The 55,718-nt window shown below is 63.1% G+C and carries 52 protein-coding genes, 1 pseudogene and 1 riboswitch (2 of these 54 running past the window's edge); of the genes and pseudogenes, 21 read left to right on the forward strand and 32 right to left on the reverse strand.

The features are described 5' to 3' along the window. From ACEWE8_RS01565 to ACEWE8_RS01585, 5 genes are all read left to right on the forward strand, one after another. Positions 1-271, forward strand: partial view of a heavy metal response regulator transcription factor gene (locus ACEWE8_RS01565; protein WP_012316198.1) — the 3' portion only. Its footprint begins 404 nt before the window's first position; only the last 271 of its 675 coding nucleotides appear in the window; its start codon lies beyond the left edge, outside the window; the stop codon is at positions 269-271. Next, positions 246-1,658 (forward strand): heavy metal sensor histidine kinase, encoded by a 1,413-nt coding sequence (locus ACEWE8_RS01570; protein WP_046784513.1) that lies wholly within the window; start codon positions 246-248, stop codon positions 1,656-1,658. The genes ACEWE8_RS01565 and ACEWE8_RS01570 overlap by 26 nt, the downstream gene beginning before the upstream one ends. A gap of 131 nt (positions 1,659-1,789) precedes the next feature. Further along, a complete protein-coding gene (locus tag ACEWE8_RS01575; protein ID WP_046784514.1) occupies positions 1,790-2,011 on the forward strand; it encodes a hypothetical protein in 222 nt (73 codons plus the stop codon). Between the two features lie 204 nt (positions 2,012-2,215). Beyond that, positions 2,216-3,550 carry an OprD family porin gene (locus ACEWE8_RS01580; RefSeq protein WP_046784515.1) on the forward strand — a complete coding sequence of 445 codons (1,335 nt, stop codon included), beginning with the start codon at positions 2,216-2,218 and terminating at the stop codon, positions 3,548-3,550. 175 nt (positions 3,551-3,725) lie between these two features. Next, the gene (locus ACEWE8_RS01585; RefSeq protein ID WP_046784516.1) at positions 3,726-5,222 is read left to right on the forward strand and encodes a sensor domain-containing diguanylate cyclase; all 1,497 of its coding nucleotides are present in this window, start codon (positions 3,726-3,728) and stop codon (positions 5,220-5,222) included. Here ACEWE8_RS01585 and ACEWE8_RS01590 read toward each other — a convergent pair. Then, positions 5,219-5,695: a PA2169 family four-helix-bundle protein gene (locus tag ACEWE8_RS01590; protein WP_046784517.1), complete on the reverse strand. Its 477-nt coding sequence runs from the start codon at positions 5,693-5,695 to the stop codon at positions 5,219-5,221. The two genes, ACEWE8_RS01585 and ACEWE8_RS01590, sit on opposite strands and share 4 nt — an antisense overlap. 200 nt (positions 5,696-5,895) lie before the next feature. Here ACEWE8_RS01590 and ACEWE8_RS01595 point away from each other — a divergent pair, with 200 nt between their 5' ends. Next, on the forward strand, positions 5,896-6,117 hold the full coding sequence (locus ACEWE8_RS01595) for a DUF3820 family protein (protein WP_012316204.1): 222 nt from the start codon (positions 5,896-5,898) through the stop codon (positions 6,115-6,117). 118 nt (positions 6,118-6,235) lie between these two features. Here ACEWE8_RS01595 and ACEWE8_RS01600 read toward each other — a convergent pair whose 3' ends face one another. From ACEWE8_RS01600 to ptsP, 3 genes are read right to left on the reverse strand one after another with little or no spacing between them, the layout of a single operon-like run. Next, entirely contained in the window at positions 6,236-7,975 is a 1,740-nt protein-coding gene (locus ACEWE8_RS01600) for a PTS fructose-like transporter subunit IIB (RefSeq protein ID WP_046784518.1), read from the reverse strand. Next, positions 7,972-8,919: a 1-phosphofructokinase gene (gene pfkB, locus ACEWE8_RS01605; RefSeq protein ID WP_046784519.1), complete on the reverse strand. Its 948-nt coding sequence runs from the start codon at positions 8,917-8,919 to the stop codon at positions 7,972-7,974. Before pfkB ends, ACEWE8_RS01600 begins: the two co-directional genes overlap by 4 nt. Next, complete coding sequence (ptsP, locus tag ACEWE8_RS01610; RefSeq protein WP_046784520.1) at positions 8,920-11,772, reverse strand: phosphoenolpyruvate--protein phosphotransferase; 2,853 nt, start codon at positions 11,770-11,772, stop codon at positions 8,920-8,922. It abuts the gene before it with no gap. Positions 11,773-12,068: 296 nt separating this feature from the next. Between ptsP and cra the strand changes: the two genes are divergently transcribed. Both cra and ACEWE8_RS01620 read left to right on the forward strand, forming a co-directional pair. Further along, positions 12,069-13,064, forward strand: coding sequence for a catabolite repressor/activator (gene cra, locus ACEWE8_RS01615; RefSeq protein WP_012316208.1), 996 nt, complete (start codon positions 12,069-12,071; stop codon positions 13,062-13,064). A gap of 2 nt (positions 13,065-13,066) precedes the next feature. Continuing rightward, positions 13,067-13,843 (forward strand): TatD family hydrolase, encoded by a 777-nt coding sequence (locus ACEWE8_RS01620; protein ID WP_046784521.1) that lies wholly within the window; start codon positions 13,067-13,069, stop codon positions 13,841-13,843. A gap of 6 nt (positions 13,844-13,849) precedes the next feature. Here the strand turns inward: ACEWE8_RS01620 and ACEWE8_RS01625 are convergent, their stop codons facing one another. From ACEWE8_RS01625 to ACEWE8_RS01640, 4 genes are all read right to left on the reverse strand, one after another. Further along, positions 13,850-15,862, reverse strand: coding sequence for a methyl-accepting chemotaxis protein (locus tag ACEWE8_RS01625; RefSeq protein ID WP_046784522.1), 2,013 nt, complete (start codon positions 15,860-15,862; stop codon positions 13,850-13,852). Between the two features lie 102 nt (positions 15,863-15,964). Then, positions 15,965-16,795, reverse strand: a complete 831-nt coding sequence (gene ampE, locus ACEWE8_RS01630) for a regulatory signaling modulator protein AmpE (protein WP_046784523.1) — start codon at positions 16,793-16,795, stop codon at positions 15,965-15,967. Beyond that, positions 16,792-17,364 carry a 1,6-anhydro-N-acetylmuramyl-L-alanine amidase AmpD gene (gene ampD, locus ACEWE8_RS01635; RefSeq protein WP_046784524.1) on the reverse strand — a complete coding sequence of 191 codons (573 nt, stop codon included), beginning with the start codon at positions 17,362-17,364 and terminating at the stop codon, positions 16,792-16,794. The genes ampE and ampD overlap by 4 nt, the downstream gene beginning before the upstream one ends. Positions 17,365-17,449: 85 nt before the next feature. Beyond that, positions 17,450-19,615 (reverse strand): DUF1631 domain-containing protein, encoded by a 2,166-nt coding sequence (locus ACEWE8_RS01640; RefSeq protein ID WP_046784525.1) that lies wholly within the window; start codon positions 19,613-19,615, stop codon positions 17,450-17,452. A 243-nt stretch (positions 19,616-19,858) separates the two neighbouring features. Between ACEWE8_RS01640 and nadC the strand changes: the two genes are divergently transcribed. Beyond that, positions 19,859-20,707, forward strand: coding sequence for a carboxylating nicotinate-nucleotide diphosphorylase (nadC, locus tag ACEWE8_RS01645; protein WP_046784526.1), 849 nt, complete (start codon positions 19,859-19,861; stop codon positions 20,705-20,707). Positions 20,708-20,781: 74 nt separating this feature from the next. Here the strand turns inward: nadC and trxB are convergent, their stop codons facing one another. Then, positions 20,782-21,744, reverse strand: coding sequence for a thioredoxin-disulfide reductase (trxB, locus tag ACEWE8_RS01650; RefSeq protein ID WP_003247318.1), 963 nt, complete (start codon positions 21,742-21,744; stop codon positions 20,782-20,784). Positions 21,745-22,073: 329 nt separating this feature from the next. On the opposite strand from trxB, the gene cysZ reads away from it, so the two are divergent. Further along, positions 22,074-22,802, forward strand: coding sequence for a sulfate transporter CysZ (gene cysZ / locus ACEWE8_RS01655; protein ID WP_046784527.1), 729 nt, complete (start codon positions 22,074-22,076; stop codon positions 22,800-22,802). 102 nt (positions 22,803-22,904) lie between these two features. Here cysZ and ACEWE8_RS01660 read toward each other — a convergent pair whose 3' ends face one another. Next, entirely contained in the window at positions 22,905-23,336 is a 432-nt protein-coding gene (locus tag ACEWE8_RS01660; RefSeq protein WP_395589214.1) for a methyl-accepting chemotaxis protein, read from the reverse strand. Positions 23,337-23,492: 156 nt separating this feature from the next. Beyond that, a pseudogene (locus ACEWE8_RS01665) lies at positions 23,493-24,221 on the reverse strand (PAS domain-containing protein); the annotation flags it as partial. Between the two features lie 174 nt (positions 24,222-24,395). On the opposite strand from ACEWE8_RS01665, the gene ACEWE8_RS01670 reads away from it, so the two are divergent. Further along, on the forward strand, positions 24,396-25,610 hold the full coding sequence (locus ACEWE8_RS01670; RefSeq protein WP_395589208.1) for a glycosyltransferase family 4 protein: 1,215 nt from the start codon (positions 24,396-24,398) through the stop codon (positions 25,608-25,610). On the opposite strand, the gene ACEWE8_RS01675 is transcribed toward ACEWE8_RS01670, so the two are convergent. The 3 genes from ACEWE8_RS01675 to ACEWE8_RS01685 form a co-directional block, all read right to left on the reverse strand. Then, complete coding sequence (locus ACEWE8_RS01675; protein WP_046784530.1) at positions 25,579-26,682, reverse strand: NADH:flavin oxidoreductase; 1,104 nt, start codon at positions 26,680-26,682, stop codon at positions 25,579-25,581. The two genes, ACEWE8_RS01670 and ACEWE8_RS01675, sit on opposite strands and share 32 nt — an antisense overlap. A 124-nt stretch (positions 26,683-26,806) precedes the next feature. Next, complete coding sequence (locus ACEWE8_RS01680) at positions 26,807-27,289, reverse strand: glutathione peroxidase (protein WP_046784531.1); 483 nt, start codon at positions 27,287-27,289, stop codon at positions 26,807-26,809. Between the two features lie 141 nt (positions 27,290-27,430). Continuing rightward, positions 27,431-27,916 (reverse strand): peptidylprolyl isomerase, encoded by a 486-nt coding sequence (locus ACEWE8_RS01685; RefSeq protein WP_012316220.1) that lies wholly within the window; start codon positions 27,914-27,916, stop codon positions 27,431-27,433. Here ACEWE8_RS01685 and ACEWE8_RS01690 point away from each other — a divergent pair. Both ACEWE8_RS01690 and pta read left to right on the forward strand, forming a co-directional pair. After that, entirely contained in the window at positions 27,915-28,217 is a 303-nt protein-coding gene (locus ACEWE8_RS01690) for a DUF3565 domain-containing protein (protein WP_080952066.1), read from the forward strand. The two genes, ACEWE8_RS01685 and ACEWE8_RS01690, sit on opposite strands and share 2 nt — an antisense overlap. Before the next feature lie 31 nt (positions 28,218-28,248). Further along, positions 28,249-30,336: a phosphate acetyltransferase gene (gene pta, locus ACEWE8_RS01695; protein ID WP_046784533.1), complete on the forward strand. Its 2,088-nt coding sequence runs from the start codon at positions 28,249-28,251 to the stop codon at positions 30,334-30,336. A 121-nt stretch (positions 30,337-30,457) separates the two neighbouring features. Here the strand turns inward: pta and ACEWE8_RS01700 are convergent, their stop codons facing one another. The 8 genes from ACEWE8_RS01700 to ACEWE8_RS01735 all read right to left on the reverse strand — a co-directional run bounded on the left by ACEWE8_RS01700 (position 30,458) and on the right by ACEWE8_RS01735 (position 42,821). Next, the gene (locus ACEWE8_RS01700; RefSeq protein WP_012316222.1) at positions 30,458-31,180 is read right to left on the reverse strand and encodes an OmpA family protein; all 723 of its coding nucleotides are present in this window, start codon (positions 31,178-31,180) and stop codon (positions 30,458-30,460) included. Positions 31,181-31,289: 109 nt separating this feature from the next. After that, the gene (locus ACEWE8_RS01705) at positions 31,290-31,934 is read right to left on the reverse strand and encodes an MBL fold metallo-hydrolase (protein ID WP_046784534.1); all 645 of its coding nucleotides are present in this window, start codon (positions 31,932-31,934) and stop codon (positions 31,290-31,292) included. A gap of 116 nt (positions 31,935-32,050) precedes the next feature. Next, positions 32,051-32,743: a sensor histidine kinase KdpD gene (locus ACEWE8_RS01710; protein ID WP_046784535.1), complete on the reverse strand. Its 693-nt coding sequence runs from the start codon at positions 32,741-32,743 to the stop codon at positions 32,051-32,053. Then, complete coding sequence (locus ACEWE8_RS01715) at positions 32,740-34,347, reverse strand: tetratricopeptide repeat-containing response regulator (protein ID WP_046784536.1); 1,608 nt, start codon at positions 34,345-34,347, stop codon at positions 32,740-32,742. Before ACEWE8_RS01715 ends, ACEWE8_RS01710 begins: the two co-directional genes overlap by 4 nt. A gap of 159 nt (positions 34,348-34,506) precedes the next feature. Further along, positions 34,507-37,224, reverse strand: coding sequence for a LuxR C-terminal-related transcriptional regulator (locus ACEWE8_RS01720; RefSeq protein ID WP_046784537.1), 2,718 nt, complete (start codon positions 37,222-37,224; stop codon positions 34,507-34,509). Between the two features lie 273 nt (positions 37,225-37,497). Then, a complete protein-coding gene (locus ACEWE8_RS01725; RefSeq protein WP_046784538.1) occupies positions 37,498-38,862 on the reverse strand; it encodes a DUF1329 domain-containing protein in 1,365 nt (454 codons plus the stop codon). 25 nt (positions 38,863-38,887) lie between these two features. After that, on the reverse strand, positions 38,888-40,807 hold the full coding sequence (locus ACEWE8_RS01730) for a DUF1302 domain-containing protein (protein ID WP_046784539.1): 1,920 nt from the start codon (positions 40,805-40,807) through the stop codon (positions 38,888-38,890). Positions 40,808-41,138: 331 nt separating this feature from the next. Further along, complete coding sequence (locus ACEWE8_RS01735) at positions 41,139-42,821, reverse strand: fatty acid--CoA ligase (RefSeq protein ID WP_046784540.1); 1,683 nt, start codon at positions 42,819-42,821, stop codon at positions 41,139-41,141. Positions 42,822-42,981: 160 nt separating this feature from the next. Between ACEWE8_RS01735 and ACEWE8_RS01740 the strand changes: the two genes are divergently transcribed. From ACEWE8_RS01740 to ACEWE8_RS01750, 3 genes are all read left to right on the forward strand, one after another. Further along, positions 42,982-43,947 carry a 2-hydroxyacid dehydrogenase gene (locus ACEWE8_RS01740; RefSeq protein ID WP_046784541.1) on the forward strand — a complete coding sequence of 322 codons (966 nt, stop codon included), beginning with the start codon at positions 42,982-42,984 and terminating at the stop codon, positions 43,945-43,947. 53 nt (positions 43,948-44,000) lie between these two features. Continuing rightward, the gene (locus ACEWE8_RS01745; protein ID WP_046784542.1) at positions 44,001-44,996 is read left to right on the forward strand and encodes a class I SAM-dependent methyltransferase; all 996 of its coding nucleotides are present in this window, start codon (positions 44,001-44,003) and stop codon (positions 44,994-44,996) included. 42 nt (positions 44,997-45,038) lie between these two features. Continuing rightward, positions 45,039-45,158: riboswitch (yybP-ykoY riboswitch) on the forward strand. Between the two features lie 91 nt (positions 45,159-45,249). Continuing rightward, positions 45,250-45,831, forward strand: coding sequence for a TMEM165/GDT1 family protein (locus ACEWE8_RS01750; protein ID WP_174141606.1), 582 nt, complete (start codon positions 45,250-45,252; stop codon positions 45,829-45,831). 65 nt (positions 45,832-45,896) lie between these two features. Here ACEWE8_RS01750 and ACEWE8_RS01755 read toward each other — a convergent pair whose 3' ends face one another. From ACEWE8_RS01755 to ACEWE8_RS01770, 4 genes are all read right to left on the reverse strand, one after another. After that, positions 45,897-46,712, reverse strand: coding sequence for a M48 family metallopeptidase (locus ACEWE8_RS01755; protein WP_012316235.1), 816 nt, complete (start codon positions 46,710-46,712; stop codon positions 45,897-45,899). A gap of 97 nt (positions 46,713-46,809) precedes the next feature. Next, positions 46,810-47,430: an SOS response-associated peptidase gene (locus tag ACEWE8_RS01760; protein WP_046784543.1), complete on the reverse strand. Its 621-nt coding sequence runs from the start codon at positions 47,428-47,430 to the stop codon at positions 46,810-46,812. Between the two features lie 15 nt (positions 47,431-47,445). Further along, positions 47,446-47,706 carry a putative signal transducing protein gene (locus tag ACEWE8_RS01765; protein ID WP_046784544.1) on the reverse strand — a complete coding sequence of 87 codons (261 nt, stop codon included), beginning with the start codon at positions 47,704-47,706 and terminating at the stop codon, positions 47,446-47,448. After that, positions 47,706-47,891, reverse strand: coding sequence for a CPXCG motif-containing cysteine-rich protein (locus tag ACEWE8_RS01770; protein WP_012316238.1), 186 nt, complete (start codon positions 47,889-47,891; stop codon positions 47,706-47,708). Before ACEWE8_RS01770 ends, ACEWE8_RS01765 begins: the two co-directional genes overlap by 1 nt. Before the next feature lie 122 nt (positions 47,892-48,013). On the opposite strand from ACEWE8_RS01770, the gene ACEWE8_RS01775 reads away from it, so the two are divergent. After that, a complete protein-coding gene (locus ACEWE8_RS01775; RefSeq protein WP_161871248.1) occupies positions 48,014-49,183 on the forward strand; it encodes a 1-acyl-sn-glycerol-3-phosphate acyltransferase in 1,170 nt (389 codons plus the stop codon). A gap of 31 nt (positions 49,184-49,214) precedes the next feature. On the opposite strand, the gene ACEWE8_RS01780 is transcribed toward ACEWE8_RS01775, so the two are convergent. Continuing rightward, positions 49,215-49,475 carry a hypothetical protein gene (locus ACEWE8_RS01780; RefSeq protein WP_012316240.1) on the reverse strand — a complete coding sequence of 87 codons (261 nt, stop codon included), beginning with the start codon at positions 49,473-49,475 and terminating at the stop codon, positions 49,215-49,217. A gap of 160 nt (positions 49,476-49,635) precedes the next feature. Between ACEWE8_RS01780 and ACEWE8_RS01785 the strand changes: the two genes are divergently transcribed. Next, positions 49,636-49,842, forward strand: coding sequence for a hypothetical protein (locus ACEWE8_RS01785; RefSeq protein WP_046784546.1), 207 nt, complete (start codon positions 49,636-49,638; stop codon positions 49,840-49,842). A 73-nt stretch (positions 49,843-49,915) separates the two neighbouring features. On the opposite strand, the gene ACEWE8_RS01790 is transcribed toward ACEWE8_RS01785, so the two are convergent. Continuing rightward, the gene (locus ACEWE8_RS01790) at positions 49,916-50,500 is read right to left on the reverse strand and encodes a YajG family lipoprotein (protein WP_039603065.1); all 585 of its coding nucleotides are present in this window, start codon (positions 50,498-50,500) and stop codon (positions 49,916-49,918) included. 204 nt (positions 50,501-50,704) lie between these two features. Here ACEWE8_RS01790 and ACEWE8_RS01795 point away from each other — a divergent pair, with 204 nt between their 5' ends. Then, positions 50,705-50,938 (forward strand): hypothetical protein, encoded by a 234-nt coding sequence (locus ACEWE8_RS01795; protein ID WP_046784547.1) that lies wholly within the window; start codon positions 50,705-50,707, stop codon positions 50,936-50,938. 604 nt (positions 50,939-51,542) lie between these two features. Continuing rightward, positions 51,543-53,048, forward strand: coding sequence for a malate dehydrogenase (quinone) (gene mqo, locus ACEWE8_RS01800; protein WP_046784548.1), 1,506 nt, complete (start codon positions 51,543-51,545; stop codon positions 53,046-53,048). Between the two features lie 110 nt (positions 53,049-53,158). On the opposite strand, the gene ACEWE8_RS01805 is transcribed toward mqo, so the two are convergent. From ACEWE8_RS01805 to ACEWE8_RS01820, 4 genes are all read right to left on the reverse strand, one after another. Continuing rightward, on the reverse strand, positions 53,159-53,449 hold the full coding sequence (locus tag ACEWE8_RS01805) for a PA4642 family protein (RefSeq protein ID WP_046784549.1): 291 nt from the start codon (positions 53,447-53,449) through the stop codon (positions 53,159-53,161). Positions 53,450-53,516: 67 nt separating this feature from the next. Beyond that, on the reverse strand, positions 53,517-53,987 hold the full coding sequence (locus ACEWE8_RS01810) for a hypothetical protein (RefSeq protein ID WP_046784550.1): 471 nt from the start codon (positions 53,985-53,987) through the stop codon (positions 53,517-53,519). A gap of 53 nt (positions 53,988-54,040) precedes the next feature. Then, a complete protein-coding gene (locus ACEWE8_RS01815; protein WP_046784551.1) occupies positions 54,041-54,514 on the reverse strand; it encodes a WbuC family cupin fold metalloprotein in 474 nt (157 codons plus the stop codon). A gap of 2 nt (positions 54,515-54,516) precedes the next feature. Then, the gene (locus tag ACEWE8_RS01820) at positions 54,517-55,074 is read right to left on the reverse strand and encodes a hypoxanthine-guanine phosphoribosyltransferase (RefSeq protein ID WP_012316248.1); all 558 of its coding nucleotides are present in this window, start codon (positions 55,072-55,074) and stop codon (positions 54,517-54,519) included. Between the two features lie 161 nt (positions 55,075-55,235). On the opposite strand from ACEWE8_RS01820, the gene upp reads away from it, so the two are divergent. After that, positions 55,236-55,718: the 5' portion of a uracil phosphoribosyltransferase gene (upp, locus tag ACEWE8_RS01825; protein WP_011532223.1), read on the forward strand. Its footprint extends 156 nt past the window's final position; the window shows 483 of its 639 coding nt (coding positions 1-483); its start codon is at positions 55,236-55,238; its stop codon lies off the right edge, out of view.

Below are 55,718 nucleotides of genomic sequence, written 5' to 3' on the forward strand. Positions count from 1 at the left end.
GATGGCGCGCAAGGCCAGCCGCGGCGGCCAACGCCTGGACCTGACCGCCAAGGAGTTCTCGCTGCTCAGCGTGCTGGCCAGGCGCCAGGGCGAAATCCTCTCCAAGACCGCCATCGCCGAGCTGGTCTGGGACATCAACTTCGACAGCGATGCCAATGTCGTCGAAGTGGCCATCAAGCGCCTGCGCGCCAAGCTCGACGGGCCATTCGACAACAAGCTGCTGCATACCATCCGAGGCATGGGCTATGTCCTGGAAAACCGTGCCGGTTAACTCCATCGCACTGCGCCTGTCGGCGCTGTTCATCCTGGTGGCGATGGGCGTGTTCCTGTTGATCGGTTCGGCACTGTACCGCCAGGTCGACCACAGCCTGGACATGCTGCCGGCGGCCGAACTGGACGCCCGCTTCAGCGTGCTTGAATCCACCCTCAACCGCTTCGGCACACCGGAGCATTGGGCAAAGATCAGCAACAAGCTCAACCTGCTAAGCGAGGAAGACAAACGCATCCGCTTCTGGGTGGTCGGCAGCGACCCGGCGTTCGAATATGGCCACCCCAGCGAAAGGGTACGCGCATTCGCCGAAGGCCCGGAGGGGATGCGCGACCTGCGCCTGCCTGACCGGCCCTACCCTTACAAGGTGCTGGTCAGCGAGTTGCCGGCCCTGGCCGCTCGCCCGCCACTGCGCTTTCTGATCGCCATCGATACCGAGACCTTCTGGCAGGCCCAGCACAGCCTGCTGGTGGCCATCGTCGGGCTGGCGGTGCTCGGAGTGCTGCTGGCCTCGGTGCTCGGCTACTGGGTGGCGCGCATTGGCCTGCGCCCGTTGCTGGCGCTGTCCAACGAGGCGCAGGCCTTGGCCCCCCCGCGCCTGGATGGCCGCCTGCAAACTGTCAACCTGGCCCCGGAACTGGCGCAATTCGCCGGTGCTTTCAACGCGGCGCTCGACCGGGTCAGCCAAGCCTATTCGCAGCTGGAAGCGTTCAACGCCGACGTTGCCCACGAACTGCGCTCGCCGCTGACCAACCTGATCGGCCAGACCCAGGTCGCCCTCACCCGGGGGCGCAGCGCCGAACACTACTTCGAGGTGCTGCAATCGAACCTGGAAGAACTCGAACGCCTGCGCAGCATCATCAACGACATGCTGTTCCTCGCCAGCGCCGACCAGGGCAGCAAGGCCACCGCCCTGACCCAGGTATCGCTGGCCGACGAAGTGGCCACCACCCTCGATTACCTCGACTACATCCTCGAAGACGCCCAGGTCAGCGTCACTGTCAGCGGCGATGCCCAGGCCCCCATCGAAAAAGCCCAGCTGCGCCGCGCGTTGATCAACCTGCTGAACAATGCCGTGCAGCACACCGCGCCGCACCAGGTGATCCGCGTGCATATCGATGCCGGGCCGGAGCAGGTCAGCATTGCCGTGAGCAACCCCGGGCCGGCTATCGATGACGATCACCTGCCACTGCTGTTCGAGCGGTTCTACCGGGTGGATGCGGCGCGCAGCAACAGTGGCGGGGGCAACCATGGGTTGGGGCTGGCCATCGTCAAGGCGATTGCGCTGATGCACGGGGGTGAGGTTTTTGTGCGCAGCGAGGCAGGTGCCAACACCTTCGGCATTCGCCTGCCAAACGCTCAACTGCAGGGTTTTGCGGCCAAGGTCTAATGGTTTTCGCAGGGATAGTTACCTTTTGCGCAACAGTGCTTATCGCGCCAGGTGCTGTTTCCAAGGCAATGAAGAGACTAACTTTAGCCCTGTCTCCATTAGCACTTGCACCGCAAGAAGGTAGTTTCAACATGTCCAACAGTATGGGTATTGCCAGCGTTTTCGTTCTGTCTTCCCTGTTGTTGTCGCCCCTGGCCATGGCCGAAGAATCCCCGGCTTTCGTCGCCCGTAATGCACAGCTTGCCGCTGTTCACCAGGATGCCCGCGAGGCCGTCGCGCACAAGGCCGACGCAGGAAAAGATGCAGAACAGACAGCTTCCAAGGTTTCCCTCGACGCCAATGCCGAGAGCTGATCGCGCACCGCTGCCGCTCCCGTTTCCCCCCGGCTACACCATGGGCACCGCCGGTGCCGATATGTTAGCCTTTTAAAGCCGCTGCCGATCAGCGGCTTTTTTTATGTGCTTTGACGATCAGCCCGGCCGTTATTTCTCTAACAAGAAAGTTGCACATTCAAAAATAAAAACTGCCCCACCGTCAGATCAAAGGAGCTAGTACCGGTGCCTTCCGCGTTTCGTTTTACCCCGCTGTTCATTGCATTGACTGCAACGATGCCTTTCGCCGCCCAGGCAGATGAAGACAAGGCTGATGGCTTCATCGAAGGCTCGTCCTTCAACCTGCATTTTCGTAACGCCTACTTCAACCGCGACAACCACAACAGCGGCGTGCGCGACACCCGCGAGTGGGGCCAAGGCGCGGTTGCCCGCTTCGAGTCGGGCTACACGCCAGGCGTAATCGGCTTTGGCCTCGATGCGCACGCCATGCTGGGCTTGAAGCTCGATGGCGGTGGCGGCCATGCCGGCACCAGCATCCTGCCCAAGCACGTGAAGGACAACGGTGAACTGGGCGCCGCCCCGCACTCGTTCTCCACCGCAGGCGCGGCGGTCAAGCTCAAGGCCTTCGACACCGAACTCAAAGCCGGTGACCTGTTCCTTACCAACCCGGTGATCGCCGGCGGCGAAACCCGCATGCTGCCGCAGACCTTCCGTGGCGTCAGCCTGACCAACACCAGCATCGACGGCCTGCTGCTCGAAGGTGGCCAGGTCAGCTTCACCAAGCCGTACAACCAGAGCGGCCACCGCCGCATCGACACCTACTACGGCTCGCTGGATGAGCACGACAAAAGCAAGCATCTGAACTGGGCTGGCGCGTCGTGGAGCGGCACCGAGAACATCACTGCCAACCTTTACGCCGCCGAGCTGAAGGATATCTGGAACCAGTACTACGCAGATTTCGACTACACCTACGTGGTCAACGACCTGGTCAGCCTCAACCCGGGCGTGCACTTCTACCACACCCAGGACACCGGCCAGGCGTTGCTGGGCAAGATCGACAACAACACCTACAGCGTGCACTTCACCGTCAACGCCGGCTACCACAGCGTTACCGCCGCCTACCAGCGGGTCAATGGCGACACGCCGTTCGACTACATCAACCTGGGCGACAGCGTGTACCTGGACAACTCGCGCATGTACTCGGACTTCAACGCACCCAACGAGCGTTCGTGGAAGCTGCAGTACGGCTATGACTTCGCCGGGCTCGGCATGCCAGGGCTGAGCACCACCGTGTCGTACTCGCGTGGCGAGGCGGACCTGACCAAGGCTGACCAGAACAAAACCCACTACGACTACTACCGCGCCGATGGCAAGAACGCCCAGCACTGGGAACGTGACCTGGACGTGAAGTACGTGTTCCAGGAAGGCGACTTCAAGGACCTGTCGGTGCTGGTGCGCTATGCCGTACACCGCGGCAGCCAGGGGTATGCGTCGATCGACAACAACAGCGATAACGACGAATTGCGGGTGATCGTCGATTATCCGTTGAACGTGTTCTGACCTGGGACCGCAAGTCAGCCCCACACGGTGTGTGCAGACCGGTAGGCGCTGGCTTGCCGGCGATGGGCTGCACAGCAGCCCAATGCATGATTCCGTCGGACAAATCTTGTCCGACAATCACCACTTCCCTAAAATGTCGCCCGCCGCAACCGGCCCTGCCTCAGCAGTAGCGCGCATGCCCACTCGATTACCGCGTCTCGCACTCTACAGGTCGCACCCCGAGCTGATCCTCAATCTGGGCAGCTGCATCGCCGTGCTCGCTATCGTGGGCATCGTCAGTTATCTGTTGGGGCGCGAGCGCGAGAGTGTCGAGCAATCGGCCATCCGCTCCTCCAGCAATATCGTCCAGCTGATCGAAAGCGATATCCTGCGCAACGTCGAACTTTACGACCAATCCCTGCGCGGGCTGATCTGGGCCGTGCAGCATCCCGAACTGCTGCAGGTCGCCCCCAACCTGCGCCAACAGATCCTTTTCAACCAGACGTTCGCGGCGCCGGGGCGCGGCGATATTCTCTGGCTCAATGCCAATGGCGACGTCGTAGGCGACTCCACCAGTGTGATCCCGCGCCAGGCCAATTTCGCCGACGCCTTCGACTTTAGGGCCCATCGCCGCGACCCTGGCCTGGGCCTGTTGATCAGCCCACCGTTCAAGGCACGGCTCGGCGACCTCGACTGGTGCATCAGTTTCAGCCGGCGCATCTCCGCAGCCGACGGCAGCTTTGCCGGGCTGGCCGCCGGCGCCCTGCGCCTCTCCTATTTCAGTGAACTGTTCCAGCGCCTTGATATCGGCCATGAAAGCAGCATCAACCTGCTCAACCTCGACGGCCAGTTGCTCGCCCGCCAGCCGCGCCGCGATCAGGACCCGTTGGTCGGCACCAGCTTTGCCGACCGCCCCAACTTCAAACGCATCCTGGGCGAGCGCAGCGGCAGCTTTACAGCCCGCTCCAGCCTCTATGGCACCCAGCGCATGTACACCTTCGCCCGGGTCGCCGACCTGCCGTTGATCATACTGGTGGTGCATTCTGCCGATGAGGTGTTCCAGTCATGGCGCCGCACGGCGCTGGTGGTCAGTATCGCCACAGGCGTGCTGTGCATCGGCATTCTCTGGCTCACCCTGCTGCTGGGCCGCGAATTGCGCCGCAGGCATGAGGCCGAAGAGGGTCTGGCCACACTGGCAGCAACGGATAGCCTGACGGGGCTGGCCAACCGTCGCCGGCTGGATCAGGTGTTGCGCCAGGAGTGGGCGCGCGCCCAGCGCAACCGTAAGCCGTTGGCCGTGCTGATGGTGGATGTGGATCACTTCAAGGCATTCAACCAACGCCATGGTCACGCCGGCGGCGATCACGCGTTACGTGAAGTGGCCAAGACGATCGAGCAGTGCATACGACGCCCGGCAGACCTGGCGGCGCGGTATGGGGGGGAGGAGTTTCAGGTGGTGTTGCCGGAAACCGAACTGGCCGGTGCCCGTTTGCTGGCAGAGAGGATCCGGTCGCATGTCGAGGCGTTGGCACCTTTTGCCGATGATGTACACGCTGTGACGGTGAGCATCGGCATCAGCGTCCACACCCCCGGCACCCAACAAGACCTCGCGACCATGCTGGGTGCCGCGGATGAGGCGCTCTACCGGGCCAAGGCCAAAGGCCGAAACCGGGTAGAGGGCCCTGCGGATTAGGAGCGGGCGCGTGCGGCGTTGCGCAGTGCCTTCACCTGGTCGTGGTTACGCTGTACGCCCTGCAGTTGCTTTTCCACGAGCATATAGCTCGAATCACTGACGGAGCGGCCCAGCTTGACCAGCTTCTCACGCGCTTCCTTGTAGGCTTTGAGGGCATGGTCTTCACCGCGCTCTACTTCGTTGAGCACGGCCTCTTCATCCTTACCGGTAACCATCGACTTGAGGTTTACCCAGCCGCGGTGCAGGTCGCCGCTGACGCTGGTGGAGGTTTCCGGGTCGCCACCCAGGCGGCGCACTTCACTCTGCAGTTCGCCTGCTGCATTGGCGCATTCGCCAGCGCGCTGGACGAAGAACGCTTTGAGCTCCGGGTTTTTCACATCATCGGCCGACTCCTTGAACCCTTTCTCGCCGTCCTTGCTGTACTCGATCAGGTTGTTGAGCACGTCGATTACGTCTTTGTTGAGGTCGCTCATGGCTAAAACTCCTTGGCAGGTAATAGTCATGTAAACAGGAGCAGCCTTCGTGCCAAGCTTTCCATTGAATAAAATTACTTTAAAAACAATAGGTTAAAAAAATAACGCCTCGCTGGAAAACGGCGTTATGCATGATTGCCGCTTGGGCGCTCGTGCAGATTGCAGTATGGTCGGCGCACTTCCACTGCCAGGCACTGCCGATGAAACCGGAAACCCTTGAACTGCTGGTAATCCGCACCATGCCCTTCGGCAAATACCAAGGCCGGATCATTGCCGACCTGCCGGGTGACTACCTGGCATGGTTTGCGCGCAAGGGGTTTCCGGCGGGTGAGCTGGGTGGGTTGCTGGCGTTGATGCACGAGGTCGATCACAACGGCCTGGGAGATTTGCTGGTGCCGTTGCGGCAAAAGCATCGGCGCTGAGCCTGTTGCGGACTATCGCCGGCAAGCCGGCTTCCACAGGTACACCCATGGCCTTGAGAGCCGTGGGGTAACTGGGGAGCCGAATTGCCAGCGATGAGGCCAGTGATGATCGAACGCCCTAGCCCTTGGCCGGCGCCACGACCATTTCCACCCGTTCACTCTTCTTGATCAGCGCATACACCACCGCCGTCAGCAGGCTACCCGCGACAATGGCCAGCAGGTACAGCAGCGCATGGTTGATCGCATTGGGAATCAGCAGCACGAACAGCCCGCCATGGGGCGCCATCAGCTTGCAACCGAAATACATCGACAGCGCGCCGGTCAATGCGCCGCCGGCGATACTTGCCGGGATGACCCGCAGCGGGTCTTTGGCGGCGAACGGGATGGCGCCTTCGGAAATGAAGCACAAACCCAGCACCAGAGCGGCCTTGCCGGCCTCGCGCTCGCTCTGGGCGAACTTGCGCCGGGCCAGGAACGTGGCGATACCGAGGCCGATCGGCGGCACCATGCCGGCTGCCATGGTCGCCGCCATCGGCGCGTAGCTCGAGGATGCCAGCAGCCCTACCGAAAAGGCATAGGCCGCCTTGTTGATCGGCCCGCCCAGGTCGATGCACATCATGCCGCCAAGCAGCAGCCCGAGGAGGATGGCGTTGGTGGTGCCCATGCTGTCGAGAAACTGGGTCAGGCCTTCGAGCATGGCGGCCACCGGTTGGCCGACCACGTAGATCATCACCAGGCCTGTGAACAGGCTCGCCAGCAGCGGAATGATCAGGATCGGTTTGAGCGCATCGAGGCTGCTCGGCAGGCGTGCCCAGCGCGCAATGGCTTTGGCGCTGTAACCGGCGAGGAAGCCGGCGACGATACCGCCGATGAAACCGGCCCCCAGGGTGCTGGCCAGCAGGCCGCCGATCATGCCGGGCGCCAGGCCCGGGCGGTCGGCGATGGACCAGGCGATGTACCCCGCCAGCAACGGCACCATCAGCTTGAATGCGGCCTCGCCGCCGATCTGCATCAATGCAGCCGGCAGGGTGCCCGGTTCCTTGTAGGCTTCGATGCCAAAGACGAACGACAGGGCGATCAGCAAGCCGCCTGCCACCACCATCGGCAGCATGAAAGAAACACCGGTCAGCAAGTGTTTATAAACACCGGTTTTCTCGGCCTTGCCGGCACTTGAAGCGGCTGCAGCGTCACCTGCGCTTTCCACCTTGGCCTCGGCCAGGGCCTTGTCCAGCGTGGCGCGGGCTTGCTTGAGGGCGATGCCGGTACCGCAACGGTAGATCCGCTTGCCGGAAAAACGGGCCGTGGGCACTTCGATATCGGCGGCCAGCAGCACCACGTCGGCTTCGGCGATGGCCTGGGCCGACAGCGGGTTGCGCGCGCCAACCGAGCCTTGGGTTTCTACCGTCAGTTGATAGCCAAGCTGTTGCGCGGCCTGCTGCAACGCTTCGGCTGCCATGAACGTGTGCGCCACGCCAGTCGGGCAGGCGGTTACCGCGACGAGCTTGGCCGCAGCAGTGGCCAGGGGCTGTTCGGCTTGATGAGTATCGACCTGTACCTGGGCATTTGCGGCCGCCTCGTCGAGGAAACCTTCACGGTCGGCCAGCGCTTGCGCCGGTGTGCTCTGGAACAAACGCTTGCCCGCGAAGCGGGCCAGGTCAACCGGCCCAGTGCTGACAACCAGCACCCAGTCGGCATCAGCGATCTGCGCGGCGCTCAGCTGGCGGTCGGGATGCTCGGCATCCTGCACTTCCACGCAGGTTTTCCAGCCGCGGCGCTGGGCGGCAGCGGCCAGCAGGCGCGCGCTCAGCACGCTGGACACCTGGCCGTTGGGGCAGGCGGTGACAATGGCAATGTTCATCGGCGAGCCTCTTGTTGTTCTGTCAGTTGCACGGCGGCCTCCAGGCGCGCCAGTTGCTCGCGGTCACGGATACCGAAACCGACCTGGGTCACGGCCTGGGCGGCGATGGCTGTGGCGCGGCGCAGGGTCTGCGCAGGCGCTTCAGCCAGCAGCAGGCCGTGAACCATGCCCGCCACCAGCGAGTCGCCCGCGCCCACCGTGCTGGCAACCTGCACCTGCGGTGGCTGGGCGTGCAGCGCGTGGCCGGCTGTAAACCAGCTGACGCCCTGCTCCCCCGCCGACACCACAACGTGCTCGACACCGGTGGCCAGCAGTCGCTGGGCGGCAGCCTGCTGTTCGGCGGCGCTGTGCACGTCAAGGCCAAGCACTTCGCCCAGCTCTTCGGTGTTCGGCTTGACCAGCCAGGGGGCGCTCTGCAGGCCTGCGCGCAGGGCCGCACCGCTGCTGTCCAAGGCAACCTTCAGGCCTTGGCCCTTGAGCTGTTCGAGCAACCGGGCGAACCAGTCCGGGCTGATACCGCGTGGCAGGCTCCCAGCCACCACCACGGCGTCATGCCCGGGGGCCACCTGTTCAAGCAGGCGCATCAGGGCCTCACATGCGGCCTCATCGACCTGAGGGCCTTGGCCATTGATGTCGGTCACCCGGCCATCAGCCTCGACCAGTTTGAGGTTGCTGCGCGTCTCACCCGGTACACGCACGAAGCAATCGGCAAAGCCGCGCCATTCGATCAACGCCTCGAACGGTTGCAGGTTGCCCTGGCCAAGGAAACCACCGACGGTCACGCTGTGCCCCAGGTCGGCCAGTACCTGGGCCACGTTCAGCCCTTTGCCGGCGGCATGGCTGTGCTGGTCCTGGGCACGGTTGACGTGCCCGGGGCGCAGGGCATCGAGGCTGACGGTGATGTCCAGCGCCGGGTTCAGGGTCAGGGTAAGGATCTTGGCCATTCAGTAACGCTCCACCAGCGCGCGAACCGCTGCGGCGCTGTCTTGTTGCAGGGCCTCGCGCGCCAGGGCGCGGGCCGTCTGATGATCGGCCTGGCGAACCAGGGCCTTGACTTCGGCAACGCTGCGGGCGGCCACGCTCAGTTCGTCCACGTCCAGGCCCAGCAGCACCGCCACCGCCTGCGGGTCGGCGGCCAGTTCACCGCACACCCCTACCCACTTACCCTCGGCATGGGCAGCGCGCACGGTCATGTCGATCAGGCTCAGCACGGCCGGGTGCAGGCCGTCGGCCTGGGCCGACAGGCTGGGGTGGCCACGGTCGATGGCCAAGGTGTACTGGGTCAGGTCGTTGGTGCCGATACTGAAAAAGTCCACTTCGCGGGCCAATTGTGGCGCCAGCAAAGCGGCGGACGGCACTTCGACCATGATGCCCAGTTGCAGGTCGGCTACCGGAATTTCCTCGCGCAGGCGCTCGACCATCGCCCTCGCCTCCCGCCACTCATGCACCTGGCCGACCATCGGGAACATGATGCGCAACGGGCGCTGATCCGCGGCGCGCAGCAGGGCCCGGAGCTGGTCTTCCATGATCTGCGGGCGCTGCAAGGTCAGGCGCACGCCCCGCACACCGAGGAAGGGGTTTTCCTCGGCAGCGATCGGCCAGTAGGGCAACGGTTTGTCACCGCCCACATCGAGGGTGCGCACTACCAGTGGCCGCCCGCCCAGCCCATCGAGCACACGGCGGTATTCGGCTTCCTGGGTGGCGACATCCGGCGCCTGCGAGTGGGCCATGAAGATCAGCTCGGTGCGCAGCAGGCCGATACCTTCGGCGCCTTGCTCCACCACCTTGTCGATGCCGCCGCTCTGGCCGATGTTGGCGAATACTTCGACGGCATGGCCATCGCGGGTTACCGCTGGCTCATGACGGTTGGCCCAGGCTGCTTGCAGGCGCTGCTCGCGCAGGTCACGCTCGGCCAGCGCACGTTGCAACTCATCGGCTGGCGGGGCGACGCTGACTACGCCGCGCTGGCCATCGAGCAACAGCGGCGTACCTGGTTCAAGCAGCAGAATCGCCGCCCCCGCGCCGACCACCGCCGGGATGCCCAAGGCCCGCGCAACGATCGCGCTGTGAGCGGTTGCGCCGCCATGGGCGGTGACGATACCGGCAACCCGCGCCGGGTCCAGGCGGGCCACATCAGAGGGGCCGACTTCGCCCATCACCAGCACGTAAGGTTGCTCAGGCTCGGCCTGCGTCTGCACACCGCACAACTGCGCCAGCACCCGGCGGCCGATATCGCGCAGGTCGGCAGCACGCTCGGCGAGCAGCGCATCATGCAGCGCCTCTTGTTGGCGGGCCGCCGCTTCGATCACGGCCATCCACGCGGCGGCGGCGCTTTCACCCTGGGCCAGACGCAGTTCGACATCGTCGGCCAGTGCAGGGTCGGCGAGCATTTCCTGATGGGTGACGAAGATCTCGCCGACGGCCTTGTCGCTGCGCTGCACCAGGGCCTGCAGCTCGGCGTTCACCGTCTCCAGTGCCCGGCGCAGCTTGACCCGCTCCTGCGCTGGCGATTCGCCACGCAGCGGATAATCGATGTCACGCTCGACGCAGACATGCGCGGGCCCACTGGCAATGCCGGGGGCCGCAGCCACGGCCTGGATACGGCTACCGGCAGCCGGCGCCTGCAACACCTCGACGGGCGCTGGGTTCACCGCAGCCGCAGTTTTCGGCAATGGCTCAACGTCCTCACCCAAGCCCTGCTCGATTGCCGTCAGCAGTACCGGCAAGGCATCACCGGCAATGGACGGCTCGGCCAGCAGCTCCAGTTCCTGGCCACGGCGTGCGCCAAGGCTGAGCAGCTTGCTCAGGCTCTTGACCGAAACCGCAGGTTGCGCGCTGTCCAGCACACGCAGGCGGATTTCGCCCTCAAAACCCTTGGCCAACTGCGCCAGGATTTTTGCCGGGCGGGCGTGCAGGCCATGTGGGTTGGCCAGCACGAAACGAGCGCAGGGCCAGTCGGGAGCGGTCTCACCACCCAGCACCTCAAGTACCGCGCGGCTGCTGGTGGCCTGGTAAAGCGTTTGCCCGCGCCCCTCGATCAGTACCTCGCACAGGCGCTCGAGCAGCGCCTGGTGGGCAGCGCCGAGGCTGGCCAGGCAAAACAGGCCATTGAGTGGCTGGTCGCGGTAGCGCAGCGGCTGCTGCGGGGTGACGAAGGCCAAGCCTGGCTGACGTACCTGCCGCTCGCTGTGCAGCCACCAGAGCCCCTCGCCCAGGGGCAAGGGCTCGGCCTGCTGCAGCACCGCGGCAAAACCATTGTCGACACACCCGGCACGCTGCAACAGGCGGGCACCGCGCCAGGCCAACTCGTCGAAGTCTTCGGCGGGCAGGTTCAAGCTGACCAGTTGCGCATCCAGCGCCAGCGCCTGGGGTGCGCCCTGCAGCAGCTTGAGCAGCGCTTCGGCGGAACTGGCACGGCGCAGGGCTTCGGCCAGGTCGGTCTCGCCCAGGGCACGGGTCAGCAACTGCAGCAAACGCAAGTGCTCGTCGGAGCGTGCGGCAATGCCGATGGCCAGGTAGACGATCTGGCCGTCCCCCCAGTCCACGCCTTCAGGAAACTGCAGCAAACGCACGCCAGTGGCATACACCAGGTCGCGGGTCTGCGGCGTGCCGTGGGGGATGGCGATGCCTTGGCCGAGGAATGTAGAACCTTGCGCTTCGCGCGCCTGCAGGCCCTGCAGGTACCCTTCGGCGACCAGGCCGTCAGCGACCAGTCGATCCGCCAGCAGGCGCAGAGCCTGGCCTTTGTCGACGGCCGTCTGGCCCATGGCTATCTGCTCTTTGGCGAGCTCGAGCATGACCTTCTCCTTTTGCAGCCCCTGCGCGCACTTTTGCACCGGGTACTGAGGTATTGTTGTGAAATTCACGTATTCAGCCAGTCAACGGCCTTGCACGAGCGGCAGGGAAGGCAGAAAAATTAATAGCTGAAACGTTTAATCTGACCAAGCGGCCACGTTACTCGATAATCTTCCGGGGAAAAAGCCCCATCCTGTCGGACAATTGCGACAATGGTCGTCTGCGCGTGGTGGCCGGCCCGGGTCAAACTGCCCGGTCTGGTTGTACAGCCCGCCCCGGTAATAACAAGGAAAATTCGGTGAAACTCAGCGATATCGCCCGTCTGGCTGGTGTGTCCGTGACCACTGCCAGCTACGTCATCAATGGCAAGGCCGAACAGCAGCGCATCAGCAACAGCACCGTCGAGCGGGTGCGTGCGGTGGTCGAGGCCCACGGCTTCACGCCCAACCCCCAGGCTGCGGGCCTGCGCAGCCGGCATACCCGCACCTTGGGCTTCATTCTGCCGGACCTGGAAAACCCCAGCTACGCGCGCATTGCCAAGCAGCTGGAGCAAGGCGCCCGCGCCCGTGGCTATCAACTGCTGATCGCCAGCAGCGATGACAGGCCCGACAGTGAGCGCCAACTGCAGCAGCTGTTCCGGGCCCGGCGTTGCGATGCCCTGTTCGTCGCCAGTTGCCTGCCCCCCGAAGATGACAGCTACCGCGAACTGCAGGACAAGGGCCTGCCGGTTATCGCCATCGACCGGCGCCTGAACCCGGCACACTTTTGTTCGGTCATCAGCGATGATCGCGATGCCAGCCGCCAGTTGGCCGATAGCCTGCTGGCCACGGCACCGCGCAGCATCGCACTGATCGGCGCGCGCCCGGAGCTGTCGGTCAGCCAGGCCCGCGCAGGCGGCTTCGACGAAGCCATGCAGGGTTTTGCCGGGGACGTGCGCCGTTATCAAGGCGAGGCATTCAGCCGCGAATGCGGCCAGCGCTTGATGCAGCAGTTGATCGACGAGCTGGGCGGCCTGCCGGATGCCTTGGTCACGACGTCCTACGTGCTGCTGCAAGGCGTGTTCGACACCCTGCAGGCGCGCCCGGCCGATTCGCGCCTGCTGCACCTGGGCACCTTCGGTGACAACCAGTTGCTCGATTTTCTGCCGCTGCCGGTCAACGCCATGGCCCAGCAACATGGCCTGATCGCCGCCACCGCCCTGGAACTTGCCTTGGCGGCCATCGAGGACAAACGCTACGAACCCGGCGTGCATGCCATCGGTCGAACCTTCAAGCAACGTATTACTGTGGCCTGAACATGCGCCTGATCGACACTCACACCCACCTGGACTTCCCCGACTTCGATGCCGACCGCACGCGCCTGCTGGCTGACGCGGCAGGGCGTGGGGTGGAGCGCATGGTAGTGCTGGGGGTTTATCAGGCCAATTTCCAGCGGGTGTGGGACCTGGCCTGCAGCGATGAGCGCGTGCGCGCAGCGCTTGGGCTGCATCCGATCTACCTGGAGCAGCACCGCCCCGAGCACCTGGTGCAGTTGCGCCAATGGCTTGAACGCCTGCAGGGCGATCCGCGGCTGTGCGCCGTGGGCGAGTTCGGCCTGGACTACTACGTCGAGACGCTGGACAAGGCGCGCCAGCAAGCGCTGTTCGAAGCACAATTGCAGATGGCTTGTGACTTCGAACTGCCCGCCCTGCTCCACGTGCGCCGCAGCCATGCCCAGGTGATTGCCACACTCAAGCGCTACAAGCCGGCGCGGGCCGGGATCATCCACGCGTTCGCGGGCAGTTATGAAGAGGCGCGCGAGTACATCAAGCTTGGTTTCCGGCTCGGGCTGGGTGGTGCCGGGACCTGGCCGCAGGCAGTGCGCTTGCGCAAGACCCTGCCGCGCCTGCCGCTGGAAAGCATCGTGCTGGAAACCGACGCCCCGGACATGGCGCCGGCGATGTTTGCCGGTGAGCGAAACAGCCCGGAGCATCTACCGGAGATTGCCGGGGCATTGGCTGAGGTAATGGGCATTGATGTGCACGTGTTGGCCGAGGCCAGCAGCAAGAACGCCTGTGAGTTGTTTGGCTGGTAGTTCTGGCTAAACCCTGAACGCCCCGATCAACCGTTTCAACTCTACCACCTGCTCCGACAATGCCCGGCTGGCATCCTCGGCCTGGCAAGCCCCCACCGAGGTGTCCTGTGCCGCCTGGTTGATCGCCACGATGTTCTGGTCGATGTCATGGGCCACCGCCGTCTGCTGCTCTACCGCCGCCGCTATCTGCTGGTTCTGCTCGACAATGCCGCCAACCGCGCCAAGGATGTTGCCCAGCGCCTGCTGCACCTGGCGTGCCTCCTCGACCGTGCCCGCCGCCATCTGATGGCTACTGCCCATGGCGCGAACCGCTGCCCCGACACCGTCCTGCAAACGCTGGATCATCTGCGCTATCTGCGCGGTGGAATCCTGGGTGCGCTTGGCCAAGGTACGCACTTCATCAGCGACCACGGCAAACCCCCGGCCTTGCTCACCGGCCCGAGCTGCCTCGATTGCAGCGTTGAGTGCCAGCAGGTTGGTCTGCTCGGCGATACTGCGGATCACCTCCAGGACTTGGCTGATCGCCTGGCTGTCGTCAGCCAGCTGATTGATCGCCAGCACCGTCTGGTCGATTTCGGCTGCCAGCCGGCCAATGCTGCCCTGCTGCTCTTGCACCAACGTGCGGCCATTGGCACTTTCGTGGTTGACCTGCTGCGCACCATCGGCGGCCAATGCAGCGCTGCGCGCCACTTCCTGCGCAGTGGCGCTCATCTGGTTCATCGCCGTGGCGACCTGCTCGATCTGTTCACGCTGGCCGCTGACTGACTGGCTGCTGCGTGCCGATACCGCCAGTACCTGCCCGGCCTGCGCTTCGACCGCCACAACGGTGTGGCCGACCTGCTCGATCAGGCAACGTATACGGCGCACGGTTTCGCTGAAGCCCTGGGCCAGTTCGCCCAGTTCGTCGCGGCTGCGGGCCTTGAAACTGACCGTCATGTCACCGGCCGCCACCTTGTCCATCGCGCCCCCCAGCTTGCGCAGGGTCGTGCGGATCGATACATAGAAGCCCCCGTAGAGGTAAAGGATCAGCGCGAAAACGCCCGCCAGTACGGCCCCCAAGGCGACCATGCGCAGGCGCTGCTGGCCAAGACGCTCCTGCAACTGCAGGTGCAGATGCCCAAGGACTTGTTCGTTCAGTTGGTAGGTGTGAGCCATCAGCTCACTCACCTGTCGATAGAAGGCGGGCCAGGGCGCATCAAGGGTTTCAGCGACCACCACACGCTCCTCGAACAACGCGGCGGCTTGCTTGACGGAAAGCTTGCTGGCCTGTGCCGCGGCGATCATGTCGGCAGGGACGCCGGGGTCACTGGCCAGGGCTTCATCCACCCGCATGCCATAGTCCGCCGCCAAACGCTCCAGGCGTTGCAGCAGGTCTTCGAAGCGGACGCTACCGGATGAGTCGATGAACCCTCGGCCAAGCGCGATGGCGCCCATCGTCCTGCCCTCGCCCAAGGCCAGGGTCACCTGGGCGGTGGCAGTGCCGAGCAGTTCGCTCAACTGGCGCACCGAAACCTGGCTGTCCTGGCTCAGACCGGACTGGCTGGCCACCAGTTTGCTCAGCACCTGTGCTTGAGCCAGCAGCTTGTCGAACAGGGCGACCTTGGCCTGCAAGGACGTTTCGGCCTGGGCGCTGGCAAAAGCGCCAGCCAGCTCGTCCAGCTTGGCCTGGGGAACCGACTCATGGCCCTGCAGGGCCTGCACCTGTGCCTGGACCTTGTCCTGCAACGCAGCGATGCGTGACTCCAGGTCGCCGGCCTGGCCCGACTGCCCGAGCACGGCATTGATCTGCATGAGGTTGCCGAGGGCTTCCAGGTCGGTGCGCAATGCCAAGCTGCCGCTAAGCGGGGTAATACCCTGCAATTGGGCACGGGTTGCCTGAAACTGCTGATAGGCGTCGCGCACCAGGTAGCTGCTGGTGGCGAGCATGGGCAGGAAGAACAGGGCGCTGATGAGGCTGAACTTCTGGCCGAAGCTCAGCCGGTTCATCAGTGCGATTGCCGGGTAGAGCAGACGCTTCACGGGGCACCTCCTTGGATTCTTGTTGTTCTGCGAGGGGTAGCACTAGGCCACCTGTATAGCGCAGATCGAACCGGAGGTTTGTAACTTAAGGTTAACCGGCGCTCAGACCAGCACCGTCCACAGCGCAAAGCCCGCATACCACAGCACCGCACAGCGCAACAGCAGCTCCCACAGGCTATCGAGCCGAGCCAGACCGCGCTGGCTGTCCTCTTGTTCGGGAATGTCATCGGCAACCCGACCGACCCTGGCCACCAGGTGCCCGGCGCTGATGTGCCAGTTGAGCAGTTCGTGCAGCATCACGCGGGTCACTGCGACGAAATTGCCGACGAGGGCGAAACTCAGGGCCAACACGCGTACCGCAAGCCAGTCCATGATGTGCCGCAGCTGCTCGGCCCGGGCCTTGAGCGCCGGTTGGCAACTGTTATCGCCTGTCAGCGCCAGCAGGCGATAGGCCAGCGCCGCCCCGGGGCCGAGCACGAAGTACCAGAAGATCACGGCGAAGAAACTCTGATAGGCCTGCCACAACAGGTAGCCTTGCACGCGCACCAGCAAAGCCTGGGGTTCATCAGCCACCAGGCCCAGGTCGCGCTCGGCCACATGCAGCGCGGCCTGGTCGTCGCCGCGCCGCCAGGCATCGCGAAACGGCCCAAGGGCGGCCTTGGCATCGCCACGGCCGAGGCTGTAGATCAGCACCAGCAGGTGCACCGGCAGGGCCAGCAAACCATAGGCCACCGGGTCGAGCACGTGCAACAGCAACACCAGCACCGCCACGGGTGCAAGCACCAGGATGGCCAGGCTCCACCAGGGGTGCACCTTCCCGCTGCGCTCCAGGCGCACCAGCTCGCCCAGGAAGAAGCCATCGCGCTGTACCTGATGGCGCAGGGCGGAGAACTTCTCGACCCACAACGCCAGTATCAACACCAGAAAACTCATGCCTTGTCCTCGTTGTGCTGCACGGCTGCGCGGTAACGCTGCCAGTCGAATGCCGGGCCAGGGTCGGTCTTGCGCTGCGGGGCAATATCGCTATGGCCCTGGATCCGGCCCAGGTCGATAACCGGCCAGGCCGCCTGAATCTGCCGGGTGAGTTGCTCCAGCACACGGTACTGGGCATCGCTGTACGGCAGGTCGTCGGTACCTTCCAGCTCGATACCGATGGAAAAGTCGTTACAGCCTTCTCGCCCGTCAAAACATGACACGCCGGCATGCCAGGCACGGTCCAGCAACGACACGAACTGGGTCACCGCACCGTCGCGCTCCACGAACAGGTGCGCCGATACGGTCAGGTGGCTGATGCTGGCAAAGTAGGGATGTTCGCTGGGGTCCAGGCGGTTCTGGAAGAACTGTTGGACTTTGCCGCTGCCGAAGCAGGCCGGCGGCAGGCTGATGTTGTGGATCACCAGCAGGGAAATCGATTCGCCCTCGGGTCGCGCGTTGAAGTTCGGCGAAGGGCAGTGGGTGATTCCGTTTCCGTGGAACCAGCCGGTGGCACGGTCCAATTGCATGGGGCAGTTCCTGAAGAACGCTGGGTACAGAGGCGCAGTATGCCCTGCCAGTATCGCGCTTTGCATGTGAATCTGCAGTAGCAGGTCAATGAACCTGCTGCTGGCGCAAGCTTTCCAGCACGGTCTCCAGCGCCCGCTCGAAAAGCAGGCCATCGTCCAGCAGCCGCACCTCACCAAGGCGCAGTGCTTGGGCGAGGCCCAGCATGTTCCACTCGCGGACCTTCATCCCGGTGCGGTTGGCGAATACCAGGCGGTCACTGCTGTCGATACGCGCCACCAGTTTGCAGCGCAACGGCTCGTCATCGTCGAGCACTTCTATCCAGGCGCCGATGCGCAGGCGCTGTACCGCGCGCAGTTGTGCGGCTTGCTCGTCGTGCGGGTGCAGCGGCGCACAAGCGGGCTCTTCGGCCATGGCCAGCACGATGTCCTCAGCCACCAACACTTCGGCCAGAGCCTGACCGTCTGGGGTTAGCGGCAGTTCGGCCCCCGCACAGGCACGCAGGTGCAGTTGCTCGAGTTGCTGGAAAAAGTCGCGGGTCGCCTGCGAGTCCAGCGCCACGCCGGCCAAACCCTCACGCAATGCCTTGAGCAGGCCGGGCACTTGCTGCAGCAGGGCCTGCGGATCACGCCGGGGAATGATGCTGGCAAGCAATGTGTCCATGGTCGCTAGGGCGTTGATCCACGCCGCGGAGCCCTCACCCTGTTTGAGCCATGCCAGCAGCAGCACCTGGCTCCAGGCTTGCACCAGCATCTGCACGACCGCTTGAGGCAGCACCCGACCGCGCAAGCGCTGGTTGAGTACCTGTTGCACCTGCTGGCGAGCCTGCACGGCACGCGCACGCCCTTCTTCGGCATCGCGGGTGCGTTGTTCGAGCAGTTCGTTGCGCCGCCGTTCATCCTGGCTGAAGGCCATGAAGTCCTCCAGCAGTTCGGCGAACAGGGCCGAGTCCTCGGTGAAGTCATTGAGCAGACGCTGGACGATGCGCCCTACACGCAGGTGCAGGCTGTCACGCAGGCCTTCGCTACCGGTTTCCCAGCCGATAGAGGCTGCAGCGATCTCATTGAGCAAGCGCCGAGCAGGGTGGCTGGCGCGGCTGAACAGCCCTTTGTCGAGCAATGCCACCTTGAGCAGTGGGATGTGCAGGCGGGCAATCAGCGCCCGCAGGCTGTGCGGCAGGTTGTCATCGGCCTGGATGTAGTCGAACAGCAGGCCGACCAGGTTGATCATGTCTATGTCGGCCGTGCCAATACGCCGGCGGGTGCCACTGCGCACGCTGACCCGCAACAGCAACTGTTCGAGCTGCTGGCCAAGGTCGAAATCGTCTTCGTCGAAGGTGGCCGGCACATAGTGCTGCAAATGCGTGAGCAGGCGCAGCAGGTCGGCGGTGCTTATCGGCTGGGCTGTGGCAATGGATTGCAAGCGTGGCGCGATCCTGCCGCGGGCCGGTGCCAGCAGCCCTTGCACCGAGGTGAAGAAAGCCTGGCCGGCACTGTCCGCGCCGATGGCCTCGTCAGGCCCCAGGCTGGCCGGCGCCCGCCGCGAGCTCAGGCGACAGTCCTCGGCACGCCGGCGCGGCGCAGGCGGCAGCTCTGCCAGCACGCCGGCAGCGGCCAGCAACTGGTTGGCTTCGCCATAGAGCACGTCGGTATCACGCAGCACGTAACGTTCGAACAACTTCAGCAGGACCAGTTTGACCCGCAGGCCAACACCCAGGTTACGCCCGGCATCAAGGAAGTAGCCACACAATGCGCCAGGCGCCAGGGGGCTTTTTTGCAGGTCCAGCGTACATTCGAGCAGGGCCTGCAAACGCAGGGTCAACTGCTCCAGGGCAATTGCGTCGCGCGACAGCACGCGCGCAACCATACCCTCGACGGTCGCTGCCCGCTCCTGTTGCGCCTTGTTTTTCGGGTGATCGGTAATGGCCACGAAGCCCAGTGGCTCGGCCTCACCTATGCGGGCGAACCTCTCGTAGAACCTGTCGAGAAAGCCGCGCTCGATGCTCTTGCGCTTGAGGCGCAAGTCGCGCATGGCCTCGAAATACAGGTTCTGATCGAAACGGTCAGCAGCCTTCTCGGCCATTTCAAAGAGGGTATCGTCAGCGTTGTCGAACAAAGCCTGCAAGCCCTGGCGCAATTGCAGGGCCGCCTTGTCGCGCACCTGCAGCAACAGCATCGGCAGGCAAGGCAAGGGCGTGCGCGCACCCCGATCGATGGCGGCCGCCAGGGGCACCACCTTGCCTTCTTTATGCATCCCGAACTCCTTGCTGGGCGACGTGTTCGATAAAAGTGAAAAATCGTCAAAGCTATGACGCCAAATACTGGGCGCCATTATCGGTAAAAATGCCGATACCTGCCAGCACCTCTTCACTCGCCGGTAAATGACTGTATTTTTTGCCAAATGCTCACTCGGCCTGACCAAAGGTCAGGTGCAAGCCGGCTGTAAACAGCGGCCCCCTGCCCTATAATCGCCGGCAACTTGCTTGTGGAGCCGACCATGCCGAACCTACGCCTTGCCGACCTGACCGCCGAGATCGAAGCCAACGTGCGCCGCGCCCTGCTGGAGGACATCGGCAGCGGCGACATCACCGCGCAGCTGATTCCGGCCGAGCGCCTGGCCAAGGCCACCATCATCACCCGCGAAGATTGCGTGATTGCAGGCACCGCCTGGGTCGATGCCGTGTTCCGTCAACTCGACCCGCGTGTGGCGGTGCACTGGCAGGTGGCCGATGGTGACCGCGCCACGGCCAACCAGGTGCTGTTCCACCTCGAAGGCCCGGCACGTTCACTGCTCAGCGGCGAGCGCAGTGCGCTTAACTTCCTGCAGATGTTGTCGGGCGTGGCCACACGTGCCCGTGCGCTTGCCGACCTGGTCGAAGGTACCCGGGTGCAACTGCTCGACACCCGCAAGACCCTGCCCGGCCTGCGCCTGGCGCAAAAATATGCAGTGACCTGCGGCGGCTGCCACAACCATCGCATCGGCCTGTTCGATGCCTTCCTGATCAAGGAAAACCATATTGCCGCCAGCGGCGGTGTGCCCGAAGCAGTAGCGGCAGCCCACCGCATTGCTCCGGGCAAGCCGGTGGAAATCGAGGTGGAAAGCCTGGATGAACTGCGCCAGGCGTTGAGCGCCGGTGCCGACATCATCATGCTCGACGAGCTGAGCCTGGACGAAATGGGCGAAGCGGTACGCATTACCGCTGGCAAAGCCAAGCTGGAGGCCAGTGGCGGGGTGACCGAAAGCACCCTGCGGGTGATTGCCGAGACTGGGGTGGACTACATCTCCATTGGTGCGATGACCAAGGATGTGAAGGCCGTCGACCTGTCGATGCGCCTGAGCCTCTGAAGGGGGCGAAACCTGCACAAAACCCAAGACACAAAAAAACCGGCCAGATGGCCGGTTTTTTTGTGCGCTGCGGATCAGAACGAGGCGTTGGCCAGGCCGTCCAGGTAGCGCTCGACGTCCAGCGCCGCCATGCAGCCGGCACCGGCAGAGGTGATCGCCTGGCGGTAAACGTGGTCAGCCACGTCGCCTGCGGCAAACACGCCTTCGACATTGGTGGCGGTAGCGTTGCCTTCACGGCCGCCGTTGACCACCAGGTAGCCGTCCTTCAGGGTGAGCTGGCCTTCGAACAGCGAGGTGTTCGGCGTGTGGCCGATGGCGATGAACACGCCGTCGACCTTGATTTCGTCGCTGCTGCCATCGTTGTTCTTCAGGCGCGCACCGGTCACACCCATGTTGTCACCCAGCACTTCGTCCAGGGTAGCGTTGAGCTTGAGCTCGATCTTGCCTTCGGCGACACGGGCGTTGAGCTTGTCGACCAGGATCTTTTCGGCACGGAACGTTTCGCGGCGGTGCACCAGGGTTACCTTGCTGGCGATATTGGCCAGGTACAGCGCCTCTTCAACGGCAGTGTTGCCGCCGCCGACCACAGCCACCGGCTTGTTGCGGTAGAAGAAGCCGTCGCAGGTAGCGCAGGCCGACACACCCTTGCCCATGAAGGTTTCTTCCGAGGGCAGGCCCAGGTATCGCGCGCTGGCACCGGTGGCGATGATCAGTGCATCGCAAGTGTACTTGCCGCTGTCACCCTGCAGGGTGAAGGGCTTGTTGGCCAGGTCGACGGCGTTGATGTGGTCGAAGACGATCTCGGTCTCGAAACGCTCGGCGTGTTCCTGCATGCGCTGCATCAGCGCCGGGCCGGTCAGGCCATGGGGGTCGCCAGGCCAGTTGTCGACTTCGGTGGTGGTGGTCAGTTGACCGCCGGCCTGCATGCCGGTGATCAGCAGCGGCTTGAGGTTGGCGCGGGCGGCGTACACCGCGGCACTGTAACCGGCAGGGCCGGAACCGAGGATGATGACGCGCGAATGACGTACTTCAGACATGTCGAACTCCTGTCGAGCGGGCCTCAGGGGCCGGCATCGGTATACCGGCTGCGCCAGCTGAAATTAAAAAGGACCCACGCAGCACTTGGGGAAGGCTACAACGCGCAGGTCCGAAACCTGAAAGTTGAGCGCACTGTAGCGAGGTGGCAGAGATTAAGGAAATATCCTTCGACAATCCACCTCATAGGCATCCTCTATACGTCAATTTCTCCTATGGAAAAGGCCGTGGTGCTTTTGTTACAGGCAGTTTCCCATCCTCTGCCCGCCTTTCGTCGGCGCGGCAAAGCCGGTAAGGTCAGCGCGTTTTCCCTTCTCTGCGGAGCGTCTCGATGCAAGCCCCTGTCCTCTCTGGCCCCCAGTACCTGCGCGAAGGCCTGAAACTGGTGCTCAGCCCCAATCTGCGGTTGTTCGTACTGCTGCCGTTGGCGATCAACCTGCTGCTGTTCGGCGGCATGATCTACTTCGCCGGCCACCAGTTCGGCCTTTGGCTCGATGCCCTGATGCCTACCCTGCCGGACTGGCTGAGCTTCCTCAGCTACATCCTCTGGCCGCTGTTCGTCGCCTTGCTGGTATTGATGGTGTTTTTCACCTTCACCCTGGTGGCCAACATCATCGCCGCGCCTTTCAATGGTTTTCTGGCGGAAAAGGTCGAGGTGGTGGTACGTGGCGAGGACAACTTCCCGGCGTTCAGCTGGGGCGAGCTGGTGGCGATGGTGCCACGCACCTTCAGCCGCGAAATGCGCAAGCTTGGCTACTTTCTGCCACGGGCCATCGCGCTGTTCATCCTCTCGTTCATCCCGGTGGTGAACGTGATCGCAGCGCCGCTATGGCTGATCTTCGGTGTGTGGATGATGGCCATCCAGTACATCGACTACCCGGCGGACAACAACAAGATGAGCTGGCAGGACATGCTCGCCTGGCTGCGCAGCAAGCGCTGGCAGTCGCTGGGCTTTGGCGGCATCACCTACCTGGCGCTGATGGTGCCGGTGGTGAACGTACTGATGATGCCGGCTGCGGTGGCAGGGGCCACGCTGTTCTGGGTACGCGAGCGCAACTGATCCCCGGCCCGCATGCGCGGCCCGCCGTAGGCGCGGCCTTGTGTCGCGAAAGGGCCGCAACGCGGCCCCAGCAACATGTGCATCACCGCTGAATCCTGGGCCTTACTGCCCCAACCGGCTGGAAAACTGCCCGACCGCATCCACAACTTTCTTCGCCCCTTCCTGAATCTCGACGATCACCCCGCCGGTATCCGCCGCCAGCGCCAGCCCCTGTTCGGCCTGGCGCTTGCTGGTATCGATGATGTCCACCGCCGCCTGGGCCAACTGCTCGTTCTCCTGCACCACCTTGGCGATTTCTTCGGTGGCGGTGCTGGTACGTGAAGCCAGCTGGCGCACTTCGTCGGCCACCACGGCAAAGCCGCGACCCTGCTCACCCGCCCGGGCGGCCTCGATGGCCGCGTTGAGCGCCAGCAGGTTGGTCTGGCCGGCAATGTCGCTGATGGTCTTGATGATCGCGCCGATCACCTTGGACTGTTTGTCCAGCGCCTGGATGCCTTCTGCGGCTTCCTGCATCGACCCTTCCAGCCCACGCATCACCTCGACGGTCTGGGTCACCACATCGGTAGCCTTGTGCGCACTGTTGTCGGTTTCCAGCGAGGTGTTGTAGGCGATGTCGGCTGCCTGCGCCACGGCCTGCTCCTGATTGACCTGGTCGGTGATCACGGTGGCGAACTTCACCACCTTGTACAGCACATCATGGGCATCGATGATCGGGTTGTAGGAAGCTTCCAGCCACACCGTACGCCCATGGGCGTCGATCCGTTTGAACCGATCGGCCACGTATTCACCGCGGCGCAGCTTGTCCCAGAACGCCTGATAGCCCGCCGAATTGGCTTCTTCCGGCTCGCAGAACATACGGTGGTGCTTGCCGCGAATCTGCTCCAGGCTGTAGCCCACCGTTTGCAGAAAGCGGTCATTGGCAGTCAGCACCTGACCGTCGAGGTTGAATTCGATCACCGCAGTGGAGCGCATCAGTGCCTTGATCAGGCTTTCATGTTCGCGCGAGGTCTCTATGGTGCGGGTCAGGTCGCTGCAGTGCATGGAAAAATGCCTGATGCGTCCGTCACTGCCCTTGACCGGTTGCAGGATCGAGCGCAACCAGGCTTCTTCGCCGTTGCCACGCAGCAACCGGAAAGCACCGTTGAGGTGTTCGCCGCGGCTGATGGCGCTTTTCATGCGTTGGTAGAAATCGAGCTTCTTCACATGTTCCGGCACGATGTCTTCAATATTGCGCCCGATCAACTGCTCGCTGCGGTAAAGCATCTCTTTCTCGAAATTGCCGTTGACCAGTTCGATACGCCCCTGGGGGTCGAGCTGAAGCACCAGCATTTCGCTGTCCAGGCTGTTCTTGATCTGCTCGATGGAATGAAGCTCCTCTCGCAGTTGCTGGATTTCTTTTTTGAGCTTGCTGTTGAACATCACCGCTCCCGGAGCGAGTCACCTGATCGAATGCATCTTCATCGGCTGCCTGGCAGGGCTCTTGAGTGCTGCACGAGGAAATATTCATCCCGCTGGAGCTGCCGGCAATCAGGCGTCATCGGCACGTCACAAGGCTGTCACATAAGCGCAACGCAGCAAGCGGAAACTTTTTTCATGAACACACCTGCCCTACGCATTACCCTCGTCAGTGAAACCTTCCCACCCGAAATCAACGGCGTGGCAAATACGCTCGGCCGACTTGGCGATGGCTTGCGGCAGCGTGGCCACCAGGTGGAGATCGTGCGGCCACGCCAGGCCGGTGAATTGCCCGCAGGCGACGATCAGGACCTTTTGCTGTGCCGCGGCTGGGGCCTGCCGGGCTACCCGGGGCTGCAATGGGGCGAAGTGTCGATGCACAAGCTGTTGAGGCGCTGGCGCCGGCAGCGCCCGGATGTGCTGTACATTGCCACGGAAGGCCCGCTGGGGTTCAGTGCGTTACGGGCGGCCCGGCGCCTGGGCATCGCCGTGGTCAGTGGTTTCCATACCAATTTCCCGCAGTATTGCGGCCGGTATGGCCTTGGCCTACTGGCGCGGTTGCTCACCCATTACCTGCGTTGGTTCCATCGACGCACGGCCACCACCTTGGTGCCCAGCGCCAGCCAGAAGCTGGAACTGGAGCGGCGTGGCTTCGAACGCCTTACGTTGATGGCCCGTGGTGTCGATGCCTGCCTGTTCAACCCGGCCAGGCGCAGCCAGGCGTTGCGTGACGCCTGGGGGTTGGGCCCTGAAGACATCGCCGTACTGCACGTCGGGCGCCTGGCGGCGGAAAAGAATCTGGGGCTGCTACGGCCATGCCTGGACGCCCTGAAGAAGACTTATCCACACACGCGGCTGCGCTTGGTCGTGGTTGGCGACGGCCCGCAGCGTGCTGCTCTCGAACAGCAGCTGCCCGATGCGGTGTTCTGTGGCGCCCAGCGGGGTGAAGCACTGGCCGAGCACTATGCCAGCGGCGACCTGTTCCTGTTCCCCAGCCTGACCGAAACCTTTGGCAATGTAGTGCTCGAAGCCATGGCCTCGGGGCTGGCGGTAGTTGCCTATGATGAGGCCGCTGCCGCCCAGCATATCCGCCACGGGCACAGCGGAGCCCTGGCCATGCCCGGTGATCAGGCGGCGTTCATCGATGCGGCCTGCTGGCTGCTCGAAGAAAGCGAAACCCTGCGCCGGGTACGCCTCAATGCCCGCCAGCATGCCAGCCGCCAAGGCTGGCCGGCGATCGTCGAGCAATTCGAGACGCATCTGTACAGCGCGTGCCTGGCAGCGCCTGCGGGTACCGAGCCTGCAGGCACCGCTCTGGCGGTCAAGCCAGGGTCGACAGCGCCTCGCGGCTGAACGGCAGCACCTGCGCTTCGCGGCCTTCGCGAACCTTCTGCGCCCATTCGGCATCCACCAGCAGTGCCCGGCCTACGGCCACCAGGTCAAATTCCTCATCACCCAGGCGACGCAGCAAGCCTTCGAGGCTGGCGGGCTTGGCCACCTTATCGGTATCGACCATGAACTGCAGGAACTCGCCATCGAGCCCGACGCTGCCCACGGTAATGGTCGGTTTGCCTGTCAGCTTGCGTGTCCACCCGGCGAGGTTCAGCTCGGAACCTTCGAACTCCGGCTCCCAGAACCGTCGCGTCGAGCAGTGAAAGATATCCACACCCGCATCGGACAGGGGCGTAAGGAAAGCGGCCAGTGCCTCAGGTGTTTCAACCAGGCGAGCGTTGTAATCCTGCTGCTTCCATTGCGAGAAGCGCAAGATGATCGGGAAGTCAGGGCCCACAGCAGCCCGCACGGCCTGGATCAGCTCGATGGCAAAGCGCGAGCGGCCCGCCAGGTCGCCGCCGTACTCATCTTCGCGACGGTTGCTGGCGGCCCAGAAGAACTGGTCGATCAGATAGCCGTGGGCACCATGGATCTCCACGCCGTCCATGCCAATGGCCTGGGCATCGCGTGCTGCAGCGGCGAACGCGGCGATGACCTCACGGATATCGCCCTGTGTCATGCCGTGCACCAGCACCTGCCCATCCTTGACCTTTTCGCTTGGCCCATAGCCCGGCACTCCGGCGTCAGGTTCGGTGCCCAGGCGGCGTACCGCGCCCACATGCCACAGCTGCGGGACAATACGCCCACCTTCGGCATGGACAGCATCGACTACGCGCTTCCAACCGGCCAAGGCGTCTTCCCCATGAAAACGCGGGACATTGGCATAGCCGTTGGCGGCCTTGTGTTCAACCGTTGTGCCTTCGGTGATGATCAGGCCCACACCTGCGGCGGCGCGGCGGCGGTAGTACTCGACCATGCCATCATGGGGTGCGCCGCCGGGGCAGAAGGTACGGGTCATCGGCGCCATGACGACGCGGGTCGGCAACTCGAGCGCGCCGAGGGTGAAAGGCTTGAAAAGAGGGTTGGTGGGCATTGGGCGCTTCCGTCTGGGTGAGGAAATACGCCTGAGGTTAGGGCCAGTGGAAGGCGTGGCCCAGCATTATTGATCGGGGTGATTCTGCGGTATCGCTGGGGGCGCGAAGCGGCCCCAGGGATAGTCAGCCCAACGCTTTCTCGATGGCTTGCACCACGGTTGGATCATCCGGCGCTGTACGCGGCGCGAAGCGCGCCAGCACCCGCCCGTCCTTGCCCACCAGAAACTTCTCGAAGTTCCAGCTGATATCGCCGGGAAACTCGGCGCCCTCACCCGCCAGCAGGCGGTACAGCGAATGGCGCTGCGGCCCGTTGACCTCCAGCTTTGCCCCCAGCGGGAAGCTCACGCCATAGTTGAGGCTGCAGAACTCCTGGATTTCCTTCTCGCTGCCGGGCTCCTGGCCCGCGAACTGGTTGCAAGGCAGGCCAAGCACGTTGAAGCCTTTACCCTTGAACTGCTGTTGCAGCTTTTCCAGCGAAGCGTATTGCGGCGTCAGGCCACACTTGGAGGCGACATTGACCACCAGCACTACCTGGCCCTTGAATGGTGCCAAGGGCAGGTCCTGGCCGTTCAGCGCCTTCAACGTCAGGTCGTGAAATGCACTCATGTTGAATCCCCTCTCAGGTTCCCGGGTGCCGCTGGGGCGAACAGCGCCCACTAAAAAGGCGCTCATCCAAGCCGTGCACCTCCCGGGAGGTTTGTCGGCTTGTCCGAGCGCCTGGCGACTTTCTGAGCTTAGCGCAGAAAATCAGTGGTGATGGCCACCTTCGCCGTGGACGTGACGGTGAGCGATTTCTTCTTCGCTGGCATCACGCACGTTGACGACCTTGACCTGGAAGGTCAGACGCTGGCCGGCCAGCGGGTGGTTGCCGTCGACAGTCACGTCGTCGCCGTCCAGGTCGCGGATGGTGACGATCTGCATCTGGCCGTCCGGTGCCGAAGCGTGGAACTGCATACCCACTTCCAGCTCGTCGACACCCTCGAACATGCTGCGGTTCAGGGTGCTGACCAGTTCGGCCAGGTATTCGCCGTAGGCCTCTTCAGGCTCGATGCTGACGTTCAGTTCGTCGCCAGCCTGTTTGCCTTCCAGGGCTTTTTCCAGGCCCGGGATGATGTTGGCGTGACCGTGCAGGTAGACCAGCGGCGCGCCACCGGCGGAGCTGTCGATGGTCTCCCCGGCGTCGTTGGTCAGGGTATAGTCGATGGAGACTGCCTTGTTGGCGGCGATCAGCATGGGGCAAGACCTTTTGCAAAAGAATGTAGAGCGCACAAGTGTAACCAACGCATCGCCCGATTGCGAACGCAGCGCGGCTGCGGGGAGACCCATCAGTCGGATCATGGGCTTTCACCAGGACACCGAAGGCCACTGGGTGGTCGACCTGTCTTGCGGCCACACCCAGCACCTGCGCCACCAGCCACCGTGGCAGGCGCGCCCGTGGGTGCTCGACCCCCGCCAGCGTGCGCTGCGAATTGGCCAGGCTTTCGCCTGTGGCTGGTGTGCACAAGCGGCCGATAGCGATACCCTTGGCCGTTGATTCCTTGCAACGCTTATTCCGAGAAGCACGCATGCAAACATTTTTCATTGCGCCGACCGACTTTGGTGTCGGCCTGACATCCATCAGCCTCGGCCTGGTGCGTACTTTGGAACGCGCCGGGCTCAAGGTCGGCTTTTTCAAGCCGATCGCCCAGCCCCACCCCGGGGATACCGGCCCGGAACGCTCCAGCGAACTGGTCGCACGCACCCACGGTATCAAACCGCCAATGCCGCTGAGCCTTGCCCAGGTCGAGCGCATGCTCGGCGATGGCCAGCTGGACGAACTGCTCGAAGAAATCATCCGCCTTTACCAGCAGGCTTGCGTGGGCAATGACGTGGTGGTGGTCGAAGGCATGGTGCCGACCCGTCACGCCAGCTACGCAGCGCGGGTCAACCTGCACCTGGCCAAAAGCCTGGATGCCGAAGTGATCCTGGTGTCGGCACCGGAAAACGAAGTGCTCAGCGAACTGTCCGGGCGGGTCGAGCTGCAGGCTCAACTGTTCGGCGGCCCGCGCGACCCGAAAGTGCTCGGGGTGATCCTCAACAAGGTTCGCACCGACGAAAGCATGGCCGAGTTCGCCGCGCGCCTGCGCGAGCACTCGCCGCTGCTGCGCGGCAACGACTTCAAGCTGCTCGGCTGCATCCCCTACCAATCCGAACTCAACGCCCCGCGCACCCGCGATGTGGCTGACCTGCTTGGCGCCCAGGTGATCAACGCCGGTGACTACGAGCAACGGCGCATGAACAAGATCATCATCTGTGCGCGCACCGTGGCCAACACCGTGCCGCTGCTCACCCCAGGCACCCTGGTGGTGACCCCGGGCGACCGCGACGACATCATCCTTGCTGTGAGCCTGGCCGCGATCAACGGCGTGCCGCTGGCCGGCCTGTTACTGACCAGCGACAGCAAGCCCGATGCACGCATCCTCGGCTTGTGCCGCGGCGCCCTGCAGGCGGGCCTGCCGATCCTCTCGGTCAGCACCGGTTCGTACGACACGGCCAACCAGCTCAACTCACTCAACCGCGAGATCCCGGTGGACGACCGTGAGCGCGCCGAATTCATCACCGATTTTGTCGCCAGCCACCTCGACGCTGCATGGCTGCACCAGCGCTGCGGTACCCCCCGTGAGTTGCGCCTGTCGCCTGCGGTGTTCCGCTACCAGCTGATACAGCGGGCGCAGCAGGCCAACAAACGCATTGTCCTGCCCGAAGGCGCAGAGCCGTTGCTGGTGCAGGCGGCTGCGATCTGCCAGGCGCGCGGCATCGCACGGTGCGTGCTGCTGGCCAAGCCCGAGGAAGTCGAAGCGGTGGCCCGTGCGCAGGGGATCACCCTGCCAGCGGACCTGGAAATCCTTGACCCTGAGCTGATTCGCGGGCGCTATGTCGAGCCGATGGTCGACCTGCGCAAAAGCAAGAACCTCAATGCGCCGATGGCTGAGCAACAGCTGGAAGACCCGGTGGTGATCGGCACCATGATGCTTGCGCTGGACGAGGTCGACGGCCTGGTCTCCGGCCTGGTGCACTCCACCGCCAACACCATCCGCCCTGCCCTGCAGTTGATCAAGACTGCGCCAGGCGCCAGCCTGGTATCTTCGGTCTTTTTCATGCTGTTCCCCGAGCAGGTGCTGGTGTACGGCGACTGCGTGATGAACCCGCACCCCAGCGCCAGCGAGTTGGCTGAAATCGCGCGGCAGAGCGCCGAATCGGCGCAAGCCTTCGGCATCGCGCCACGGGTGGCGATGATCAGCTATTCAAGTGACTCGGCGAGCGACGAAGAAGTCGAGAAAGTGCGCGAAGCAACGCGCCTGGCGCAGGAAGCCGAGCGGGGCCTTGTGATTGACGGCCCGCTGCAGTACGACGCTGCCGCCAACCCGGCAATCGCCCGCCAGTTGGCGCCGAACAGCCAAGTGGCCGGGCGCGCCACGGTGTTCGTGTTCCCTGACCTGAACACCGGCAACACCACCCACAAGGCGGTGCAGCGCAGTACCGATGGGGTCAGCCTGGGGCCGATGCTGCAAGGGCTGCGCAAACCGGTGAACGACTTGCCGCGCGGCGCCCAGGTGGACGATATCGTGCACACGATCGCGCTTACAGCCATCCAGGCCAGCGTGGTGCGTTGAAACCTGGGGCTGCTGTGCAGCCCAATCGCCGGCAAGCCGGCTCCCACCGGGATGTGTGGCGCTTGCGATCCCGGTGGAAGCCGGCTTGCCGGCGATTGGGCCGCACAGCGGCCCTCATGGTTTACGGATACTGCTGCACCTGGCCCTGCTGATCATACTGCTGGCCGGGAATAGGCTTGAGGTTGACCTCGACGCGACGGTTCTGCGCCCGGCCATTGGCATCGGCGTTGCTGGCAATCGGCTGGTCCGGGCCCATGCCGCGCACCGACACGCGCGAGGCGTCCACGCCTTGCGAGGTCAGGTAGGCGCTCACTGCCTGGGCACGGCGCTGCGACAGGTCCATGTTGTGCTGGCGGCTGCCGGTGCTGTCGGTGAAGCCCACCACTTCGATGGTGTTCTGGTTGAACTGTTTGAACGAGGTCGCCAGGTTGTTCAGCGGCGAGTAGAAGCTCGGCGCGATGTTCGCCGAATCGGTGGCGAAGGTGATGTTGCCCGGCATGATCAGCTTGATCTGGTCACCCTGGCGCTGCACTTCGACGCCGGTATTGGCCATCTGGGCACGCAGTTCGGCTTCCTGTTTGTCGGCGTAGTAACCGTAACCGGCAGCGGCAGCACCTACCGCAGCGGCGCCGATCAGCGCGCCCTTGCCCCGGTTGTCGTGGTCGATGGCGGCACCGGCGATGGCGCCGGCCAGCGCACCCAGGCCGCCGTACTTGGCGGTCTTGCTCATCCCGGTCGACCCGCCCTGCGCCTGACCTTGGCTGTCGTAGGGGTTCTGGCCGGCACAACCGGTCATCAGGGCTGCAGCGGTTGCGACGATAATCAGGCGACGCATGGTGAACATGGACAAGCTCCTACAAGAATTCGTGTGTGCGGCAAATCATGAATGCATTTATGCCAGCCTTGGATCGCGCTTGAGCGAAAAAATTCCATGACAGGCTGTTTATGCCGGCTCAGGCCCGCACGAAGGGGTTCTCGCGCATTTCGTCACCCAGTCGGGTATCAGGGCCGTGGCCGGTGACCACGATTGCATCCTCATCCAGACGATACAGCCGCTCCTTGATCGAGCGAACGATAGCCCGCTGATCGCCGCCCCACAAATCGGTGCGGCCAATGCCACGTCGGAACAGGGTGTCACCGGCAACCAACAGCTTGGCGTCAGCGAACCAGAAGCTCATCGAACCCGGCGTATGCCCGGGCGTGTGCAACGCCACGCCACAGCCGCAGGCCAGCGCTTCATCGTCACCCAGCCAGCGGTCTGGTGGGGGCACCGGGGTATACGGGACGCCGAACATCTGGCACTGCATCTCCAGGTTGTCCCACAGCACCTGGTCGTCCTTGTGCAGGTGCAAGGTCGCACCAGTGAGCTCCTTGAGCTTGCCCGAGGCGAGGAAATGATCGAAGTGCGCATGGGTGTGGATGATGCTCACCAAGGTCAGGCCGTGGGCCTGCAGGCGGGCGAGGATCTTGTCCGGATCACCACCCGGGTCGACGACGATGGCCTTTTTGGTAAGCGGGTCGCCGATCAAGGTGCAGTTGCACTGCAAAGGCCCGACGGGGAAGGTTTCGCGGATGAGGGTGGTTGGGGCAGTGTTCATGGGGACTCCTGACGACTGCCTGGATGTTATCGTTGCCCGCCCCAGGGAGGCAATTATGCGGTTTTGTCGAGGATGGAGTGCTTGCCTGGAAATTTTCAGGGCCTATGAAATCGAGCCTAAGGCAGATACAACCTGAACAAGCCTCCGCCAAGCGCGCCACCATTGGCGATCTCGATTCGCCCGCGCACGCCATCGCGCTCATGCAGCGCAGCGATGCGCGCCGCGAAATAAAGGCCAAGCCCGGTGCTGCCGCTCTGCGCATCGATGCCCTGTACATAATCCTGCTGCCGCTCGAGCATGCGCGCCGGGTAGCCTGGGCCGTCATCGTTGACGCTGATCACCAATTGCTCGTTCTCTTGCGCGATGCTGATCAACAGCGCATGCCCGGCATAGCGGGTGGCGTTGGTGATCACATTGGCGATCACCGAGGCGACCAGTTCCCGATCGAAGAAACCCAGCGGATTTTCGCTGTCGATGCGCCAGGTGGCGAGGATATCGTTGTGCTCAAGCACTTGCTGATGAGCCGCCAGCTGCGCTTCGACGAAGTCGTCCAGCTCGTGATAGTCCGGGCACACCGGCAACTGGTTGACGCCCAGTTTGTACAGCCCCAGCATTTGCACCAGCATGCCATTGAGGTGGCGGAATTCGTGCTCGATCACGCCCAGCTCGGTGCCCCCGCGCAACTCCTCGGGCAGGCGCGCCAGCCACTGGTCGTGGGACTGGATCAGCGCTGACAACGAGTTTTTCAGGTCGTGCACGGTGGAGGCGATCACCGTGGAAAAATCCAGCCCCTGGTTGTCCTGGCTCATGCGCCGAACACCTTGATGTGCAGTTTGCGGTAGCGGTCATACCGGCTGTCGCTGGCAGGAATACCCGCGACGCTGGTCAGGCAGTTGCGACACTCCTGCAGGATTGCCGGCGGCGTGGCTTCACCACCGATGCGCAACAGCGCCTGGGCAGTGTTGAGGGCAATGCTGATGTTCTTCGGTTGCAGTGACAGGGCCTTGCGGAACATCTGCAAGGCTTCATTGAGCTGCCCGGCCTGATAGCTGCGCACACCCTGGCGGTTGAGGTCGACAGCTTCGGTGACGGCGCCGAGCACCGTGGGGTCATCCGTCAGCTTGGCGACACTCTGCATGACCTTGGGGTCATCGCCGTAGGTTTCCACACAGCCTTTGAGGATGGTGCCGCCGGCACCTTCCTGGCCCAGCGCCTGCAGCTGTTTGGCCACGGTCAGGGCGGCTTCGACCGAGAAGAACTGATCCATCTTGTCCAGCCGCTGCAGGGCCTGCTCGGTAAGCTTGGCTGCAGTCTCTGCATCACCGGCCTGCTGCAGGCTGGCAGCTTTCATCAAGCGCGCACGCACTTGCAGGCCCTGATCCTCGACATTGTCCTTGGCCACCTCGCTGAGCACGGTATTGATCTCGACCCGGGTACGTGCATCCAGGCCGAAGCCGGCGTTCTTGTTCATCAATGCCTCGACCAGCCCAAGGTTGCTCTCCGCATCCTTGTAGCGCGAGCTCTGGCCCTGGTTCACCGCATGGCGAAACGCCTTCGAGGCGCTTTCGAAGTCTTCGTTGTCCAGCGCCAGTTTGCCCAGCGCGGCCTGGCGCCTCACCGCCAGGGGTGAAAGGCGCACGGCTTCTTCAAGCATGTTTTGCGCGCGCTTGGTCTCACCCTGGGCCACCAGCACGTCGGCCATGCCGTCGTACAGGCTCGGCATGATTGGAAACGCCTTGAGCGCCTGCTCATAAACGCCCTGGGCCTGCGCGTGCTGACCCCGTTTGTGCATCAGGCTGCCCAGCGCCGCATACACCCACGGCTGCGGGCGGCTGGCGAGAATGCCCTTGAGGAACTTTTCCAGCTCATCGAAGCGGTTCAGGTCTCGCAGGGCATCGGCCCGGTAACGCAGGCACAGGGGCGCGAAACGCGGGTCCTTCTTGCACAGCTCGGCGCACGCAGCCAGCACTTCGGCCGGGCGGCCACGGTCCAGGGCCTGCAGGATCGGCTTGAGCAAGGTCTTGCGTTGCGTCAGCTTGTCGAGGCGCTGGGCCAGGCCCACCCGGTTGAACGGTTTGGTCAGGTAGGCATCGGGCTCGTGCTCCAGGGCGCTGAGCACGATGGCCTGGCTGCTCTCGGCGGTCACCATGATGAACACGCACTCATGGCTGATCAGCTTGTCGAGGATCATGTCCTCCAGCACTTGCTGGCCGTTCTTCTTGCCATCCCCAAGGTGGAAATCCTGAAGAATGTAGTCATAGCGCTTTTGCCCGCACATGCGCAGGGCCTGCTCACCGCTGTCGGCAGTGTCGACGTCACGCACGCCCAGCTCGCGCAGCATGGAGCGCGTCGACGTGCGAAAGTCGGTGAAGTCATCGACGATCAGAAAGCTCTTTTGCCCGTACTGCAGCATCAACACGACCTGTATTGGATGATGGGAGGATGGCGTGCGGCGATGCATACCGCCGAAACGTGTATCGGCAGCCAGGCGCAAAAGATGAGGGCAGGCAGTGCTGCAGCGAGAGGCTGGCCTGGGCCGTTGTTTATCCGGCCAGGCCGCCAACGACCGGCATCAGGCCAGCAGGCCCAACGACTTGGCCCGTGCCACCGCCTGGGTACGCCGCTCCACCCCGAGCTTGCTGTTGATATGGCTGGCGTGGGTCTTGACGGTGTGCAGCGAGATGAACAGGCGCTCGCTGATCTGCTGGTTCGAGCAGCCTTGGGCGATCAATTCCAGCACTGCCAGCTCACGACCACTGAGCGCCTCGCACGTGCCGCTGCTCGGCGCGGCCTGCTCGGGCAGACGAGCCAGCAGCTCGACCTGGACCTTGCAGGCAGGACGTGCGAGCAACTGCTCGCGAAGCCACAGCGGGTGCAGCTCGATCAACCGCTGAAACGGCTGCATCACCCCGCCCTGGGCCGCTGCCAGAGCCATGGGCAAGCGCTCGGCAGCCTGCGCCTCGCCACCGTGCTCCAATGACAACGTGATCCACTGGCACAGCGCGCTCAAGGTCAGCATCATGCCACCGCCGGCCTGCCCGCGCTCGACCAGGCCGCGCAAGCGCGCAGCGGCATCCTCACTGCGGCCCTGGATGCGTTCGAGCAAGGCCTGCTGCAACTCGATGTGCAGCGCTAACAACGGGTGGAACTCCGGCGCCGCCGCAGGCTGCTCGCCACCGTAGGTCTGGCCCAGGCGCAGCAACCAGGACTCGGCCAGGTCGGTACGCCCCTGCGCCAGCCACAATTCGCACTTCACCAGCGTGATCATGGCCAGGTAGAAGATCGGCGGCACGTCCCAGATATGCATCAGCCTCTCGGCTTCGGCCAGCTCGGCGAAGGCGTCGGCGTAGCGCCCTTCACGCCCGTCGAGGGTAGCGATCACACAGTGGCCTATCAGCACGCTGATATCGCGACAGGCGCGCGCCTCGCCCAGCCCCGCACGCAAGCGCGCACGCCCTTGCGCAGGTTGCAGGCGCGTCACCAGCAGGTAGCCCTCGTACAAGGTCAGCCGCGCGCGCACGGCATACAGCCGCTGGGCCGAAAGGCCCTGGAGGCGTTGCAGCCCCTGGCGCACCTCGTCCAGCGCGCGCAGCGCCTCGCCCCTGGCATGCAGCACCCGGGCACGGTCGTAGTGCGCCAAGGCTTCGAACAAGGGGTTGCCAACCCGCTGGGCCAACTCCAGCGCCTCGCGGTTCCAACCACGCGCCCGCCAGAAGTCGCCATCGGCAATGGCCAGGTTGGACAGCGTCGACAGGCACACCAGACGCTGCCCATAACGTTTGCACGGCAGGCTTTGCAGCGCCTCACCACAATAGGCCAGGGTGCGTTCGCGATCACCGCGGCCACGCGCAATTACCCCGCTCAAGGCCAGCCACTGGGCCAGCATGGACCTTTGCGCGGTGGCTGAAGGCGCTGGCAAAAAGCGGCTGAGGTAGCTTGCCAGCTCTTCGGCTGCGTCCAATTGGCAGGCCAGGCCCAGCGCCCAGCTGTACAGCACGATCAGCCGGGGCGTACTGATCAGCAAGCTGTCGGGCAAGTCCATCTTCCAGCGCAGCAGCATGCCGACGTTCTGCTCGGCCAGCAGTTGCTCCTCCGACAGGCTCTGCACCAGGTCGGCGGCAACGTCCAGATGGCCCGCCCGCAGGGCTTGCTCCACCGCTTCGTCAAGCAGCCCCTGAGCCTGGAACCAACGGCAGGCACGCAGGTGCAGGCGCGCCTGCGGTTCATTGGACTGGCGGCTGCGCAACAGGTCGGAGAACAGGTGATGGTAGCGATACCAGTGCCCATGCTCGTCCAGCGGCACCAGAAACACCTGGTGCGCCTGCAGGTAACGAAGGATGGCCGCGCTGTCGTCGCGCTGACGCAGGGCATCGCACAACGCCGCGCAGAAGCGCTCCTGGCACGCAGTGTCGAACAGAAACGCCTGCACGTCCTCAGGCAGGATTTCGATGACTTCTTCCAGCAGGTAGTCGCGGATCAAGCCTTCCCCGCCATGCAGGGCCTGGGGCAGCGCATGCTCGTCGCCGGACTCGCTCGCCGCCAGTTGCCAGAACCGCAACCCGGCAACCCAGCCGTCGCTGCGCTGGATCAGATTGTCCAAGGCCTGGCCGCGCAGGCCTGTAGGCTGGCGACCAAGAACGGCCAGGGCCTCGTCGGGCGTCAGGCGCAGTTCCTGCTCGTTGATCTCGACCAGTTGCCGTGAGAGCCGCAGCCGCGCCAGGTGCCAGTCTGGCCGCTGGCGGCTGGTGACCAGCAACACCAAGCCGCCCGGCAAATGGTTGAGAAAAAACTGCAGGCAGCGATCGAGCACCGGCCCCTGGGCCAGGTGATAGTCGTCCAGTACCAGCAGCAAGGGTGTATCGGCTTGCAGGTACAACGCCAATTCGTCGAGCAGGCCGTCGATCCATTCCTCGAACGCGAAGGGTTGGTGGCGCTGGCGCATTTTCAACAGGCCCATGGCTTGGCCGCCCAACGCCGGGCAGTACTGCTGCAGCCCCTCAAGCAAGCGTTCGAGAAAACGGCCCGGGTCAGCATCGCGCTGGCTGAGCCCAAGCCAGAGGCTGCGCCAATGGTCGGGCAGCGCCTCGCAGAATTCGATGGCCAGGGAGCTCTTGCCGAAGCCTGCCGGGGCATTGACCAGCAACAAACGGCCGCTGAGGCCGGCCTGCAAACGCTGGCACAGGCGCGCACGCGGCACGTGGCCGTGCGGCAGCGGCGGCCGGAAGAAACGCCCGTCCAGCAGGCCCACGGCCTGGCTGGCGACTCCATGCGTACGGGACAAATCAGTCATGGCCGGCTCGTTCTGGTTGGAAGACTACGGCGGTACGGATTGTTCCGAGACTAGCGGGTAACGCGGCGTATTTGAAGATGATGGGCGCAAATGGCCTGTAAAAGACTACGACAAAAAACGACAAGCCTGATGGACAGAGGGCTGGCGCGGGGTTTGGCGAGGTATTCACCCGTTTTATGACTGCGCCGGCCAGTACAACAAGGGGCTGGAACAGAAACGCCCCGGCAAGCCGGGGCGTTCTGGGAGTATCACAAGGTGTGCAGCACTAGCGGTTCAACGAATACCCGACTGGCGCAGCGCAGCTGGCTGGAAGTCTGCCTTGCTGGCACTGAAGCCGAAGTCGTAGGCGCGCTTCTCTTCGTTCTTCATGCCCAAGGCCAGGTAACGGCCCGATTGCAGGTCGTAGATGGCCTCCAGGGTGTACCACGGTACCTGAACATTGTAGTAGTCCTGGGCATGCGCCTCGGAAACCCGCCATAGCTGGCCGCGGCCGTCATACTGGTCGATCACCGCTGCCTGCCAGGTGTCCTCGTCGATATAGAAGTCGCGCTTGGCATAGATGTGGCGCTGCCCCGGCTTGAGCGTTGCAACCACATGCCAGACCCGGCGCAGCTCATAGCGGGTCAGGTCCTGATTGATGTGACCGGCCTTGAGGATGTCGGCGTACTTGAGCTTCGGATCGTCGAGTTTGTAAGCGTTGGAGGCGATGTACATCTCCTTCTTGCCTTCAAGCTTCCAGTCGTAGCGGTCTGGCGCACCATTGTACATGTCCAGGTTGTCCGAAGTACGCAAGCCGTCGGCTGCGGTACCCGGCCCGTCATAAGACACCTGCGGCGCCTGGCGCACGCGACGCTGGCCGGCGTTGTAGATCCACGCCTTGCGCGGTTCTTTCACCTGGTCGAGGGTTTCGTGCACCAGCAGCACGGTACCGGCCAGACGCGCTGGCGCGGTCACTTCCTGTTTGAAGTAGAAGAGGACGTTGCCCGGGTTGTTCGGGTCGAAGTCCTTCATCTTGTCGCGGAAGACGAACTGATCGGCGAAGTACACCAGGCTGTAGGAGCCGCTCTGCTGCGGCGTAGCCTGGGTTACCAAACGGCTGACGCTGCCACCACGGTAGCGGGTGATGTGGTTCCAGATAACCTCGATGCCACTCTTGGGGATCGGGAACGGTACTGCGGTCTGGAAGTTGTTCAGCCCGTTGCCGCCTTCGACCAGCGTAGTCGCGGTGGCATTCTTCTTGATTGCGGCGAACACATCGTCAGGCACCGTGGAGCCTCGATGGGTCTTGTACACCGGGATCTTGAAGGTTTGCGGGTAGCGCTTGAACATCGCCACCTGGCCTGGTGACAGCTTGTCCTTGTACTGGTCTACGTTCTGCGCGGTGATGGTGAACAGCGGTTTGTCGCTGCCATACGGGTCGGAAAGGAAGCCCTTGGCATCGACGCTGCCTGCGGTCTTTGACAACGGTTGCCACGGGCCGATGGAGCCATCGGCGTTACCGGCCTTTTCCGCGCCCATCGGGGTCAGGGTGCTGCCCAGCTTTGCCGCTTCATCAGCGGAAACCGCAGCCATGACGCCGGTTGCCAGCAGGGACAGGCCCAGTACTCCGGCTTGCAGCAGACTTCTGGTCTTGTTCATGTCGTGTCGTCCTGGATCTGTGTGCTTAGAAGTTCACGCCGAAGCTGAGGGCGAGGAAGTCGCGATCATCCACGGTGCTGTACTTGCCGTCGAAGAAGTTGGTGTACGACAGGCTCGCGGTGTAGGTCTGCTGGTACTCGGCGTCCAGCCCGAGGCTGACTGCCTTGCGGCCTTCCTCGAAGTTGCCGCCAGGGCCCGGCGAGTAACCATCGACGTCATGCGACCAGGCTACGCTGGGGCGCAGGTTCACACCGGCAATGACGTTGTTGTAGTCCCAGATCGCACGGACGCGATAGCCCCAGGAATCAGACGTGGTATAGCCATCGTTCTCGCAGTAGCGCGATACGTTGTTGGCATCGGTGGTGCCCAGGGTGCTGCTGTTGAGCGCCTCGCACTGGCCATTGGGCAGAGGCCCCGGGCCGAACACCGGGTCACGCCCGTAACGCATCTTGGATGTGCTTTCCAGGCCGCCGACGTGGGTCCAGCCGATTTCGCCGACCATGGTCAGCCGCTCTGCCCCCATCACCTGATCGAAGAAGTGGGTGAAGGTTGTCTGCAGCTGGGTGATTTCCTTGCGACGATAACCAGGCTGGTCGGCACCCGGTGTTCCCTGCAACACAGAGACATCCGGATTGAGCGGCGTCAGGCCCGAATAGAGGATATCGGTGGTATTCAACTGCACCGGAGCGTTCGGCCGGTAGCTGATCTCGCCACTCCAGGCGGTACCGGTAGGCAGTGTGGTCGAGAAGCTCAGACCATACAGACGGATGTCTTCCGGATACTCCACGTAGTAGCTGGAGTTGCCTGCCACCTGCAACGGCATGAGGCTTGGCAACAGGCTCGCCAGCGCAGCAGACGGCACACCCGCACTGACCAGCGCGCCCGCCAGGCCGCTTGTGCTGTAGTACTGGGCATCGGCACCGCGACCGCTGAAGATTGGCGCACGGCTGTGGTAGTTCATGAAGTAGCCACCGAATTCGGTATTGAGCGGCTCATACATGTAGCGCAGGGCAACGCCGAACTGACCACTGTCCCGAGCATCGCGGTCCGCGCCACGACGGACGATCACGCCCTCATCGGGGGAGCCGTAACTCACGCCGCGTGCGGCCAGAGTGGCCGCGACTGGCGCAGCCAGCGGCCCAAGCCGGCTGGCCAAGGTGTTCTGCGTGGCCAGCACGGCCAGGTTGTTGTCGCAGCCGTCGGCGATCACGTCGGGCTGGGAGAAGAATGTGCCGCAGTTGTCGACAACGGTCTGGTCCCACTCGATCTGGTAGAAAGCTTCGGTCGACAGGTTGTCGGTGAGGCTTTGCGAGACGTAGAACATGTTGACGGGGATCAGGCCTTCCTTGATTTCAGCCCCTGGCCGGCGGAACGCAGAAACGTCGATCGGGTTGACTGCGTTGATGCCGCCGCCAATGAAGGTACTCTCCCCCCAGCTCACTACCTGCTTGCCCAGACGCACCGAGCCGGGTTGATCACCGATGGCGTAGTTGTGATAGACGAACGCGTCGAGCAGTTCGGCGCCAGACGACTTGGCGCCCTCCTTGCGGTTCGAATCGCTGATGTCCTTGAACTCGCGGTTCTCGTCCTTGAGTTCGAAGTCGTACCAGTACTTGCCCCGCACGAAGATGCCGGTGTCGCCATACTTCAGTTCAAGGTCGTGGATACCTTTGAAGATCTTCGAGAAGGTTTCGCCTTTCTTGAAGTTGAGGTGACCATCGTCCGAGGTTTGCGAAAGACCCTTGCCGCCGTTGTTGGCGCCGATCAGGTTGCTGTTGGGGTTGGCGGTCGACCAGCTGGCCCCGACGGAGAGCGACGAGTCGAACTGGCCTTCGATTTCCCCGATGTTGAAACTGACCGCGAAAGCAGGGCTTGCGAGCGTGGAAGCAAGGCTGACGGCCAAAGGCAGCTTGGCCCGACGCCAGAACGGGTTTGCAGATGTCATCGACGCTACTCCATGTACTTTTTTGTTATGGCAGTGAGTCCTTTCAAGAACGGCCCGTGCGACCGGTGTTCAGGCTTGCGCCCGTGGCGACACGTGTTGCGCGTGTCGCCCTCCCCCATTCCTGAAAATCCCCTGGCCCCGACTATAGCCAGCAGACCAAGGTGCTTGATCCCTCTAAAGTGTGATTTGCACACCGTTGGCCAATTCGCCCTGGCGTGTTCCCAGGTTACGCACCGGCAGTGCCCAAGCATGGCCGATTTTTACCGATTGGCAAGGTGACGGCCGCTCTGGCCTGCGGGTCGTGCCCCGGGGTACACGACCCGCAACGCGGTTACAGCGTGGAAAGGAAGGCGCTGTTACTCGCCTGCCACTGGACGATGTCCTGGCGGATGCGCTTCTTGTCGAGCTTCCCGACACTGGTCTTGGGAATTTCTGTAACAACGGCGATCTGGCAGGGAATCGCCCACTTGTTGATGTGCCCTTGCTCTACAAATGGCTTGAGGTGTTCCTTCAACGCCTTGGCATCGACAGCCTGGCCGTCATGCACCACCAGCAGGGCGAACGGGCGCTCCCCCCACTGCGGGTCGGCGACCCCAACCACTGCAACCTCGCGCACTCCAGGATGCCGGCTGATCAGGTCCTCGAGGTCCAGGGAAGATATCCATTCCCCCCCAGTCTTGATCACGTCCTTGATGCGGTCGCGAATGTCTATGTAACCCATGCCGTCGAGCGTGGCGACGTCACCGGTGTGCAGCCAGCCACCCTGCCACAGCTCCTCGCTTTTCTCCGGCTCCTTGAAATAGCCCATGGTCAACCAAGGCGCACGCAGCACCAGCTCACCTTGAGTCTCGCCATCTGCCGGGAGGAAATTGCCATCGCCATCGACGATCGCAGCTTCCACCAGCGGTACCGGGACACCGGCCTTGATGCGGTAGGTCACGCGTTCGTCTTCGCTGCCGGCCTGCAGCTCATCGTTCAGGTGCGCGGCAGAAATCAGCGGGCACGTTTCGGACATGCCATAGGCTGCAGTCAGCTGAATGCCCCGGGCCAGCGCCGCTTGATATAGCGAGCGGTTGAGCGCACTGCCACCGATGATGATCTTCCAGCCGCCGAAGTCCTGGCCCTGGGAGCTCGGACAATTGAGCAGCATCTGCAGGATGGTGGGTACGCAGTGCGAGAAGGTGACCTTCTCGTCCCGCCAGAGCTTGATCAGCATGTCGGGCTCGTAGCGGCCCGGGTACACCTGTTTCAGACCGAGCATGGTCGCCGCGTACGGGATGCCCCAGGCATGCACGTGAAACATGGGCGTGATGGGCATGTACACATCATTGCTGCCAAGCAGGCGGACGCTGTCGATACTGCCGGTCACCGAGGCCTCGGCCAAGGTGTGCAGCACCAACTGGCGGTGGGTGAAGTAGACGCCCTTGGGGTTACCTGTGGTGCCGGTGGTGTAGAACGTGGTGGCGACCGAGTTCTCGTCGAAATCCGGGAAGTCGTAATGCGGGCTGGCCGCCGCCAGCAACTGCTCGTACTCGCCCACCAGGTTCGGCAGTTCGGCGGTCTTGTCCGGGCCATCGGTCAACAGCAGGGTCTTGTCGACCGTGGTCAACTGCCCGGCAATGGCCTGGTAAAGGCCGACAAAATCGCTGTTGACCAGCACGAAGCGGTCCTCGGCATGGTTCATGGTGTAGAGGATCTGCTCAGGCGACAGACGCACGTTTATGGTGTGCACCACCGCGCCGATCATCGGGATGGCGAACATGCATTCCAGATAACGGTGGCTGTCCCAATCCATCACCGCCACGGTGTCACCGGCCTTGACCCCGGCTTCGGTCAGCACGTTGGCCAGGCGGGCAATACGCTCGTTGAGCTGTGGATAGGTCAGCCGCAACTGGTCGCGGTAGACGATCTCGCGGGTCTTTTCATAGCGGCTGCCGGACATCAGCAGGCGTTTGATCAGCAGAGGAAAGCTGTAGGCGCCCTCGGCGGGCTTGATGATGCGGGTCTGCAGCATGGTTATCCCTTCTTGAAAAGCGAGCCGGACAAGTCTGTGTCTACTGTAGTTCGCCAATGTGACGGTCAAATCAGCCGAAGGAATGATTTGGCTGCGCGAGGTATGAGTGGCATTGTTCGGTCGATGGATCAACCCTTGCCCTGCCACTGGAGCCGTACCTATGCCCAGCCCGCGTCGCGCTGTGTTTCTCGATCATGAATCCCTGGACCTTGGTGACCTCGACCTCTCACCTTTGCAGAGCCAGTTCGACGCGTTCGAACTGTACGACGCCACCCGCCCGGATCAGGTAGCCGAGCGCCTGCAGGGCGCCGTTGCGGTGATCAGCAACAAGGTCATGCTCGACGCCAACGCCCTGTCTGCCAACCCACAGCTCAAGCTGATCCTGGTCGCCGCCACCGGCACCAACAACGTCGACCTAGCTGCCGCCCGTGCCCAAGGCATCACCGTCTGCAATTGCCAGGGCTACGGCACGCCCTCGGTGGCACAGCACACCCTGGCCCTGCTGCTGGCGCTGGCCACGCGCTTGTGCGACTACAACCAGGCGGTGGCCGATGGCCAATGGGCCAAGGCCAGCCAGTTCTGCCTGCTGGACTTCCCGATCGTGGAACTGGAAGGCAAAACCCTAGGCCTGCTCGGCCATGGCGAACTCGGTGGCGCCGTCGCGCGGCTTGCTGAAGCCTTTGGCATGCGCGTGCTGAGCGGGCAGATCCCCGGGCGCCCGGCGCGCAACGATCGCCTGCCGCTGGACGAACTGCTGCCGCAGGTCGATGCCCTGACGTTGCACTGCCCCCTCAACGAACACACACGGCACATGATCGGCGCACGTGAGCTGGCATTGCTCAAGCCCGGCGCGCTGGTGGTCAATACCGCACGTGGCGGCCTGATAGACGAGCAGGCCCTGGCCGACACCCTTCGTCGCGGCCATCTGGGCGGCGCCGCCACCGACGTGCTGAGCGTCGAGCCGCCGGTCAACGGCAACCCGCTGCTGGCCGGCGACATCCCGCGCCTACTGATCACGCCGCACAGCGCCTGGGGCGCGGTGGAATCGCGCCAGCGCATCGTCGGCCAACTCAGCGAGAACGCCCAGGCATTCTTTGCCGGCCAGCCACGCCGCGTGGTCAGCTGAGCGCAAGGGCAGGCTCTGCTACACTGCGCCACTTTTTTCAGGAGGCGTCGTCCATGGACCCGCGCAGTGAAGTTTTGCTCCGCCAGGCGGACCTGTTCCAGGGTCCACTGCTGATTGCCGGCGCCCCCGCCGATGACCTGCTCGGCCAGTTGCCAAAGGCCAATGCCTGGACCTGGCACGCGGGTGATCAGGCCATGCTCGACGCCCGCTTTGCCGGGCGCAGCCATTACGGCGTCGACGTGCCGCCGGTCGCCTTCGAGGCGGCCGTACTGTTCCTGCCCAAGTCGCGCGAACTGGCGGCCTACCTGCTAAACGCACTGGCGTCACGCCTGGGCGGCGGCGAACTCTACCTGGTGGGCGAAAAGCGCGGCGGCATCGAAGGCGCGGCCAAGCATTTGCAGGCCCTGGGCAAGCCACGCAAGCTCGACAGTGCCCGGCATTGCCAGCTGTGGCAGGTCACCGTGGACAACGCGCCCGAAGCCAAGCCACTGGAAAGCCTGGCCGAACGCTTCGCGCTTGAACTGGAAGACGGCCCGCTGCAGGTGGTCAGCCTGCCTGGCGTGTTCAGCCACGGCCGCCTGGACCGCGGCACAGCGTTGCTGCTCAAGCACCTGGATAACCTGCCAGTGGGCCATGTACTGGACTTTGGCTGCGGTGCCGGTGTACTCGGCGCCACAGTCAAACGCCGTTACCCACAGAGCCGGGTCACGATGCTGGACGTAGACGCCTTCGCCGTGGCGGCCAGCCGCCTGACGCTGGCGGCCAATCAGCTGGAAGGTGAAGTTATCAGTGGCGACGGTATCGATGCTGCACCCGGCGACTTGAGCCTGATCCTGAGTAACCCGCCGTTCCATACCGGTGTGCACACCAACTACCAGGCATCGGAAAACCTGCTGAAAAAATCAGGCCAACATCTGCGAAAAGGCGGCGAAATGCGCTTGGTCGCCAACAGCTTCCTGCGTTACCAGCCACTGATCGAAAGCGCTCTGGGCAACTGCCGGACCTGTGCCGAGGCAGACGGTTTTCGCATCTATCAGGCAACACGCTGATAAAAACAGGGCTTGCCCAAAGCGTTTCGGCTAGGCAGAATCCGCACCGTCCTAGGGGAGTAGTCTCCCGCAAGCACCCTGCTTGCCCGGCACGCGTCAACACACTTGGCCCACAGGCCATGGCGCGTGCGACCCACGATCTGCGCAGACAGGTCCAGGGTTTGACAAGACCTATGACACGCACACCTTACCCGGGGCGGGGAGGCTGTACGTGTCATAGCCGTGTCGACCCGCCCCCACAGGAACCCTGATGCTGGAATCTCTCCTCGTACCTACCGCGATCGTCGCCCTGGCCGAAATCGGCGACAAGACGCAATTGCTCGCACTCATTCTGGCTGCCCGCTTCCGCAAGCCCTGGCCGATCATCGCCGGCATCATCGCCGCCACCCTGGCCAACCATGCCGCCGCAGGTGCCGTGGGCGCCTGGGTCAGCGGGTTCTTCAGCGAGTCGACGCTGCACTGGATTCTCGCCGCGAGCTTTACCGCCACGGCCCTGTGGACCCTGGTGCCGGACAAGATGGATGATGATGAAAACCCTGCGCGTCGCTTCGGCCCGTTCCTGACCACGCTGATTGCGTTCTTCCTGGCCGAGATCGGTGACAAGACCCAGGTGGCCACGGTGATGCTGGCAGCCCAGTACCCGCACCTGATCATGGTCATCATCGGTACCACGCTGGGCATGCTGATTGCGAACGTGCCAGTAGTCCTGGCGGGCAATTTCGCCGCAGAAAAGCTGCCGCTGACGCTGATTCGCCGCCTGGCCGCGACGGCCTTCATCGTACTGGCGATCGTCGCCGTCTACTCGGCAATGAAAACCAGTGGGTGGGTGGGGTAAAGCTGCAAGCTGCAAGAAAGAGCAGATGTACGCGTACTGCTCTTGCTCGTAGCTTGTAGCTGCTCTTACTTCTTGGCGGCCTGATACAGCGGCATGACCTTGGGAATTGCCGCCTGCAACGAGGCGATCCGGCTGTCAGAGGCCGGGTGAGTGCTCATGAACTCAGGTGGCGCACCCTCGGACGCCTTGCTCATCTTGTTCCACAAGGTGATCGCGGCGTTCGGGTCGTAGCCGGCACGCGCCGACAGTTCCAGGCCGATCAGGTCGGCTTCGTTCTCGTTGGCGCGGCTGTTGGGCAAGGTCATGGCGTAGTTCACCACCTGGTCTGCCAGCGCAATGCTGTTCTGGCCAAGGCCAAACAGCGCACCTGCGCCCTGGCGGGCCATTTCCACACCGTAAGCCTTGGACATCGCTTCGCGACTGTGTTCACGCAGCGCGTGGGCGATCTCATGCCCCACCACTGCCGCAATCTCGGCATCGGTAAGCTTGAGCTGGTCGATCAGGCCGGTGTAGACGATGATCTTGCCGCCAGGGCCGCAGTTGGCGTTGAGCTCATCGCTCTTGATCACATTGACCTCCCACTGCCACTGGGCGGCATCCGGGCGGAATTTCGGCGCCTGGGCGATCAGCCGGTCGGCAATCACCTGCACGCGCCTGGCATCGGCGCTGGACTTGTCCAGCACGCCCTTGTTCGACGCCTCGCCAAGGGTCTGCTGGTACGACTGGGCGTACATCTGGTTGACCTCATCGGTCGAGAGCATGCTGAACATGTACTGCTTGCGCTCGACGCCGACAGCACCGCCGCTGGTGGTATTGACCGCCTGGCAGCCAGCCAGCAGGATGCCAGCGCTCAAGAGGCTGACGACAAAAGACTTACGCATGAAAACACTCCCTTTTTACATGCGGGATATCCTAGGCCGAGTCGCCCATGGGCTACCAGAGCCGCAGGGAAGATTTTCTTCGCCAGTACCGGCCTCATCAGGCCGGCGTCAGGCACTCGGGCGCATCCAGCTTCGGGTCATTGACGAAATTCGCCAGCGCCCGCTCACGTAGCGTGGCCGGTGGGCTGGCGAGCAGCTCATGCAGACGCGGCAGCGGTGTGTCAGGGTCCAGCCATGCGGCCTGCCCCGCCTCATCGAGAATCAACGGCCGGCGTTGGTTCATCGCCGCCTGGGTCACCACCGCACAGCTCAGCCACACCTGGTCCTGGACCGGGTAGGCTTCCCATATGGCCGCGAAATACAACGACGAACCCTCCCCCGGCGTCAACCAGTACGGCCGTTTGCGCACCGTGCCACGCCATTCGTAAAAACCGTTGGCTGGCATCAGGCAGCGCCGCAGACGTAACGCTTCGCGGAACATCGGTTGCTCGGCCAGAGTTTCGGCCCGGGCATGCGCGGGGGTGCGTGAGAGGTCAGTGAGCCAGGCCGGGGTCAGGCCCCAGCGCGCCTTGGCCAACTGCATCTGGCCGTCGACCTGGCGCTGGATCAGCACCGAAGCGCCGGGCGAGATATTCCATTGCGCCGGCTGGCCGGCAGGAAAGCCTGGCAGGCTTGCCAGCACCTGGGGCCAGCGAAACAGGGCATAGCGTCCACACATGGGCGATTTCAGAACCTAGCAGATCAAGGTACCGGGATAGCTCTCCGGTTCGTCGCCGACAAGCGGCTGGGCGCCATTGTACGCATCGATCAGCTGCCGTGCGTAACCGGCCTGCTCATCGGCCACGGCGAGCCCAAGCAAGCCTTGCATCGGCAACTCGCCAACACCGCCCATCAGGTCACGGCCGATCATGTGCACCTCGATACCCTCGCTGGCCAGCATGCCAGCGAGCATTTCTGCCTCCAGCAAGGTTTCCGGTTCGTAGATCCGCCGCATCAGGCATCGTCCTCGCGTCTGACTTCGAGCATCCATTCGTCGCCGTGCACCTGCAGGATGAACACTACCGGCTGACAACACACCTGGCAGTCTTCGGTATACATCTGGTCGCCACCGGAGATGTCCACGGTGGTTTCCACGCGCTCGCCGCAATAAGGGCAATCGTAGAAGTCGGTTTCCAGCATCGCGGCCTCCGCAGTGACTTATGCGTATAATTGCCGGTCTGTTTACAGGGCCTGCGTGTGTCCGAGCCGTTTTTCGGGCCCCACCCCTACTTTATTACCCTAGCCGTTTCCAACAAGAGAGCATGATGGGCGAATTCGATGCCATCCGACCGTACGACGATGCTGAGGTCCCTGCCGTGCTGGCACGCCTGCTCAGCGACCCGGCATTCCTCGATATCCTCACCCACTTCCGCTTCCCGCGCGCAGCCGGGGCACTCGGCTGGTTGCTCAAGCCGCTGATCGCCCGCCGCCTGCGCAAGGAGTTCGCCGGGGTTACCTGCGTGTCCACATTGCAGGACAAGGTCGAATACTACGTCGACCACACCATCGAGCGCGCTACCGACGGGGTCACGTACACAGGCGTCGAGCAACTCAAATCCGGTACCGCCTATCTGTTCCTGGCCAACCACCGTGACATCGTCATGGACCCGGCCTTCGTCAACTACGCGGTGTACCACGCAGGCCTGCCGACGCCACGCATCGCCATTGGCGACAACCTGCTGCAAAAGCCGTTCGTCAGCGACATGATGCGCCTGAACAAGAGCTTCATCGTCCACCGCTCGCTCACTGGCCGGCGCGAGAAGCTCGCGGCCTACCAACTGCTCTCGGCCTACATCAACCATTCGATCCGCAACGACGGCGCTTCGATCTGGATCGCCCAGGCCGAAGGCCGTGCCAAAGATGGCGATGACCGCACCGACTCGGCCATCCTCAAGATGTTCCACATGAGCCGCAAGGATGAGCCTTTCGGTGCGGTGATACAGGGTCTTAACCTTACTCCGGTGTCGATCAGCTACGAGTACGACCCCTGCGACCAGGCCAAGGCGCGCGAACTGTATATCCGTGCGACTACCGGCACCTATCAGAAGGCGCCAGGTGAAGACGACAACAGCATCGCCAAAGGCATCACCGGCTACAAGGGCCGGGTACACATCAACTTCGCCCCGCCGGTAACCGCGTTCTACGAGGACACCAAGCAGCTGGCGCAGGAGATCGACCGGCAGATTCTGGGTGGCTACCGACTGTTCCCGGTGCACTACCTGGCCTACGCAATGTGGGGCGAAAAGGATGAGGCACTACAGGTGCCGAGCGCCGAGAAGCTGTTCCCGGCCGAGGAGCTGGCAAAAGCCAAGGAAGAATGGCAACGCCGCCTGGACGCCTGCCCGCAGGAGCAGCGGCCATACCTGGTGTTGCAATACGCCACGCCGGTGCGCAACCAGTATCAGGTCAGGCAACAGGCGCCGGTTGCCTGACCACAGGGGCCGCTTGGCGGCCCCGCATGGTTCAGATCCAGGTACTGAACCAGGACAGCAGCAAGGCCATCGCCAGGCAGGAAAAGCCCAGAATGTAGTAATAGCGCGGCACCCGCTGGTCGAATGCATCCACCAGCCCGTCATCCACTGCCAGGCTTTCGCGGGTGATGGCCTGGCGACGCCGTGCACTGTGCAGCAGCAACCCGCCCGGGCAGGTCATCAACAATGCCAGCAGATTGATCAGCTTGGTCGGATGGGCGGCCAGAACCCCCCAAAGCACTTGCAAGGACATCACGCAACCTCGGTCAGAACGTCAGCGAAGGCCGGCATTCTACCGAAGACCGGCCCTGGCGCCCGGACTTGGCGACAAAGTGTCACTAAATTTCATCTGTCACACGCTCGTCATCAAGGCAGGCCACCCTGTCGGCCTTTTCCCGAACCGGAGCGAGTACATGCTGCACGCCGAAAACCAGGACCGCCTCTATCTCATTGCCCAGAGTGATGAACAGCAGGCGTTGATCGATGGTTTTGCCATCAATGTCCAGGACCGCCAGTGGCTGGTGTATTGCGCCCTGGGCGGGCATGCGCATGAGCATTTGCCAGAGGTGGACCTGCTGACGGGCGTGAGCGTGCTGGATTTTCATATCCAAGCAGCCTGAGGCCTTCGAAAAACCAAAAAAACCCGCTGCCAGGCACGCAGGCAGCGGGTTTGTTCTCGGTACAGCGAAAAGCTTATTCGCCCAGCACCTGGCCGATGGTCGGGTCTTTGAACAGGCGGGTCAACGCATCGCTCAACACATCCCCCACCAGCTTGGTGTTGGTTTCCTGGTTGGGCGCCATGCCGAAGCGCTGGTCCAACGAGGCGCCGTAACGGCCGCTGTAACGGCGGTTGGCGTTCGACACATCAGCACGGAAGGTGGCGCCGATGGTGGCCTCGGTCACGTACAGGTTTTCCTTGGGCGACTGGTACTTCAATTCGGCCAGGGTCACGGTCAGTTGCGGCGCGTTGGAGGCGTTGGCCGAAGGGGTGAAGCCCAACAGGCGTACGGCCGCCTCGGCCTGAGCCTGCAGCTTGGGCACGATGTCATTGCCATTGACGCTGATGGTGCTGGTCTCGGGGTACATGCCACCACGAGTGCCCAGGGACTGCGAAGCCCGGCCGTCCACCACCTTGACCACCACCGGCTGGCCGTGGCCGACCGGGGCGAGCTGGGCGTTGAGCTTGGGTTGCGGGCTGAGTTGTTGCGGGCTGTGGGCACAACCGACCAGGCTCAGGCTGGCCACGGCAAGCAAACCGAACAACAGACGTTGCAACATGCGTGTTTCTCCAGAAAAAGCGGCAAAGGTCCACAGTATACCTAGCGGCACGCTACAAGCGGCAAGCTACAAGTAAAAGCAGACCGCACGGGGCGCAGGCGTCTTCTTGAGGCTTGCCGGTTGAAGCCAGGCCCTTCTGTCACACGCGGTTCATGGTCCTGCTGTTATCTTCGCTGCAAGCCCTAACACACAGGACTCGACACCATGGCCTCGCTCTGGACCCTGCTCTTCCAACGCCCGCGCCACAATACCTATGCACGCCTCGATGGCGACGGCAACTGCCTGGGATTCAAGCAATGCAGCCAGCCACCAGGCAGCAACGGTTGGGTGCAGGTCAAAGAAATCCAGCTTGCCTGGCTGGGCCGCCCGCTGCCCGCCAACGCCCGGGTTTGCGCCCATGCAAGCGGCCATTGGCAGCGGCGCACCCTGCCCGCCTGACAAACGCTGCAATAAAAAGCACGAATAACGACCTTTCTGCCCGCGACATCGTTATAATCTCCCCCCGATTATAAGGACGTCTCCTGATCGGGCCCCGCATTTGCCGTTTGACCCCGGCACCTTCACCGCTTCGCCCACAGAGAGCCTTCCACTCAGGTCTTGCATCGGCTGTCGTGCCTGCTTTTCCGGCCCTTCGCACTGCATGAACCTGCGGGTTGCCATCGCGCAGTCCCCTTTTGAGGTTCACGTCTCCAAAAGAGCGTGAAAAAAACGGTTTTCACAACTTCACGAGAGTGTGGCGAGCAAATGAACAGTCTGGCATGTGCAATAGCGACAGATGTGTCCCGAACAGCCCTGAACAGGCGGCTGATACGCTCATTTCACATGGGTGTCTGAAACCGCTCCGTAACGCACGCACGACACCTTGACCATAAGTCGAATTGCCGCACCTGTGGCAAACGGCGTTCAATAGACGAACCCGAAGACTGATTTGGCGGTGTCCGCGGAAGTTGCAAGAACTGCGAAGAGTCGGACATGGCGATCCTGGCACACCTGGGGTCCTATGCTGTCAATTAGGTAGCTGTAGATTGTGGAGACGCGTTAAATGGCGCAGAACGAATCGGTTGATGTAGTACTGGTAGGCGCGGGCATCATGAGTGCCACCCTGGCCGTACTGCTCAAGGAGCTCGACCCGACCCTGAAGCTTGAGGTCGTCGAGGCGATGGACTCCGGGGCCGCGGAAAGCTCCAACCCCTGGAACAACGCAGGCACCGGCCATGCCGGCCTGTGCGAGCTGAACTACACGCCCCAGGCCGCCGATGGCAGCATCGACATCAAGAAGGCCGTGCACATCAATGCCCAGTTCGAGGTCTCGCGCCAGTTCTGGGCTTACCTGAGCAAAAAAGGCAATTTCGGCCCGGCCCGTGCCTTCATCAACCCTGTCCCGCACCTGAGCTACGTCGAAGGTGACAAGGGTGTTTCCTTCCTCAAGAAGCGTTTCGAGCTGCTCAAGCAGCACCATGCCTTCGCCGAGATGGAATACACCGAAGACAAGGCGGTGATGAATGAGTGGATGCCGCTGATGATGCCCGGCCGCCCGGCCGACCAGCACATCGCCGCCACCCGCGTGACCAAAGGTACCGACGTCAACTTCGGCGCACTGACCAACAAGCTGCTCAAGCTGCTGGGCGACTCGCAGAATGCGCAGGTCAAGTACAGCAAGAAGGTCGTCGGCCTGCGCCGTAACGGCGCTGGCTGGACCGTCAGCATCAAGGACATCAACAGCGGCGGCAGCCGTGAAGTGGACGCCCGCTTCGTGTTCCTCGGCGCCGGCGGCGCGGCACTGCCGCTGCTGCAACTGTCCGGCATCCCGGAGAGCAAAGGCTTCGGCGGCTTCCCGGTAAGCGGCCAGTGGCTGCGTTGCGACAACCCGGAAATCGTCAAGCAGCACCAGGCCAAGGTCTACAGCCAGGCCGCCGTTGGCGCGCCGCCGATGTCGGTGCCGCACCTGGACACCCGCGTGGTGGACGGCAAGACATCGCTGCTGTTCGGCCCGTATGCAGGCTTTACCACCAAGTTCCTCAAGCACGGCTCGGTGATGGACCTGCCACTGTCGGTGCGCATGGGCAACATCGGCCCGATGCTGGCCGTGGCCCGCGACAACATGGACCTGACCAAGTACCTGGTCAGCGAAGTGATGCAGTCGATGGAACAGCGCCTCGAGTCGCTGCGCCGCTTCTATCCGCAGGCCAAGGCTGAAGACTGGCGCCTGGAAGTGGCTGGCCAGCGCGTGCAGATCATCAAGAAGGACCCGAAAAAAGGCGGCATCCTGCAGTTCGGTACTGAGTTGGTGTCGGCACAGGACGGCAGTATCGCGGCACTGCTCGGCGCATCCCCTGGTGCGTCGGTGACCGTGTCGATCATGCTTGAACTGATCGAGCGCTGCTTCCCCGAGCAGGCCAAGGGCGCCTGGGCTGCCAAGCTCAAGGAAATCTTCCCGGCTCGCGAGAAGACCCTGGCCACCGATGCAGCCCTGTACCACAAGATCAGTGCCGACAACGATGAGGCGCTGGACCTGGTAGAGAACAGCCCGGCCAAGCACTACGCCTAACGCCCCTCGGGGTAATGCCAGTCAGGTAGGCGATCCAGGGCCGCTTTGCGGCCCTGATAACGCTAACTGACTGGCAATGCCCCTAGGGCGTTTTTTGTGGCGGGGATCTATCAGGCGCGGGCTTTATCGATGATCTCGATGTATTCAGCCGCATTGCGCTGGTCGGCGATCACTTCGACGAAGGTCTTGCCCTGTTCGTCTTTGCCGTCCAGGTCCAGCCCGGCTTCGACGAAGAACCCTACGAAGCGCTCGAAATCGTCGACACGCAGGCCGCGGTAAGCCTTGATCAGCTTGTGCTGAGAAGGCGAAGTCACACCATCTGCAGGCTCAAACTGGAGAAACGACTTGATGTAGTCGTCGCTGATTTCGTCACCAATCACCTGCTTCTTGTCTTTGCGCATTGCCGGCTCCAACTGGACCATCACGAATTTCGAAGGCCGGCAGTTTACCCCCCACACGCGGCACGCCTCAACGCGTACGTACGGTACCTGTGTGCAAGTCGGCCCAGACATGGCCGTTGGAGTAGGTCAGAAACTGCACATACAGCGTCTCGTTGCGCAGCAGGTCCATGATCACGCGGTAGTCGCTGACCGGGTAGTTCAGGCTCAACGTGCGGGTCTTGTCGTCATACACAGGCTTTTTCAGGCTCTTGCCCGCCTCGCCATCGAAGGTGAGCAACACCTGGCTGATCGTCGCACCTTTACTCAACGGCTTGCCTTTGAGGCGCATCTGCAAGGAGGCGGTGATCGGAATTGGCTGTTGATCAGATGGGCGCTGCGCCCCAACCACTACCGAGTAGTCGGTTACCTGCAACAGTTGCTGGCCTGTCGGCGCTTCCTGGCGCAGGGCCTGGTCATCGGGCGGGAGAAACTGGCTGTGCAGCGGTGCGGCGGCAAGAGGCAGGCTGACTGCCAGCAACAGGGGAACGATCGCTCGCATGTAAGGCTCCTTGGCATGAAGGAGCACTCTAGCATGCTGCACAACGGGGGCTGTCAATCGAACTGCGCGAGCATCCAGGCATGATACCGGGCAACACCCTCTTCGCCTTCACGCGGCGCCCAAGGGGCATGCTCGCCGTCGGCCAACTGCCGGTACGGGCCGGCTTTGCATTCGAACAGAATGCTGTCTGCCTCGAGCACCACCAGGGAATGGAAGAGGCCGGGGCGCAGGTCCACGCCAAGGCACTCGCCACCGGCTTCAAGGACGCGCTTGTCGATCACTGCGCCCTGCTCATCGAACATGAGCAGCCCCAAGCGGCCTTTGAGCGCCAACAAAGTCTCGGCCTTGTCCTCGCTCAGGTGCCGGTGAGGCGCAATATAGGTGGACGGCTGCAAGCCCACTGCCAAACGGTGACAGGGGTCTTGCATCTCATGGAAATTGTGATGGTAGCGACCACGCGGTGCGTCGGCGGCTTTCTGCGCCAGCCCGGCAAACAACGCTTGGTCGATGAAAGCAGGCTGGCTCATGATCAAAGTCCCTTGACGGCGAAGATGCCGTTCGCGTTACGCCAGTAACCCTTATAGTCCATGCCGTAACCAAAGATATAGCGATCGATGCAAGGCAGGCCGACGTAACTGGCCTTGAGGTCCGGGCTGGCCTTGCGGTCATGGTCTTTGTCGATCAGCACCGCAGTGTGCACCGAGCGGGCGCCGGCGTGTTTGCAGAACTCGATGATGGCGCTGAGGGTGTGACCCTCGTCGAGGATATCGTCGACGATCAGCACGTCACGGTCGATGAACGACACTTCAGGCTTGGCCTTCCAGAACAGCTCACCGCCACTGGTCTGGTTGCGGTAGCGCGTGGCATGCAGGTACGAGGCCTCCAGCGGGAACTGCAGGTGGGTCAGCAGCTTGCCAGCGAAGATCAGACCGCCGTTCATCACACAGAACACCACCGGGTTCTTGTCGTGCAGGTCCTTGCAGATCTGCTCGCCAACCTTGGCAATGGCCGCTTCGACTTCGGCTTCGTTGTAAAGGCAGTCTGCCTCGCGCATGACTTGACGGATGTGCTCGAGATCAGCGGACATTGCGCTCTCCAGGGGGGATTTTGGAAAAGCGGGCAAAGGTACGCATCCGCTCGTCACAGATCAAGCATTTATGGACTAACGTGCAAAAGGACTGCACGACAGCAAAGGCTGAATAGATTAATCTAGCGCGGTTTTTTTGCCCGCCTTTCGGAGCCCCCCCTATGCCCACTCGTGAGATCCGCCACCCGCTGATCCGCCACAAGCTCGGCCTCATGCGCCGTGCCGACATCAGCACCAAGAACTTTCGCGAACTCGCCCAGGAAGTCGGCGCGCTACTGACCTACGAAGCCACCCAGGACCTGCCACTGGAAACCTACGAGATCGATGGCTGGTGTGGCAAGGTGCAAGTTGAAAAAATCGCTGGCAAGAAGATCACCGTGGTACCGATCCTGCGCGCCGGCATCGGCATGCTTGACGGCGTGCTCAGCCTGATCCCGGGCGCGAAGGTCAGTGCCGTGGGTGTCGCACGCAACGAGGAGACCCTCGAAGCACACACCTACCTGGAAAAGCTCGCACCGGACATCAACCAGCGCCTGGCGCTGATCATCGACCCGATGCTTGCCACCGGCGGCTCGATGGTCGCCACCATCGACCTGCTGAAGAAGGCAGGCTGCAAGGAAATCCGCGCCATGGTGCTGGTTGCA

It is taken from the genome of Pseudomonas sp. TR47 (assembly GCF_044143025.1).
Classification (GTDB): Bacteria; Pseudomonadota; Gammaproteobacteria; order Pseudomonadales; family Pseudomonadaceae; genus Aquipseudomonas; species Aquipseudomonas putida_E.

Bases quoted from the DNA above. Each gene is read 5' to 3' on its own strand.
- ACEWE8_RS01570 (WP_046784513.1), top strand. From the start codon at position 246: ATGTCCTGGAAAACCGTGCCGGTTAACTCCATCGCACTGCGCCTGTCG.
- ACEWE8_RS01575 (WP_046784514.1), top strand. From the start codon at position 1,790: ATGTCCAACAGTATGGGTATTGCCAGCGTTTTCGTTCTGTCTTCCCTG.
- ACEWE8_RS01585 (WP_046784516.1), top strand. From the start codon at position 3,726: ATGCCCACTCGATTACCGCGTCTCGCACTCTACAGGTCGCACCCCGAG.
- ACEWE8_RS01590 (WP_046784517.1), bottom strand. From the start codon at position 5,695: ATGAGCGACCTCAACAAAGACGTAATCGACGTGCTCAACAACCTGATC.
- ACEWE8_RS01595 (WP_012316204.1), top strand. From the start codon at position 5,896: ATGAAACCGGAAACCCTTGAACTGCTGGTAATCCGCACCATGCCCTTC.
- ACEWE8_RS01600 (WP_046784518.1), bottom strand. From the start codon at position 7,975: ATGAACATTGCCATTGTCACCGCCTGCCCCAACGGCCAGGTGTCCAGC.
- pfkB (WP_046784519.1), bottom strand. From the start codon at position 8,919: ATGGCCAAGATCCTTACCCTGACCCTGAACCCGGCGCTGGACATCACC.
- ptsP (WP_046784520.1), bottom strand. From the start codon at position 11,772: ATGCTCGAGCTCGCCAAAGAGCAGATAGCCATGGGCCAGACGGCCGTC.
- ACEWE8_RS01620 (WP_046784521.1), top strand. From the start codon at position 13,067: ATGCGCCTGATCGACACTCACACCCACCTGGACTTCCCCGACTTCGAT.
- ampE (WP_046784523.1), bottom strand. From the start codon at position 16,795: ATGAGTTTTCTGGTGTTGATACTGGCGTTGTGGGTCGAGAAGTTCTCC.
- ampD (WP_046784524.1), bottom strand. From the start codon at position 17,364: ATGCAATTGGACCGTGCCACCGGCTGGTTCCACGGAAACGGAATCACC.
- ACEWE8_RS01640 (WP_046784525.1), bottom strand. From the start codon at position 19,615: ATGCATAAAGAAGGCAAGGTGGTGCCCCTGGCGGCCGCCATCGATCGG.
- nadC (WP_046784526.1), top strand. From the start codon at position 19,859: ATGCCGAACCTACGCCTTGCCGACCTGACCGCCGAGATCGAAGCCAAC.
- trxB (WP_003247318.1), bottom strand. From the start codon at position 21,744: ATGTCTGAAGTACGTCATTCGCGCGTCATCATCCTCGGTTCCGGCCCT.
- cysZ (WP_046784527.1), top strand. From the start codon at position 22,074: ATGCAAGCCCCTGTCCTCTCTGGCCCCCAGTACCTGCGCGAAGGCCTG.
- ACEWE8_RS01660 (WP_395589214.1), bottom strand. From the start codon at position 23,336: ATGCGTGGGCTGGAAGGGTCGATGCAGGAAGCCGCAGAAGGCATCCAG.
- ACEWE8_RS01670 (WP_395589208.1), top strand. From the start codon at position 24,396: ATGAACACACCTGCCCTACGCATTACCCTCGTCAGTGAAACCTTCCCA.
- ACEWE8_RS01675 (WP_046784530.1), bottom strand. From the start codon at position 26,682: ATGCCCACCAACCCTCTTTTCAAGCCTTTCACCCTCGGCGCGCTCGAG.
- ACEWE8_RS01680 (WP_046784531.1), bottom strand. From the start codon at position 27,289: ATGAGTGCATTTCACGACCTGACGTTGAAGGCGCTGAACGGCCAGGAC.
- ACEWE8_RS01690 (WP_080952066.1), top strand. From the start codon at position 27,915: ATGGGGCAAGACCTTTTGCAAAAGAATGTAGAGCGCACAAGTGTAACC.
- ACEWE8_RS01685 (WP_012316220.1), bottom strand. From the start codon at position 27,916: ATGCTGATCGCCGCCAACAAGGCAGTCTCCATCGACTATACCCTGACC.
- pta (WP_046784533.1), top strand. From the start codon at position 28,249: ATGCAAACATTTTTCATTGCGCCGACCGACTTTGGTGTCGGCCTGACA.
- ACEWE8_RS01700 (WP_012316222.1), bottom strand. From the start codon at position 31,180: ATGTTCACCATGCGTCGCCTGATTATCGTCGCAACCGCTGCAGCCCTG.
- ACEWE8_RS01705 (WP_046784534.1), bottom strand. From the start codon at position 31,934: ATGAACACTGCCCCAACCACCCTCATCCGCGAAACCTTCCCCGTCGGG.
- ACEWE8_RS01710 (WP_046784535.1), bottom strand. From the start codon at position 32,743: ATGAGCCAGGACAACCAGGGGCTGGATTTTTCCACGGTGATCGCCTCC.
- ACEWE8_RS01715 (WP_046784536.1), bottom strand. From the start codon at position 34,347: ATGCTGCAGTACGGGCAAAAGAGCTTTCTGATCGTCGATGACTTCACC.
- ACEWE8_RS01720 (WP_046784537.1), bottom strand. From the start codon at position 37,224: ATGACTGATTTGTCCCGTACGCATGGAGTCGCCAGCCAGGCCGTGGGC.
- ACEWE8_RS01725 (WP_046784538.1), bottom strand. From the start codon at position 38,862: ATGAACAAGACCAGAAGTCTGCTGCAAGCCGGAGTACTGGGCCTGTCC.
- ACEWE8_RS01730 (WP_046784539.1), bottom strand. From the start codon at position 40,807: ATGACATCTGCAAACCCGTTCTGGCGTCGGGCCAAGCTGCCTTTGGCC.
- ACEWE8_RS01735 (WP_046784540.1), bottom strand. From the start codon at position 42,821: ATGCTGCAGACCCGCATCATCAAGCCCGCCGAGGGCGCCTACAGCTTT.
- ACEWE8_RS01740 (WP_046784541.1), top strand. From the start codon at position 42,982: ATGCCCAGCCCGCGTCGCGCTGTGTTTCTCGATCATGAATCCCTGGAC.
- ACEWE8_RS01745 (WP_046784542.1), top strand. From the start codon at position 44,001: ATGGACCCGCGCAGTGAAGTTTTGCTCCGCCAGGCGGACCTGTTCCAG.
- ACEWE8_RS01755 (WP_012316235.1), bottom strand. From the start codon at position 46,712: ATGCGTAAGTCTTTTGTCGTCAGCCTCTTGAGCGCTGGCATCCTGCTG.
- ACEWE8_RS01760 (WP_046784543.1), bottom strand. From the start codon at position 47,430: ATGTGTGGACGCTATGCCCTGTTTCGCTGGCCCCAGGTGCTGGCAAGC.
- ACEWE8_RS01765 (WP_046784544.1), bottom strand. From the start codon at position 47,706: ATGCGGCGGATCTACGAACCGGAAACCTTGCTGGAGGCAGAAATGCTC.
- ACEWE8_RS01770 (WP_012316238.1), bottom strand. From the start codon at position 47,891: ATGCTGGAAACCGACTTCTACGATTGCCCTTATTGCGGCGAGCGCGTG.
- ACEWE8_RS01775 (WP_161871248.1), top strand. From the start codon at position 48,014: ATGATGGGCGAATTCGATGCCATCCGACCGTACGACGATGCTGAGGTC.
- ACEWE8_RS01780 (WP_012316240.1), bottom strand. From the start codon at position 49,475: ATGTCCTTGCAAGTGCTTTGGGGGGTTCTGGCCGCCCATCCGACCAAG.
- ACEWE8_RS01785 (WP_046784546.1), top strand. From the start codon at position 49,636: ATGCTGCACGCCGAAAACCAGGACCGCCTCTATCTCATTGCCCAGAGT.
- ACEWE8_RS01790 (WP_039603065.1), bottom strand. From the start codon at position 50,500: ATGTTGCAACGTCTGTTGTTCGGTTTGCTTGCCGTGGCCAGCCTGAGC.
- ACEWE8_RS01795 (WP_046784547.1), top strand. From the start codon at position 50,705: ATGGCCTCGCTCTGGACCCTGCTCTTCCAACGCCCGCGCCACAATACC.
- mqo (WP_046784548.1), top strand. From the start codon at position 51,543: ATGGCGCAGAACGAATCGGTTGATGTAGTACTGGTAGGCGCGGGCATC.
- ACEWE8_RS01805 (WP_046784549.1), bottom strand. From the start codon at position 53,449: ATGCGCAAAGACAAGAAGCAGGTGATTGGTGACGAAATCAGCGACGAC.
- ACEWE8_RS01810 (WP_046784550.1), bottom strand. From the start codon at position 53,987: ATGCGAGCGATCGTTCCCCTGTTGCTGGCAGTCAGCCTGCCTCTTGCC.
- ACEWE8_RS01815 (WP_046784551.1), bottom strand. From the start codon at position 54,514: ATGAGCCAGCCTGCTTTCATCGACCAAGCGTTGTTTGCCGGGCTGGCG.
- ACEWE8_RS01820 (WP_012316248.1), bottom strand. From the start codon at position 55,074: ATGTCCGCTGATCTCGAGCACATCCGTCAAGTCATGCGCGAGGCAGAC.